We start from the raw sequence: 57,671 nt of genomic DNA on the forward strand, positions 1-57,671 counted from the left end.
GCCTATAGTTGAAAAGCTCTCCATTCCATGTTTTGCCGTTTTTCCAATTAAAACAATTAATACAATCATCGCAAATACTACCGTAGAGTGTCCTAATGAGAAGTAAAATCCCACCCCCTGTGAGTTTTTACCTTTTTCAATTAATTTCCGAACAGTATTATCAATTGCGACAATATGATCACTATCAAACGCATGACGCAACCCTAAAGAATATGCAATAATAGCCATTCCGATTATGCTATTACCTTTATATAGCGCCGGTAATAATAATAAAATTCCAAGCACATGAAGAAATATAATAATAACAAAAAAGTTGGTTGCCTTTTTCAGTTCACTTTTCCACATAGTTACTAACCCTTTCTACTTTAAATTGAATACTCTTGAAAAAGAAAAGTGCCATAATAAAAACTAAAATCGTTATAATAGTCGCTAAAATAATTACAAAATTATTTAACACGTCGGTATGATTTGTAAGTGTTAACAGAGCTGGTACTGTTGCAGTAATCCAAGATTCAATGAAGCAAACAATACCTACATAAATATGAATCTTCTTTTTCAATCCATCTTGTAGGAAAAATAAAAACCAAAGGAATGCCCAAAAGAACCAAATTATTGTACTTTGCAAACTACCACTCTCATGTAATTGATTCACAATTCCCATAACCGTTGCAATGATAGCAACCCAAAGAGAATAGTAACCTACACCTGAAGAATCAAGTTTTAATATATTCGTAAGACCAACATATAAATATGTAAAACCAAATAAAAAAATAGTTCCATTAGATAGGATAGTCCACTCATCGGATTGACTTCCTGTAAATAATAAATATAATGGTGTCAAAGTTTGTAATGCCCCTACAAATAAATTAAAGTATCCTACACTTTTGCTATCAATAAGTTTAAAAGCTGCTAGTGAATTCATAAATAGAACTGCACCGACAAACAATAATCCCACATTAGTCATAGTATCCCCTTCTCCTACTTAATATTTTCGATAGGATGTTAATTCTTCATGTAGACAATTCTCTCTAACAAAACGATGACACTGAAAAAATATAGACTCCATATCCTCAGTATTATGACTAAGTATGCGAATGACAAAGCCTTTACATGGTGTAGAAGATATTCCAATTTTCATATTGTTAGTGTTAGAAAGTGATGTTTTCAATGTTGCAATTAAATCATTTGTAATGTTCTCATTAATAACTATGAAAGTACCATAATGGGAATATTGATTTAATATTCCCATTTGATCTAACGACTCTTTGAAAGGGTTTAGCAATAAATGATCGTATACTACAAGTTTATTTTCCATATATATTTTTGTTAACGAATCAAAATATTGGTATGTGAACTTCTCCATATTTGGCGACCAACCAGGCGTAACTGAATCGCATAAAATCAATGTAGAATTATTTTGCATATATATATTTGTTTTTTGCTTATATGCTGCATCCTTGTACATAATTAACGGGTCTGGTAAATACTCCATAACAGCATTCTCACCAATATAAAAATTCAATTCTTGCAAAGCATAACTATTTGGAGTCTTGTAAACTTTCGTTGCTGATTGGCTTGTTATATATGTTTTCGCATCTTTACCAACATTTATATTTATAGAATAGAAATCTCCTTTTAAATAGCCTCCACCAGAATTCATAATATAGTAATATGCTCTACCATACTCATCCAAATATATTGGCTGCGTTACTTTTAAGGCATCTTTATGATAAACCTTAATAGGTACGGTTTTATGTCTCTTTTCCATCATATCAATGTTTAAGACACCTGTAGGGGATTTCATTTTTTCAGTCCTTCTAACATAATGTTCTGTCTCATCCAATTTATTAATTCTTGTAAACCTTCCTCATCCTTCAAATTTGTAAAAAAGTATGGTTTATTATGTCGGTAATTTTTCGTATCCTGCTCCATAACTCCAAGATTAGCTCCTACATAAGGTGCCAAATCCGTTTTATTAATTACAAATACATCAGATTTGATCATTCCTTGTCCACCTTTACGCGGAATCTTTTCTCCCTGTGCCACATCAATAATATAAATTGAAAAATCCACTAGCTCCGGACTAAATGTGGCAGCTAAATTATCACCCCCGCTTTCAATAAAAATAATATCTAAATTATTATGTCTAATCATGAGTTCTTCAATTGCTTCAAAATTCATAGAAGCGTCCTCTCGAATTGCTGTATGCGGGCACCCCCCTGTCTCTACACCAATAATTCTATCTTCTGATAAAACACCTGTTTTCAATAAAATCTTTGCATCTTCTTTCGTATAAATATCGTTTGTAATTGCTGCAATTTCATAATCTGTATTTAGATGTTTTGTTAACTTTTCAACTAACATGGTTTTCCCAGCACCTACCGGACCACCGATACCAATTTTAATAGGCTTTATCATTTTATTCTTCCTCCCTATGACATGAAGACCCTTACATTTACATCTTCATGTTGCATTTGATTTATTTCGAATTCAGGATCATTCAATCCAAAATCTTCTAATGAAAGTATTTGAATTCTATCAATAGATTCGCAGATTAATTCATGGCATTCTTGTAATAGTTTTTGACCATCTGTTTGTCCAAGAGGAATGGCTCTCACACCGTTTTGAATTATACTTCCAACACTTGAGTATAAGAAAACTAAGAGCGTTTCTTCTATTGTCATTTTCAATTCCGCCCCTAATATTCCGTATACAATACTCGGATGACCTTGTAATTTATTACCCATAATATTTTCTTTATATATATTTAAATTTACAAACGAGAACAATTCACACAATAATTTAGAAGTACTTTTACTAATCATTCTATTTGCTTTTCTACATTCAAAAGGCAATGTTTGTGCTGTTATTAAATCATCTAAAAATGTAATTTGTTCTCCCTCATTATTCTTAATGGCTTCGTAAGTATATTTGCAAATTAAGCCGTCCGTGTATGTTAATTGGACTTTTACATATCGATTAACCCATTTGAAAAACCCGTCTTTATTTGTAACTTGTCCCTCTTGAATAAATGTTTCTAATCCAAAAGAGTGACTAAAACTTCCTGTTGGGAAGTTCGAATCACTAATTTGGATTAGGTTAAGTAGGTTAAATATGTTTGTGCGAAGCATGCTTGAACGGTTTTGGTAATACTCTATTTTCTTTTTGATAAGGAACACCTTCCTTTTTAAGTAAATCTTCTACTAAGTAGTCGTTCGCCAAAATCATGCACCCTTCATCGAATTGTGCTGGTAAATGTCTATTCCCTAAGTTATGAGCAATAATCCCCATTTCTTTTATTGATTTTGGAGTAATTACAATTACCTCTTCTGGTAATACTTCAATATACACAATTCGATTTTCATCTTCATATAAAATATCACCGTTCTTTAATGTTTCTCCACTATCTAAAGACACCCCAATTTCAAAACCAGATTCTGAATATAATTTCTGAACTCTCTTCAGTAAAAGCTCACTAGAAATTAATATCTTATCAAGATGCTTTTTTGTGTTTGAGAAATCATTCATATTGCATACGTTGTTATTAATTTTTTCAATAATCATTTTATCTCCCCCGTTATATCAAAATAAAAAATATCTTTGAGCCATAGGTAGTACATCTACTGCTTCACACGTGATTACTTGTCCATCAACTTTAACTTCATATGTCTGCGGATCTACTTCAATTTCTGGTGTTGCATTATTTAACTTCATATCTTGCTTCGAAATCTCTCTCGTATTTTTAACAGGTAATACAACTTTATTTAAACCTAATTTTTCTTTAATATTATTCTCATAAGCTACTTTCGATACAAATGTAATCGAACTTGACTGTACTGCTTTTCCATATGCACCAAACATCTTTTTTTCATAATATGGTTGTGGGGTAGGAATTGAAGCATTCTCGTCTCCCATTAATGCCATCACTACCATTCCGTTTTTCAAAACCATATCTGGCTTAACACCGAAAAATTGTGGATCCCATATTACAAGGTCTGCATACTTTCCTATTTCAATAGAGCCCACGTATTCTGAAATCCCATGTGTAATAGCTGGATTAATTGTATACTTAGCTATATAACGTTGAATTCTATTATTATCGTTATATTCTTTATCTCCCTCTAAACTACCAATCTGCTTTTTCATTTTATCGGCGGTTTGCCAATTGCGAATAATAACCTCTCCAACCCTTCCCATCGCCTGTGAGTCAGAGCTAATCATGCTGAAAACCCCTAAATCTTGCAAAATATCCTCTGCCGCGATTGTTTCTTTTCGAATCCTTGAATCTGCAAACATTACATCTTCTGGAATATTCGCTTTTAAATGATGACATACCATGAGCATATCTAAATGTTCATCCAGCGTATTCACTGTATATGGCAAGGTCGGGTTCGTTGATGATGGTAAAATATTATTCAGCGCAGCAATCTTTATAATATCTGGCGCATGCCCACCTCCAGCTCCTTCAGTGTGGTACGTATGAATAACACGATTATCAATAGCTTTTATCGTTTCTTCCACAAAACCACATTCGTTTAACGTATCCGTATGAATAGCGACTTGAATATCATATTTATCAGCAATCTGTAACGAGTGATTAATTGCTGACGAAGTTGCTCCCCAATCTTCATGGATTTTCAATCCGATAGCCCCTGCAAATATTTGTTCTTCCAGGGCAGGTAAACTTGAACTATTTCCTTTCCCTAAAAATCCAAGATTTATAGGAAAAGCTTCTGCTGCTTCTAGCATTTTTCTTAAATTCCAAGATCCAGGTGTTATTGTAGTTGCCTTAGTCCCTTCTGCCGGTCCTGTTCCCCCACCAATTAAAGTTGTTATACCTGAAGCCAATGCCGTATCAATTTGTTGTGGGGATATGAAATGCACATGTGTATCAATACCTCCAGCTGTAACGATTTTCCGCTCACCAGAAATTACTTCCGTTGATGTTCCAATGATGATATCAATATTATCCATAACTGAAGGATTACCACTCTTACCAATTGCTGAAATCTTCCCATCTTTTATACCAATATCCGCTTTATATACTCCCGTATAATCAATAATAATTGCATTCGTAATAACAACATCCACAACCCCCTGTTCTCTTGTAAGTTGTGAATTTTGTCCCATACCATCCCTAATTGATTTTCCTCCACCAAAGACAGCTTCATCACCATATACAGTGGCATTTCGATCAACATGTGCGAATAATTGTGTATCCGCTAAACGAATAGAATCTCCTGTAGTTGGACCATATAAATCAGCATATTGTTTACGTGACATCTTAAAACTCATGCTATCTCCCTCTTTTTGTGTAAGATTGAATATCGCCATCCACTTTATTTTTAAATCCATATACTTCTTGTTCCCCTGAATATGGAACTAGTTCAATCGTTTTTTCATCTCCAGGCTCAAATCTTACCGCTGTACCTGCTGGAATATTTAAATGTTGTCCAATTGCTACACTGCGATTGAATTTTAACGCCTCATTCACTTCATAAAAGTGGTAATGAGATCCAATTTGAATGGGTCTATCTCCCTGATTTATCACTTTGACTTTCATTGCTTTTTTATTTCCATTACATACTATGTCTTCTTTCGCAAGGATATATTGCCCTGGAATCATAACATTCACTTCCTTTAATGAATTGGCTGATGAATAGTTACTAATTTTGTTCCATCAGGAAAAGTTGCCTCAACTTGAATATCTGCTATCATGTCTGCAATACCATCCATAACATCTTCAGCACTTAAAATGTTTTTTCCAAGTTCCATTAATTCCGCTACATTTTTACCATCTCTTGCTCCTTCCAAAATTTCATACGTAATAATAGCGATACTTTCTGGATAGTTTAACTTAAGCCCCCTCTCCTTTCGTCGATAAGCTAAATCAGCCGCAACAACTACTAGCAGTTTATCAATTTCTCTTGGCGTTAATCTCATTACAATCTTCCTTTCTGAAGTATTTTAAAACTAAGAATATTCTAAAAATAAAAGGTGTATTTTCAATGTCTTTTCCGTGTTTTCCCTATGTTTTTTTGCTATCAATCAAATAAAAAAAGAGCCGATGGGCTCTTTTTTTATTTTCCTTCATTCTTCTCTAACACGTATAAATCTTCTTCGATATTCGTTAATTTCTCACTTACAAGCTTTCTTGCATCTCCAATTGCTTGATTGTATGCAAATGGTCCAACTAATTTAACCATTTCTTCTATTAAACGCTCTGCTTGGAAACGTCCAATTTCATCTAAATCTTCTTCAACGAAAAATTGCTGAATTTGCGCTACAAGCTCTTCTTTTTTATCATTTGGTATTTTTATATTCATCATCGTTGTTACTCCTCTATATTTAAGATAATATCTTCCTTAACTCTACCATAGAAAAACGATTACCAGGACAGCTTTTTGTAACTCCTTCTAACTCTCTATGACCTAGTATATTTTCTTTCTTTATAGCAAATTGCTTCATAAACATTTTGCATAAAGAATATAATGCATTCACTTGTGCAGGAGTTGGATCGTATTTATCGAAATTTCCCGTCATACATATTCCAATTGTATGACGGTTATGGTCTTTCGCGTGCGCTCCAATATGTAAACCTCGCCCTTCCACTACAGTTCCGTCCTTTTCGATAAAATAGTTGTAACCAATCCCGCTCCACCCTCTTACAGTTTGATGAAATTCATGTGTTTTATACACGTCCCATCCATCTTCAGCTGTATGGTGGATAATCAGTTGATTTACTTTTTCTAAAGGAACTAATTCATCTTGAAATGTTAGATTGACATATTTAATTTCCATTTGAACTGCCTCCTCTTAAAAATCAATCATAATAATCGTTTTATCATCTGGTTTTATTCTCTTTTCCCCTTCCAGCTTTTCAATGATTGCTACATATTCGTTTATACTATTCTTTCTTATATATGCAACAGTTTGTTCTAATGACCAATCTGGGTGGAATAACCCGTCTGAACAAATAAAAATTCCACTCACTTCATCTATATGTAATTCACCATGTTGTAAATAATGTATCGCTTCTTTCATTCCATTTGCAACTGAATAACCATTTGGCATATTTGCAAGATAACGATTGTATTTTAACTGTTCTCGCACATCTTGAAAAACATATTCTTCTGGTACAGATAACCCTTTTTTACGATCTTCTTCCCTCTTCCTTTTTGCTCGTTTACTAATTCCTTCAACTGTGTCTTTCGTTAATACTTGCATCGTTCCATTTTGAAAAGTTGCGACAATCATACAGTCCCCAAGCTGCGCATATTCAATTTTCTCACCAACTATTTGAACTGCCGCGATACATGTGCACCACAAATGCTCTTTTTTTCTCGTGTCTACTTCATATTCTAACATTTTGCTTTGTAATGCTTCATTTGCTTTGGTAACTGCAAATTGTAAACTATGATTCTCTCGTAATGCAGTAAAATAATTTGCAAATAAATGCGAAGCGATGTATGCTCCATTATGTCCATTTTCATCACGAAACGGGACAAGTGGTGTTGCACCGTCACATACACCATAAATCTTTTTATCTTTATTACAAAAATAAGAATCCTCACATTCTTGCTTCAACGGGCTTTTCTGTTGATATGTTTTTATCTTCACAACTGTATCCCCTTTCAAATGATAAAATACTCAAATTCTTTCGATTAATCTAATTTACCAAAATAAACTGTTTTTACCCAAAACTTTTAATATCATATATAATCTTGAAATAATATGAATTTTTCAGTGAAGGACGGGAAAGAAATGGTCAGATTCCTTGGTGTTATTATCGGTTCTATTATTATTGCGGTTGCCTTTAATCTTTTCCTTATCCCCCACAAAATTTTAAGTAGTGGAATTGGCGGAATTGCTATTATTTTAGGGATTGTAACCCCTGTAAACACAGGCATTATTAACTTTGTATTAAACTTACCTATCCTTATTTTAGGGTACATAGGTCTTGGAAAAAAAGTAATTTTTAACACAGTTGTCTCTGTAGTTGTATTATCTGTTGCATTATACTACGTTCCAGTAAAAGTCGTAGCAACAGATCCATTGTTATCTTCTATCTTCGGAGGTGTCATCGCCGGAGCTGGTATTGGTCTTGTTTTTAACTGTAATGGATCCACTGGTGGATTTGATATTATCGGTATGCTTTTATCCCGCAAGCGAGACATTAAACTTGGCGGATTCCTTATTATTTTAAATGCAGTCGTTGTAATAATCGCAGGATTCTTCTTCACCTGGGATGTTGCACTTACAAGCTTACTTTCAATTTATGTAACTGGTAAAGTAATTGATGCTGTTCATACAAAACATCGTAAAGTTACACTTATGATTGTAACAAATGAAGCAGAAAAAATGAAAAAACAGCTTCTTTCAACTGTTGTACGTGGAATAACGTTACTTGATGGCGAAGGCGCTTATTCAAGCGAGAAAAAGCGTGTACTTATGACGGTCGTTTCTCGTGAAGAATTAGCAAGTATGAAACTTACAATTTCTGAAATTGACCCGAATGCATTCGTTAATATTACAGAAACTGTAGAAGTGTTAGGACTTTTCAGAAGAAGTTAAAGACTAGGTGGGAATACACCTAGTCTTTATTTTGCATAAATTCAATTCTGTTTCCAAACGGGTCTGATACGTAAAATCGAATTACATCTGGCCGTGCATAATCATCAATCACTTTTACACCTTTCTCTATAAGTGTTTGCTTAAATTCATTAATTTCATTCACATAAAAAGCTGGATGAGCCTTTTTAGCTGGTGTAAAGTTCCGCTCGACACCAATATGGATTTCTTGATTTCCACATTTAAACCAACATCCACCTCGTTTTTTCAACTCTTCTGGCTTTGGAATTTCTACCATACCAATTTTATTCCCATAAAAATCACGCGCCTCTTCTTCACACTCTACAGGTGCAGCTACTTGCACGTGATCAATCCCTTGAATATAATTTTTCATTTTCTCTCCCCCTCCTCTACCCTAATGTTATACGGAAAACAGCCGTCTGTAACTTACAAAAGGGTTATAAAACAATATAAGCTCCCCTTATTACCATCCTGCATTCACTTTGCAAAAAAAATAAAAAAACAAAATTTATTCTATAACTTCCATTTTTTATAGAAATACACATCACATCTATATTATAGTTATGAATAGACAAATCTTTTTAGATGCTATTTGTACGGAGGAACTATTATGAGTCGTAAAAAATATTCACCAACTCAAAAAAAACGTCATCCGAACATTTCTAGACGTTTGCGAAACCATATACAAGATCGTTCATTAACAGAAATGTACGCATCTCTGTTCGAACATAATCCTGATAGTATTATTTCATTAAACTTAGAAGGAGTTATTCTACATATAAATCCTTCTGCCGAAAGAATATTAGGTTACACTTCTTTAGAATTAGAACAGAAAAATATTACCTCTATTTTAGGAGCCCATATTTCTGAGCAAGTATTACAAAATATAAAGAATACTGAAGCGGATAATCAACAAGAGTATATCTTATCTATTTATCATAAAAATGGATTCTTATTAGATGTTGTGACAAAACTAGTTCCTATTTTTGTTCAAAATCGTCTTACTGGTGTATACGCTATTATGAAGCCACTTGAAAAATCAGAAAGAATTGAGAATATGCTAAAAGAAAGTGAGAAGAGATTACGTACATTAGTAAACTCCATGCCTGCGTTTGTTATATTTAAAGATCATGAAGGGCGCTGGCTTGAGGCAAATGACTACGCACTTTCTTGCTTCAACTTCCATCATGTACCTTACCACGGGAAAAAAGATAGCGAACTCATTCAATATAATGAAGCATACCGAGAAGCTTTTTTACATTGTGAAGAAGTCGATGAACTAGCATGGCAACAAAGACAAATTCTTCATGGCGAGGAATTTATTATACATAGAGATGATTTCGATTTAATCTTAAGTATATCAAAAGTTCCGCTTTATCATCCTGATGGTTCTCGCAAAGGTCTTATCGTGATGGGGAGAGATGTTACTGAGCTAAAAGAAACTGAAAAGTTACTACGAAAATCTGAGAAGCTCGCAGTAGTCGGACAACTGACAGCTGGAATTGCCCATGAAATTCGGAATCCACTCACTTCCCTAAAGGGTTTTCTAACATTGCTCCTCCCTGAAATAAATGAGGAGCAAAAATGGTATATCGATGTTATGTTAAGTGAGATTTCACAAATGGAATCCATCACGAGTCAATTTATGGCGATGTCTAAGCCACAAGTATTATCTATCCAAACTTGTAACATACAAACTTTAATTGAAGAGGTAGTTACATTTATTTTACCGACTGCAATTATGCATAGCGTTCATATCATCATGGATCATTTTGATTACGTATATGATATTCAATGTGACGGTAACCAATTAAAACAAGTTTTTATAAACATATTAAAAAATGCGATAGAAGCGATGCCAAATGGCGGAAATATTTTCATCCAAACAAAACCATTAGAGGATAATTTCATCTTAATACGAATTATCGATGAAGGTTGTGGCATTCCAGAAGATCGTATCTCCCGTCTAGGCGAACCTTTTTATAGTTTAAAAGAAAAAGGCACAGGACTAGGATTAATGATGTGTTACAAAATAATTGAAGAACATCATGGTAAATTACACATTTCAAGCGAATTAAATAAAGGTACAATTGTTGATATTGAGCTACCACTTTCTTCATCTCATCTTGCAATCCAGTCTTAAATAAAAAAGAAGCATCTGCTAATCGTTAGCAGATGCTTCTTTTTTAAAATACTTTGTCATACCACTCTTTTGCTTTTTCTACTTCACCCATCGTTAATTGATGCCCTCGATTTTCCCAATGCATTGTTACATTCGCGTTTGCATTTTCTAATAGTATCTTCAATTCCTCTGACTCTGCTGATGAACAAATTGGATCATTTGTCCCAGCAGCAATAAACACAAATTCACCTGCTAAATTTGCTAATTGCATTCCTCTTCTTGGTACCATTGGGTGATGAAGTACAGCACCTTTCAATGCATTTTCGTAATGGAATAATAAGCTTGCTGCGATATTTGCCCCATTCGAATAACCGATAGCTACAATGTTATTTCTATCGAATTTATATTCTTTAGCCGCTTCATCTAAAAATTCATTTAATTCCTTCGTACGGAAAATTAAATCCTCTTCATCAAAAATGCCCTCTGCTAATCGGCGGAAGAAACGCGGCATCCCATTCTCTAACACATTTCCCCTAACGCTTAATACCGACGCTTCCGGATCAACTATTTCTGCAAGTGGTAGTAAATCTAATTCATTACCACCTGTACCATGAAGTAATAACAACACTGGTTTTGACGTATCTTTTCCTTTTTGAAAAACATGTTTCATCATAATCCTGTTCCCCCTTCAATCACTTTAATCTAAATTTCTCACTTCAAATGGTAAAAGCGTTTGTTCAATCTGTTTTCTATGTTGTTCATATTGTTCCGGTAACTTTAATTCCTCACCCATCGTCTCTAACGATTCATCATGAGCGAAACCAGGAGGATCTGTTGCAATTTCAAATAAGATTTCACCATGTTCTCTAAAATAAATCGCGTTAAAATAATTTCGATCTTGTACAGGAGTTACGTGATATCCAAAACGCGACACATGCTCTTTCCAGTCTAGCTGATCAGCATCGTCACTCGCTCTCCAGGCAATATGATGAACTGTGCCAACGCCCATTTGGCCACGACCGATTGTTGATAATTTCAAATCAATAATATTTCCAATGTCAGCAGAAGAACGGAATCGAACAAATTCACCCTCTTCTCCAATTTTCTCAAGACCCATAATATGTTCTAACAATTCAGCTGTTTTTTGAGGCTGTGTAGATAAAAGAACAGCACCTCCAAACCCTTTAATTGCTACTTCTGGTGTAACTTCTCCAAAACTCCAATTATTTAATTCGCCTTTTTCTCTTTCAACTAATTCTATATGCAAACCATGCGGATCATCAAATTCTAAATACCGCTCTCCAAAACGAGTCATTTTTGTATACGAAACATCGAATTTTTCTAATCTATTTTCCCAAAACTCCATTGCACCTTTTGGTACAACGTAAGACGTAATTCCTACTTGACCATCTCCAATAATACCTTGACGAGCACCTGCCCATGGGAAAAACGTAATAATTGTTCCAGGCTTTCCTCCTTCATTTCCAAAATAAAGATGGTACGTACCTGGATCATCAAAATTCACTGTTTGTTTCACTAAACGTAACCCCAATACACCAGCATAAAAGTCTACATTTTCTTGTGGATGCCCTACAATCGCTGTAATATGATGGATTCCCATTGTTTTCTTTTCCATTTCTTCCACTCCTTTTTTATTTCATTATAAAAATTCTTTTACATTTAAATTCATTATTCATTTTGTCCATGCTACAAAGTAAAATCCGTCATTATAATTTTATCTCGAATTCGAGATATTAATCAAAAAATTACGTATCGGCGTCTAACCTATTGAATTATCTCGAATTCAAGATAATTCACAAAAAATATTTGTTCGATTTATAACCATAATAAATTTTCATTATGAACATTATTTATCTCGAACTCAAGATTTATTATAAGTTACTTATTTTTTATTGTCAATAAGTCCTTACTTTCATTTTTCTTGTTTTCACTTATGGTTCCCTACCTTAACAAACATTTTTTGTTCTTTCAAGTGAACGAGCACTTTTCATTACATGTGAAAACCTTTATAAACGCCTTTATCCCAGTGGATTACAATGATTTTTCAAGAAATTAAAGTAATAATATTCAGAAAATTAAAGAGTGTTTTTTCACACCTTATTTTCATTCCTTTACCCGATAAATTTTAAAAACTAAAAGCCATACAAATGTATGACTTTTAGCTTATTGACGTCTCAAATTTTGCTTTCTCTACATATACTTTACGAAATTTCATATAGCATCCAATACGCCAAGGTACTATATAACAAACCGCAAGAGTGTAGAAAAGAATGCCGATTGACTTTGGATCTAGACCTTGTAAATGTCTTCTAAAATAAGCACGTAAAAGAACGATAACTAAAAATGTAGCAATAAAAGCGATACTTTTTTTTGCATAAATTTGACCATCTTCTCTGACTTCATACCCACTTAAAATAATAAGTGGAATTGACAATAACAGTCCGATCCCAGCAGCTATACCAATTTGCCAACCAGCAAGTTGTATCGGTGCTGCGTATAAAGAAAAACCTGGTAATAAGAAGAATAATGGCAATAGTAGTCGTCTTCCTTTATTATTAATTGGTCGATTCATAGAGCGCATGCGTCTAAATATAACGAGCCCTATGACGAGTAAAAAAATTGTAATACTGTACGAACCTTGCTGCAAGTGAATCTCTCCCTAAAAATAGTCATTTTCAAAAATACTCCCCTATTATACTCCTAATTTTTCCAAAAATATAATTATTCCTCTAAAAAATCTTACACATCAAATATACTTTTAGGTTTGATTTACTATAGGAAACAATTCCGAAAGAGGAACTACTCTCCCCACCTCGTCTTTAAACACAATATGCTCTCTAGTTAAATGGCGCGGGCTCTTCACTCCCGCCGCTGCCGCTAATGAAAATAAACTATATCTCATACTAATAATATAATTCATGACTCGCCACTTCTTCTCATACGGATCTAACGCTTTTTGATAATGCGGATTCGTCGTGGCTACACCAGATGGACATTGACCAGAATTACATTGAAGGGCCATAATACAGCCACTTGCCATCATAAACCCACGGGCTGAACTTACAGCATCCGCCCCAATCGCTAAAGCAATCGCCACTTTATCTGGTGTGATTAATTTACCCGATGCAAATACTTTAAACTTGTTACGGACACCATAATGGTTTGCTGTATCAATAAATGTAAGTAATGCTGGAATAAGCGGCAGTCCCATACAATCTGCCATCGATTTATACGTTGCCCCTGACCCGCCTTCTGAACCGTCGATTGTAATAAAATCTGGGTAAATGTTTAGTTCTTTCATTGTTTTTATTAAATCTTCCAAAGGCTCCTGCTGACCAATTACAATTTTCATTCCAACTGGTTTACCGCTGTTTTCTTGTAACTGTTGAATAAAACAAAGTGTATCCGCTGCATTCTTTAAAAATGAAAATCGATTCGGTGAATTAATCGTCTCTCCCTTTCGGACGTTGCGAACAAAAGCAATTTTCTCATTTACTTTTTGTCCCTCTAAATGACCACCACGTATTTTAGCACCTTGCCCAAATTTCAATTCGAATGCTCTAATATTACTTTCTTTCGCTTTCTCCATGAATTTTCCCATTGAAAAATTACCGTCTTCATCACGGTATCCAAATAACCCTGGACCAATTTGCGCAACGACACTCGCTCCTGTATGTAAATGTTCTGGAATAACGCCACCTTCACCCGTATTAATCCACGATCCGCCTGCCATTTTTGCTCCAAAACCACTCGCTAAAATATAATTTTCTCCAATCGCACCGTAAGAAGTCGCAGATGCACCAAACATGCCATGTAGCTTCCACGGATATTTACGGTTCTCACCGACTATAATTGCATCATCTTCTTCGTACAGCCAAAGATTCGTTGTATCCGCTGTCAATTTTTCTCTTCTTGAAAATAACCCTTCTTTATGAATCACGTACTTTTTACCTTCCCGCTCTTGCGTGAGATTCACACTTAATTCCTCAGTTAATATCGGAAATAATGTATTAGCAATATAATATCCAGAAGCTTCAAAATCTCGTTTTGATCCAAAACCAAGTATTTCAGAGCGATATTTCGCTAAAAACATAACACTTTGAAAATCATAACGTGAGAAAGGCTTTCCATCCGTATCATGATCAAACCAATATTGTCGAAATTCAGGCCCTATCTTTTCCAGTAAGTAGCGCATTCTTCCTAAGTACGGATGTAATTTTAAAATAGAATGGTGTGTTCGTTTTTTTATAAAAAATGTAATGATAAAAAAGACGATTAAAAGCAACATTAAAAATAGTAATATACTAATAATAACGAGTAGCGTTTCACTCATCCCGCTTCCCCCTATGAAATTCCATAATAAAAGGAGAACACTCGATGTGCTCTCCTTTTATCTTTATTCATACTAACGTAGCAAGATGCTCTTTCGCGTCATATTCAACTAAACTTTCAGCGTGTTTAATTCGATGAACAAAGTCTGGATTAGCAATTAACGGTCTTCCGAATGCCGCTACATCAATCGTTCCTTCTTGCAACGCTTCTTCGGCCTCTTTCGGATTTAAATTACCAACCCCAACAATCGTACCATCCCAATATTTTCTTACTAGTTGATGAAAATTCTTTCCGTCAGCAATCTCTTGCGTATAATTCATCGTTGAAGGATGGATCATCGTTAACCCAACCTCTTTAAACATATTTATGAACGTTTCAATTGCAAACTCAGGGTTTTCCCACATATAAGTAGGATTATCACCTTTGAAAGCAGAGAAACGAAGAAGTGTTTTATTAGCTCCAACAGCTTCTATTACAGCCGCCGTTACTTCTTTCATAAACGTTAACCTTTGTTTTAAATCACCGCCATATTTATCTGTTCGCTTATTCGCAAACTCATACGTAAATTGATCGATTAAATATCCGTGTGCACCGTGAATTTCTACTCCATCAAATCCAGCTTCGATCGCATTTTTCGCAGCTTGTGCGTATTGACCGATCACTTCTTGTATTTCTTCTAACGTCATTGCTTCTGGCGTATCAAACGGTTTACGAAAGCGTGGAACATTCCCCTCTGCAGCGATAGCCGACGGTGCTTGTGGCATTTGACCACCAATTATTTCATGATGACTCATACGCCCAACATGCCATATTTGAGCAATAATCGTCCCGCCTTCTTTATGTACTGCCTCTGTAACAGGTTTCCAAGAATCGATTTGTTCTTGTGTATAAATACCTGGTACTCCTGGGTTTCCTTTTGCTCTCGGACTAATGACAATTCCTTCTGTAATAATTAGTCCTATTCCATCCGCAGCACGTTTTCTGTAGTACTCCACTACATCAGCACCAACTGCTCCAGTCTCATTATCTGCAAAGCATCTTGTCATCGGTGCCATCGCTATACGATTACGAAGAGACCAAGTTCCAACTTGAATTGGATCAAACAACTTTGTTTCTTCAACGTTTTCAAAAAATCCCCCAGCATTTACATTTGTTCCTTCATAAATACTCGCTGCTTTATTACTTGAACTTGTCATTTTTCTTCCCCCTAAAAAATCTTACTATAATCGCATCATACTTACTTTTAGATAGTAACGTCAATTTTTACGACTTTACAATAAAAAATTCGAATATCCAAAAAATAAAATGCTATAAATAATATTAAAAAGGTTTCCTTAGGAGGAAACCTTTTTTGTTGACCATATATGGCTGTCAATTCGTTTATCCCTTTAATAAAAAACACCTTATCAATAGAAGTGAAAATGGTTCAGTATTCTTCTAAAAATAATAACTTATATACCTAAAACAATGAAAGCCCTACCTCTCTTTCATCCTTACGGCTCCTCGTCCGTGCCAGTGTGAATCAGGATTGCAAAAATCAAGTAACTATTTTATCGAAGTATTCAATTAAACTTCGAACATTCATAAATGAAATTAAAAAATAAAAATGGATTTGATTGTAGTAATAACAATAGAGGTAATGCTCTAAAAGTGGTTTGAAAGAGTTGAATGTCTTTGAAATGATAAATTTTCTATAATTATGTTCCCAAAAAATTCAAGATCTTTTTTGGGATATAATACATTATTTGTAATGAACCTTAACAAAAGCTTTTTATCTGATTTTCTGTGATACCTTCAATTAATCCCAGTTCACTAATCAAAAATTCATATGCGTTATCTAACATCTTCTTTTCGCTTGCATTAAGTGCTTTTTCTTTCTGTATACGCATTAAATCACGCACAACTTCAGCACCTTCTTGCATTTTACCCGTCTTTATTTTATCAGTGTTCAATTTATACCTTTGTTTCCACGTAAGTAATCTATCTGATTCCCCATGTTGAAAAATATCCATTATGTGTGCTAATGCGGTTATATCCGTAACTGGTCGTATATTCGAATTCAATATTCTCCCTGCTGGAATCATTAGTTCCATATTACTAGCCGACATTTTTATAACATAATACTGTTGTTTTTCTCCTGAGATTTCCTTCTCTTCTATGGCTTTAATTATACCTGCTCCCTGCATTGGATAAACAATATTATCACCAATTTGAAACAAATAATCCACCTCCATATATGGTAACCTTCTCAAGCTTAACATACTTTTAGTTTTTTAGCAAAATTTTTATTTTATCATAAAATTATTTTACGAGTCAATACTTCAGAAGCAAGAAATTAAATTTACACAATACACTATAAAAATCGCAATTCCATTAACGGTTCCACACACATTCATTCTCCTTTAACACAAAAACACATCACTACATTTAAGTAGTGATGTGTTTTTGATAAGGCATAAATAAATATCTACTTTTCCGTCTATATACTAACCTGTTTGCTAACTGTTTCCCTCGCTAAAAGAAAACTCATAATCACTTGCGCTGCTACTCTACTCGTCATATCTCTGAAATCAAGAGTTGGATCAATCTCTACTATATCCATCCCTTGAACGAGCGATTCTTTACCAAGGAATTCAATCGCATCTAGTAAAGTCGTACTATCCATCCCACCAGGCCCAATTGCTGGACAACCTGGTGCAAACGCTTGGTCTAGCACATCCATATCAAGAGAAATATAAATAGAAGTCACACCTTGATTTCTTAATACTTCAATACTTTCCGTGATAATATCTTTTATTTCTCGCTCTCGTACGTCTTTCATTGTATACACTGTTACACCATGCTCTATTGCATATTCATGGTACGCACGTGCATTAGAAAAATTACGAATTCCAATTTGAACAAGTTGTTTCCCAGTAATGACATCATTTTCTAGTAAACTACGGAATGGTGTACCATTTGACGGGCCTCCATCATCTAAATTACGTAAATCATGATGAGCATCAAATTGAATAATTCCGACCTTTCCTTTACTGTTTGCAAAACCTGTTATACTCGGAAAACTAATCGAGTGGTCACCGCCAAGAACGATTGGTATCATGTTCGGGTTTACTTTCGTTACATGCCCAACTGTTTTCGCAATTCGTTTATGACTTTCTTTTATATCCGTCACATGCATCGTAATATCGCCGCAATCATATAAGACACTTTCTTTCATATCGTGTTCTTCTGTAATTGCATATGTGCTATATGCATCTAACATCGCACGAATTGTTTTTGGCGCAAAACTCGCTCCTGAATGACTAATAGACGGTTTAGAAAGGGGTGCTCCAATTAAGGCAGCACCGAATATTTCCACACCTTCCTCCCAATCTTTAATCATCTCACTCCATTTCGTCACTTCACGATCAATAAACTTTGCATTTTTCTTTAAATAGTGGCCGTGCTCCACGATTGTTCACCTCTTGTATATGCAATATTACCATTCTTCCATACTGTATTCACATGACTTACGCCGTAATGATACGGTACGTAAGCATAATTGTAAGCATCCCATAAAACTAAATCTGCCTTACGACCAACTCTAATTTTCCCAGCTACATCACCACGGTTAATGGCATATGATGAGTTAACCGTTACGGCATTCCAAACTTCTTCTGGTGTCATTTTCAATTTTAGCATCGCAATGCTCATAATAAGCTGAATATTTTCAGTTGGACAGCTACCTGGGTTAAAGTCTGTAGCTAACGCAACTGCAACACCTTCATCAATCATTTTACGTCCACGAGCAAAGCTTTCTTTATTTAAATAGAAAGTTGTTCCTGGTAATAAAGTTGCTACTGTATTAGAATTTGCAAGCATTTCAATTCCTTTATCAGAAGCACCAACTAAATGGTCCGCTGATGCTGCACCGATTTCTGCCGCTGCTTCCGCACCACCAAGAGGGTCGATTTCATCTGCATGAATTTTCACATCAAAGCCAAGCTCTTTCGCTTTTAATAAAAATTCTTTTGATTCTTCTACAGAGAACACACCTGTTTCACAGAAAATATCAACGAACTCCGCTAATTGCTTCTCTTTCATTTCTGGTAGTAGGTCTAACATCCATTGTAAAAATTCTTTCGATCTACCTTTATACTCTTTCGGAACTGCATGAGCACCTAAAAATGTTGAAACTAAATCGATCGGATGCTCTTTTTGTAATTGTGCTGTTGCCTCTAATTGTTTCCATTCCGTCTCATCATCTAATCCGTAACCACTCTTCGCTTCTACAGTAGTAACTCCGAAAGATAGCATACGGTCTAAATGGAATTTCGCTTTTTGAACAAGTTCTTCTTTCGACGCCTGTTTCGTTGCATTTACAGTTGAAAGTATGCCTCCGCCTTGTTCTAAAATTTCTAAGTACGGAACTCCTTGTAGTTTTAGTGCGATTTCATTTTCACGAGATCCACCAAATACAAGATGAGTATGCGGGTCAACGAGACCAGGAGAAACCATTTTCCCGCCGCAATCAATAACTTCTCTCGCTTGTAATCCTTTCGCTTCTTCCGCTGTTCCAACGAAAGTAATTACACCATTTTCAATTCCAACCGCACCGTTTTCGATAACAGGAAGCGTGTTCATCGCTTCCCGTCTTAACAAGCCATCTTCTTGATCCATTGTTAGTAATTGACCGATATTTATTAGTAAAGTGTCCAGCATGTTTTCTCCTCCTTATTTCATCATCGGAATGTTAACGCCTTTTTCTTTCGCAGTTTCCACAGCTAAGTCATACCCTGCATCCACGTGACGAACAACACCCATACCAGGGTCAGAAGTTAATACGCGCTCAATTCGTTTTGCTGCTGCTTCTGTTCCATCTGCAACGATAACCATTCCCGCATGAAGTGAATAACCCATACCAACGCCACCACCGTGGTGAACAGATACCCAGCTTGCACCGTTTACACTATTAATTAATGCATTTAAAATTGGCCAGTCAGCTACTGCATCACTACCATCTTTCATCGCTTCTGTTTCACGATTTGGAGATGCTACTGATCCACAATCTAAATGGTCACGACCGATAACGATTGGTGCTGATAATTCACCATTTGCAACCATTTCATTAATGATGCGACCAAATTTCGCTCGCTCACCGTAACCAAGCCAACAAATACGTGATGGAAGCCCTTGGAATTCAACTTGTTGACGTGCCATACGAATCCAGTTACATAAATGTTCATTATCAGCGAACTCACGTAAAATTACTTCGTCTGTTTTATAAATATCTTCTGGATCACCAGAAAGTGCTACCCAGCGGAATGGTCCTTTTCCTTCGCAGAATAATGGACGGATAAATGCTGGAACGAATCCTGGGAAATCGAATGCATTTTTCAAACCTTCATCGAAAGCAACTTGGCGAATGTTATTTCCGTAATCAAATGTAATTGCGCCTTTTTCTTGCATAGCAAGCATTGCTTCCACATGTTTTGTCATACTTTCTTTTGATAATTGTACGTAGCGTTCTGGATCTTCTTCACGAAGTTTCGCTGCTTCTTCTAACGTGTAGCCTACTGGAATATAACCGTTTAATGGATCATGAGCAGATGTTTGATCTGTAACTAAGTCTGGTGTAATATTGCGCTTCACTAGTTCTGGTAAAATTTCTGCCGCATTTCCTAATAAACCAATAGAAATCGGTTCTTTCTTCTCTTTATACTCGTTCGCAACCGTTAACGCTTCTTCTAATGATTCTGTATACATATCACAGTATCTCTTTTCAATACGACGATCGATGCTGCGCTTATCAACATCAATAGCAATGACAACACCGCCGTTCATCGTTACAGCAAGAGGTTGTGCACCACCCATACCACCTAAACCAGCAGTAAGTGTTAATGTACCTTTTAATGAACCATCGAAATGTTGACGAGCTGCTTCACCAAATGTTTCATATGTTCCTTGTAGAATCCCTTGCGTTCCAATGTAAATCCAGCTACCAGCTGTCATTTGTCCGTACATCATAAGACCTTTTTTCTCTAGTTCTCGGAAGTGATCCCAGTTTGCCCATTTTGGTACTAAGTTTGAGTTCGCTAACAAAACGCGAGGTGCATCTTCATGTGATTTAAAAATGGCAACTGGCTTTCCTGATTGAACAAGTAACGTTTCATCGCTTTCTAACGTTTTTAATGAATCTACAATCGCCTGATAACTTTCCCAGTTACGAGCTGCACGGCCAATTCCGCCATATACAACTAATTCTTCTGGTTTTTCAGCAACTTCAGGATCTAAATTGTTCATTAACATACGAAGTGCAGCTTCTTGCACCCACCCTTTCGTTTGTAACTCTGTACCTCTTGGCGCGCGAATTGTTTGTTGTACTTTTTCCATTTCAATCTCTCCCTTTTCTCATTTTATAGTGCTGCGTTTACATCTAATCTTTCTTTTATCGAATAATTCGTTTTTAACCAATGCGCAATATTTTCAATATCTGTTGAGAATATACGGTCATTTTTAATAGATGGCACCTGCTGACGACCTTGATGGTAGAAGCTCTTCGTCACTGTACTCATGTTTTCAATTCCGCGATATTCTGCTGCTTGCATCGCACAAATCATCTCAATAGAAAGAACACGTCTTGCATTTTGAATAATCTGATGTGCATGGCGTGAAGCAATTGTTCCCATACTTACATGATCTTCTTGGTTAGCAGAAGACGGAATTGAATCTACACTCGCCGGATGTGCCAACGTTTTATTTTCAGAAACTAGTGACGCTGCAGCATATTGCATAATCATTGCACCTGACTGTAGTCCTGGTTCTGGACTTAAAAATGGTGGTAAATCATTTAATTGCGGATTCACTAAACGCTCAATACGGCGCTCCGAAATATTTGCAAGTTCTGCCATTCCTACTTTTAAGAAGTCCATCGCAAACGCAATCGGTTGACCATGGAAATTCCCGCCCGAAATTACTTTTTCCCCACCATCAAAGATAAGCGGATTATCTGTTGCTGCATTCATTTCAATTTCTAATTTTTCTTTCACATAATTTAAAACTTGCCAAGAAGCACCGTGTACTTGCGGGATACAGCGAAGTGAATAGGCATCCTGTACACGTAGTTCTCCTTGTTTTGTTGTTAATTTACTATCATGAAGAATGTCACGAATTCTGCTCGCTACTTCCACTTGCTCTTTATAACCACGTGCTTTATGAACATTTTCATCAAATGCATCAATAATGCCTTGTAACCCTTCAATTGTCATCGAAGCAATTAGTTCAGCTTGATACGCCGTTGCTTCTGCTTCTATATAAGAAAGAACTCCTTGTGCTGTCATCGCCTGCGTACCATTAATTAACGCAAGACCTTCTTTTGCTTCAAGTTCAATTGGCTCAAGCCCTTCTTCTGTAAGAGCAACCATTGCATGAACGCGTTTCCCCTTATAGAACACTTCACCTTCGCCTAATAATACGAGCGCAAGATGAGATAAAGGTGCTAAATCGCCACTTGCACCAAGTGAACCTTGTTGCGGAACGACTGGATGAATTTTACGGTTTACAAACTCAAGAAGCATATTTACAACAAGCGGCCTAACACCAGATACTCCTTTAAGCATCGTGTTCGCTCGTAAAATTAACATTCCACGCGATACTTCTTCCGGGAATGGATCACCAATCCCACATGCATGTGACTGAATTAAATTATGTTGAAGTGCCTTTACATCATCTTTTTGGATAAGCACATCACTAAACTTTCCAAATCCAGTTGTAATTCCGTAAACGACTTTTCCGTCCTCTACAATTTTCTCAACTACTTCGCGGCACTCCGCTACCTTTTGCATACTAGTTGGACAAGCTGTTACACCTTCTCCTTCCAGTAATAACCTCTTCATTTCTTCAACTGTCAATGTATGTCCTGTTAACGTAATCATCATTTTTCCTCCTTAAAAAGGCAAAAGGGGACCTTATCTTTTTAAGACAGACTTCTGTCCTAAAAAAGTAAGGCCCCCTTCTAACTAATAGACTATGGGCAAATCATATGTGATTAATTCCTAAACCAATCGCCTCATGCTCAGATCCTTTTACAGGTGCACCAATCGTTCCATATAATGCAACAGCAACCCATTCGCCTTCTTTTTTTCCGTCGTATGGTGTACCGCGCACAATCGCAAAACGAAGTCCTACTGTACGAAGAACGTCTGCTAACTGAATTTGACCTCTCGTCACTCCGTACAAAGCTTCCATAATTGCATGATAAAGTGCATGTGTTTCTCTGTAAACGTCTGTTTCAATAACTTGGTTGCTTTTAGCCGCTGTTTCCATTGCTGCGACAACCTTTTGCGAATTCATCGAACCCACTTTCCCCGTACAATACTTCCAACCTTTTGGAATGGATAATACAGGACTTTCATTCTCATCCGCAAGTGCCAACAGCATGGCCATACGACCAATTCGATGTGTTCCTTGAAGAAGCATGTGACTCTCTCATTCCTTTTGAATTATTTGAATATTACTTAATTTAAGAATATATGAAAACGTTTAAATCGTCAATAGTTTAAACTCACATTCAAACAATTTTTTCATCCCCTCCATTTGTGTACACAAATTATTTACACAATTTTTCCAAGCATGCTATAGTCTCATTAACAGATGCAAAGGGGCGAGATTTCAGTGACAAAACGAAAAGATATTCATTTTCGAATTGAAGAGAAATTACTTAAAAGGTTTGAATCAGCACTCCATTACGAAGGTTTAAAGAAAACAGATGTATTAACACATGCAATCCAACAATTTTGCACAAAGGTGGAATGTGACAAAATGAATGATGTAAAACGTCAGTATAACGTTAGCAACCATTTACAAACACGCATCGACACACATACACATTACGAAGAAAAACACGTAGATTTAGATAAGATCGTCATTGAACATTTACAACTTCAAGGGGAAGAAAATATATTAGAGGTTGGGTGCGCTAGTGGAAAATTCCTTTCCCTTTTACAAACAAATGGTCATAAAGGCCCATTAACCGGGTTTGATCAATCCGAAGCTATGCTTGCTGAAGCTGCTAAAACAAATAACTTAATAGAATGGAAACGAGGGGATGCTAGTAAACTTCCTTTCGAAACAAATTGTTATGACCTAATAATTGCAAGACATATGTTATACCATGTGAAAGATGTTGAAAAAACGATTCAAGGATTCCATAAAGTAATTCGTCCTGGCGGAACACTTTTAGCTACAACAAATTCTAGCGTTACACTACCTCGTATAGTTGAAATGTGTAACCGTATGTTAGACGCATTTGATTTACCGAAAACAACATCATCAGTCACTCCATTTTGTTTAGAAAACGGTAAAGAGATATTACAATCTGTTTTTCCAACTGTTGAAGAAACAGTTATTCATAATGCTCTCGTTTTTCATCATGCTACTCCGATTGTAAACTATATTTCTAGCATGTTTCCGTCGCTAAATATACCCGATAATATGTATCTTCAAGCCGAGATGAAAGAATGGCTAACAGAAGAAATCAACCAGGAATTATCTCTCCATAACGGTATATGGCGCGATCCAAAAACGTTAGTAATTTATCGGTGTCAAAAAGAAAAAAGCTAGCATTTGCTAGCTTTTACACGTTTTCTCGTAAAAGTTTCTCCATTACTACATTGCCTTTACCACAATAAAAATCTGTATTATGTTCGTCTGCCACTCCAAAATAAGAGGCAATTGCTATTCCAAATGGTACAAATGCATGCCCTTGTGCTGTAATGATATTTGAGTGTTTCACAACTTCTTCATACACGAAATTTTCTACTGGAAAACAATCAAATTTTTGATAATCTATAGTCGCAGTATAAGAAATCCCTTTAAATAACCCTGCTTTTGCTAGTGCATACGGTCCAGCACAAATTGCCGCCACTAATTTTTCTTGTTCATGAAATTGACGAATGATTGAAAAAAGAGGTTTTGCATCTTCCAACTGTCCTTCTTCTCCACCTGGAATAAGTATCCCCTCATACTCATCTACACATACTTCACTTACTTCTATATGCGGCTGCACTTGCAATCCAGTTTCACTTATAACCAATTCTTTAGTTAAGCCCGCTGTAATGATTTCATATTTATTTTTCAGCAATGCCGTCGCTACTGTTATTTCAAACTCTGCAAATGTTGAGTATACAAATAAAAGTATTTTTTTCATAGCCCTCTCTCCTTTAACCAGTCCATAAAATATACCTCTAAATCGTCCACTGTTAATCTATTCGTGTCCACATAAGTTACAGGAAATTTTTTATACCAGTCTTTTTCAGTTTCTACTAATTTAAATTGCTCCTCAAACGTACTTCTGTTTCTTGTTCTATCATTATTTTTTCTATCATATACATTCTTTTTCGTAACATCTAAGTAAAAAATCACATCCGAACGGCATGCTCTTAATTTATATAATTCATCTTTCAATTCAGTTTCTATATCCCACTCTTCTCCTATAATCGTTGGATAAAAGAGTGTAAAAAACTCAATGTCTTCTGGTCCGCGATCAAAAATTACGACTGAATCTTTCACATTTTGAAACTCCTTTATTTTTGCTTCCATAAACATTTTTTGATTCATAATAAACCCTACTTTTGAATTCATGTCTAAATTCAATTTTTTTCGCTTCTCTACAATTGGATATGGATTTTCATATATAACTCGAAACCCTCTCTTTTCTAACCTTTTTACTAATGTTGTTTTTCCGCTAGCCATCGGCCCTTGCAGTGAAATTACGTATGCCACACCTCTCATTCCCTTACACTTTAGTACACCTATAATATACAGAATCTTGAAAACTCTCAACATTATATATATCATCTTGTTTCTTATTCTTATCTAACTTATAATGAAAAATAGAGATTATGACGGACGCATCAATAATGTAAGCTTGGAAATCCAAGCTTACATTATTTTTTGCTTTCTCTTTTCTAATAAAAAGAGTATACTAGATTAGAACGTATGTTCTTAATAATTACATACAGTAAGGAGATAGAACAATGGTATACGACACAAAAGCAATTTCTTGGAATGAATCTTTAAAACAACTTCAACGCCGCTATACAAACAAACAAGTTGACCGAAAAGAATTTGAGGATATTGAACTGATGGAATTCTTCCGCGATAACGACTACATTTCTTTACCTACACATATAAGCGGCCTATCAAAAACACGTTTTACTTCTTACTCTATTTTCACAACTGAAGATAAAGATCGTAAAGTTGGCACACTTATTATTGAGTATGTTGAAGACGATAATAATAATTTATGTGTTGAACAACTATACTTCGTTTAAACTATAGCGCTTGGTCAAAATGACCAAGCGTTCTTGCTTTCTATGAATCTCACTGTATATAATATGAATAAAAGAAAACCGCTATCATTAAGGGGGGATATGCTTGCTCGAAGGATGGTTCAGTTGGTTCATTGTATTATGGACGGTTATTTTATTAGGGCTTATGTCTATCGGTGGATACTTTATGTTCAGAAAATTCCTGAAACGATTACCGAAAGAAGACGGCATGTCCATTTTGGATTGGGAAGAACACTACATAAATAAAACGAGACATTTATGGGATGATGAACAAAAACAATTGTTAGAAGAGCTTGTAAGCCCTGTTCCAGAACTATTTCGTGATGTTGCAAAATCAAAGATTGCTGGCAAAATCGGGGAACTTGCATTACAAGAAAATGCCTCTCAAATTACACAAGACTTAATTATTAAAGGGTATATCATTGCCACACCAAAGCGTGATCATAAATTTTTAATAAAAAAACTACAAGAAAAAAAGATTGATTATTCTAACTATCGATCTTTACTCGCAAAGTAACTTCATATTATTTTCGATAAAAAAGACAGCGCCTTTGACGCTGTCTTTTTATTTGGTACATATACAGTTTTTAAGTTAGCTTCATATCTTTTTCATTATAAAAACCATCTTCTTTTTCCATTTCCTTCTGTAATTTCGTAAAGGAACGATACATTGCAATTCTCCATGACACAATCATCGCAAACGCAAGTAAGAAGAACATGCCACTAAGTTGTCCTAAATCAAGAGATTGACTTAAGTAGGTTTTAAATACAATCCGCACTACAAGTAATCCAATTAATATGAAAACAAAGGCTTTTGAACGCTTCAAATAAATCTCTTGTCCTCTAATTTCAAATTTAGATGTTTTAATAAGAAAAATAGAGAAAATCAAACCGACACCAATTGCTTCTAACATTTCTGCTGGAGTTAATCGAAATTCAGGAAAAACATACATCAATGCACCCGTACTCATAAAAAATGGTGGAAGTATAATTTTTTTCAATGTTGCAGGTTTCTTAGCTGCTTTTAAACGAATAAACATCGCACCGACAGCCATACAAACAGCAACGATACTTGATAAAAGAACTATGTTCATATTTTCTCATCCTTTTTTGTGGCTATATGCAAAATATACTTTCATTATATGCTTTTCCGTTAGTATTTCCAACATTTTCGCAGAATAATACTAAAAACCAGTAAAACCACCAAATAAACTTGAGAAATATACGATAATTTTCGTCATCCAGTTAAAGTATAGGAAGACACCCATAACAATCATAATATATCCTCCGACTTTCATGAAGGCCATACTATTTCTTTTAATCCAAGACATTTTCGTAATAAAGAATGACAGTACGAAAAACGGGATTGCAAATCCAAGTATGTAAGCAATCATATATATCATTGCTGATTCTGGATTTGTTGCTGCTAATCCAATTACAGACACTAGAATTGGTCCGGTACATGGCGTCCACCCTGCTGCAAAAGCTAATCCGATTAGTACTGATCCAAAATAGCCACTTGGACGATTTTTAAATGTAAATTTACGGTCTTGCATTAAAAATTTCGGCTTAAACACCCCGACAATAATTAAGCCGAACACGATGATAAATATACCACCTAACTGTCTGATTAAATCTTTATAGTCAGTAAAGATTCCTCCAATAAAACTTGTACCAAATCCAATTGCAATAAATATAATTGAAAATCCAAGTAAGAAAAACGCTGTATGTATCATACTTCTTTTGCGAAGCATTGCATTTTCTTCTTTCAATTCAGAAACCGACATACCTGTTATGTACGATAAAAATGCCGGATAAAGCGGTAAGCAACATGGGGAAATAAATGATAAGAACCCGGCGCCAAACGCTAAAAAAATACTAATATCTTGCATCATTCCACTCCTCTCCCTAAATATTGTAACAAAAACACATAAAAATACTATGAACAATTCGTGAAATCACTTTTACAACGTGGCAATAAGAAAAACCGCACTTCCTCACAGTTTCTAATAAAACGTTTTCATTTCCTTCTATTATATAGAAAAAACCCAAATGGATTATAAAACTCCTTTAATTGTTATTACCATAACAAAGGTAACATAGTTTCTCAAATAATTAGCACGTTACTAGTACGTCTATATACATATTGGTTTAAAAAATATTTTTTTCAAATGCTATCTCTATACAATGCAAAGTTTATTTTATAATACTTCTACTATTAAAAATTTCAAGATTATGCATAAATATCATACTTTTATTATTATTCTATAAAATGTCATACTTTTCTTTCATTTGACCCTTTATTTCTAATTTTGTATACTTCCCTCTAGTTATATATTTTCGATACGGAACAACTTCATATAGATGGGAGGAATTTTTCATGCTTCGTTATTCTCTTTTAGTTTTATTAGGAGCGTGTAGTTATGGAATTTTAGCTATTTTTGTTAAGCTTGCATATGCAGAAGGATTTTCACTTGGAGAGGTAATTGGCAGCCAATATTTGTTCGGTTGGATTATTTTGCTTGCTATTACACTTCTATTTTCTAGACATCGCGTTCCTTTAAAGCAAGCATTACTTTTATTCGTTGCAGGAACATCTGCAAGTTTTACCGGAATTTTTTATTATGCTTCATTAAAAACTGTACCAGCTTCTATTGCAATTATTCTTTTATTCCAATTCGTTTGGGTCGGAATTATCATTGAAGCAGTCGCAACAAAAACATTACCTTCAAGAGAAAGAGTTATTTCTGTTATTTTCTTACTTGTAGGGACATTTTTATCAAGTGGTTTACTTGAACAATCAGTAGGTGCTTTCGATACGACTGGGGTCATTTTAGGTTTATTATCTGCTGTTACATTCGCAACATACATTTTCGTAAGCGGAAAAGTTGCTGTTGAAGTACCTTCATTACCGCGCGGTGTTCTCTTAATGACTGGTGCTTTAACTTTAGTCATGATTGTATTCCCACCAACATTTATTTTTAATGGTGCCATTTCTCAAGGTCTTTGGAAATACGGTTTAGGATTAGGAACATTTAGTATCGTTATTCCATCTATTGCCTTTACAATCGGGATTCCAAAAATCGGTTCTGGCTTAGCGACTATTCTTGGTGCAGCGGAACTACCAGTTACAACAATTATGTCAGTATTCGTTTTAAAAGAGGCTGTACTATCTTCACAATGGTTCGGTGTATCACTTATATTAATTGGGATTGCAATCCCGCAAATTGCATACGCAATGCGTGGACGTTATCGTAAACATCATACGCATAAAAAAGTCGCAGCATAAAGTGAAACTTTAATTAGTTGAACCAATCGGGCTTTTATGGGATAAACGAGAGAGGATTTTCATTTGAGAATCCTCTCTTTTATTGTTGTATACTTATGATAAATATTTTGCTGAAGAAAGAAGGCATACTACATGGTATCTATTTCAAATCAACTAAAAGAAAAACTTATTTCCATCCGTCGACATTTACATGAGTATCCCGAACTATCATATGAAGAGTTCGAAACAACAAAAGCAATAAAAAATTGGTTAGAAGAAAAAAACATTACTATCATTGATTCCAATTTAGAAACAGGAATTATCGCTGAAGTGTCTGGTAATAAAAACGGACCAATTGTAGCAGTTCGTGCTGATATTGATGCCCTTCCTATTCAAGAAGAAACACATTTGTCCTATGCATCTAAAGTACGAGGGAAAATGCATGCTTGTGGACACGATTTTCATACAGCTGCTATTTTAGGTACTGCTTTCTTATTAAAAGAAAGAGAATCTTCCCTAAATGGAACGGTTCGCTTCATATTCCAACCAGCTGAAGAAAGTAGTAATGGCGCTTGCAAAGTTATTGATGCTGGACATTTACGTAATGTGCAAGCGATTTTCGGCATGCATAATAAACCTGATTTACCAATAGGTACAATTGGCATTAAAGATGGTCCACTGATGGCCGGAGTTGATCGATTTGAAATTGAAATTCACGGAGTTGGTACACACGCGGCTGTACCAGATGCTGGAGTAGATCCTATTGTCGCATCCTCTCAAATTGTGATGGCACTGCAAACAATTGTAAGCCGAAATATAAGTTCATCTCATAATGCAGTTGTTAGTGTTACAAATATTCATGCAGGAAATACGTGGAACGTGATTCCTGAAAAAGCTACGTTAGAAGGAACGATTCGCACATTCCAAGCTGAAACACGTGAAAAGATTCCAGCACTCATGGAGCGTATTATTAAAGGTGTATCTGATGCATTAGGTGTAAAAACGAAATTCTGTTTTTATTCAGGTCCTCCTGCTGTTCACAACGATAAAGCTCTTACAGACTTATCTACTCAAGTTGCCACAAAGATGAATCTTAATATCATCTCGCCTAGTCCGTCAATGGCTGGAGAAGATTTCTCATTTTACCAACAGGAAATACCAGGTTCATTCGTCTTTATGGGAACGAGCGGTACACATGAATGGCATCATCCTGCTTTTACAATTAATGAAGAGGCACTGCCTATAAGTGCAGAATACTTTGCTTTACTAGCCGAAAGAGCACTTAAACAATTCTCATAAAAAAAGCCGTTCAAAGTGCATCTCAGCACCCTGAACGGCTTTTCTTATTAAGTTAAATCACGTTTTAAAAACACAGTATATGAAATACATAAAAATACGAACAAATAAAGTAACAACATACATGATGCAAACGGGAATGTTACTCCATCAATAAAACTTCCATTCTTTGAAATACTATATAAATCTGTGTTTGCTGGCAATAAATATTTCGCCCAGTTATATCTAGTGGCTGCTAATAGCGCAATATTGCCTGATAAAGCAAGGAATAGTGAAATACCAATTGCACCTCCACTAGATCTTGTTAACACAGAAATCATAAATGCAAACGATGCGTACACAACCGTTGGTAACCACGATAAAACATAATATTTACTTGCTTCTACAAAAATGTTTTGTTTTATTATATTTCCATCTTGGAAAATAAACTCACTCCATGCAGGCTGTTGGAATTTATAAATAACAAGTCCACATAAAGCGGAGAAGATCATATTAAATATAAATAATAAAGCTGCAAATATAACAATTGCTAAAAATTTTGCTGTTAAAATTTTAAAGCGACTCGCTGGTCGTATCGTTAAAAATTTATATGTTCCCCAGCTATATTCATTCGCAAAAATTGTACTTGCATACACGAGGATAAATGGGAGCAAAATTGGAAATACGATAAAACCTGTATCTCTCATGAAAGAAAGTGGAGAACTGCTTGCCGGTGCTGTATCCGTATCTAAATGCTTCATCTTAAGCTGGTATTCTTTTACAAGCTCATCCCCTGATTTTTCTGCTAAAATAGCTTCTTTTTTCATGCCAAGCTTTTTCTCAATTTCTACAGTTCGTTCTGTATAATCTACTTTCCATCCTTTTGTTTCCGGTTCAAAATACTTTACCGTAACCCATCCTAATCCGATTATTAATACTGCAATAACTGCAAATGGAATAATCGTTCGCTTCCGCTTAAATATTTTATACAGTTCGTTATATACTAAATTAAACAATATCTTTTCCCCCTGTTAATTCTAAAAATTGCTCTTCTAACGTTTTTCTTTCTTCATATACACGATACACTTGAATATTTTTCTCAAGCAATGTACGAATAACATTTGGGATTTCTTCATCTTTTACATTAATAAGTAATTCATTATCTTTTACTAAAACATCATGCCCTAATATTTCTGCTGCTTTATTCGCATCATCTACACGTATACGGATCGTCTCCATCTCTTCGCTTTGGCTATGCTGAATATTTTGCGTAGCCACATATTCCCCGTGCTGAATAATGATAACTCTGTCACACATTAATTCAACTTCTGAAAGTAAGTGACTTGATACAAGTACAGCTTTTCCTTGTTCATGTGCAATTTTTTTTATGTACATTCTCATTTCATGTATTCCACTAGGGTCTAATCCATTTGTCGGTTCATCTAGTATCAACACGTCTGGATCGTGAATAAGTGCCTGAGCGATTCCTAAACGTTGTCTCATGCCGAGTGAATACGCTTTTACTTTGCGATCAATTACTTGTCCCATCCCTAACAATTTCACTACTTCATCGATGCGTTCTTCGGTCACATTACCATTCATTCGTCCGAAATATGTTAAATTTTCATAGCCGCTCAAAAAAGGATAAAATTCAGGTGTCTCAATTACCGCTCCAATTTTCGCAGCTGTTTTTTCGAATTGCTGTTTCACAGATTGACCATCAATCCATACTTCACCTTCTGTCATACGGATCATACCAACCATCATTCTCATTAAAGTCGTTTTTCCAGCACCGTTTGGTCCGAGTAAACCGACAACCTCGCCTTTTTTCACTTCAAAACTAATATTTTGTACAAGTATCTTTGATCCGATTTGCTTCGTTAACCGATCGACTTTTACAATTGATTGTTCATTTGTCATTCTATACAACCTTTCCTTCCCATTCTTTGTCAGGTCTTTTCACTGTAACATGATTATTTTTATGTGTAAAATAGAAAAAAGCATGATTTCTCATGCCCTTTCTTTAAACCGCAACGAATTTCCATCTTTTAAATTTCGAACAAATCGATAACATTGCATCATCGATATTAAAACGACAGTCATCATAATTACACTAATAATTACAACTGCATATATTGTAATTGGCGCACTATTTATTCCTTGTATCCCTGCGACTTTCATAAAGATAACCGTGAATAATTTCAAAAATAGCATCCCATTAATTAATCCAAAAACAAATGCTGCTCCATAAATGAATAATTGCTCCTGACATAATACACATAGTACCTCTTTTCTTTTCATATTTTCTTCTACATAAGATATAAACTCCTCCCTCCTCACATGCAAAAGGGAGTACATCATTTTATATGTAGTAAAAATACATATGAAAATTAGTACAATAAAAAGTGTGTAAAAGTACATTTGAAATACAAATGCATTCCCTACTTTCAAAATAGCTCCTTCATTAAATTGTAACGATATCATAAAAAACAAAATCATAGTACTCATAGCAATCCACATAAATTGCTTCATCCTTTTGGTAGCAAATGTTATAATATTTTTTCTCGCTAACCGACATAAAGACATAAAATTCTTCCCCTACCTTATTACATACGCATTCTATACTACTAGTGTATAAAAATATGACATTTTAAACATCGCACTACAATCGGAATTTCTTCTAAGTCTTTAGTCCTAGAAAACGAAATGATAAAAAATCACATTTAGAATATAATTGTAAAAAGGAGGAGGTTGCATGCGTATAAAATTACTATCAATCTTGTGTTTATTATTACTCACAAGTTGTAGCCAAATAAAAAACAATGAAGTTGCCATTGTTGAGCCATACAAATTAACAAAAGAACAAGCTTCTATTTTACAAATGACTCCTTTTCAAGAAGGAAATAGCATATTTTATAACGTTACGCTTAAAAATGATAAAGATGAAATAAATGCTACAATTGATTATTATAACAATGGTAAGAAAACAAAAGAAATTGCTAATATAGCTACCTCACATTTTTCAAAAAAGAAAGTAAAGCTTTCTTTTTTACCACCACATTTCCAATTTGATAAAGATATACAAGAAAAAAGGCAGTGGTATCTGAATATTGAAGGTGGTTCAACACTTGTTCCTGAAGAAGCGCCACCAAGCGTAAATAGCTCTGCAACTACTACAATCCAATCTATAAAAAATTTAAAATACAATCAAAAAACAACTTTAGCTGCTGTAATCCAAACCAGTAAAGAAACTGTAAGCGTCCCTACAATTGACGAAGAAAAGGGTATTGATTTACTCTTAAAAGAAAATGAACACGTTTATCTATTTAGTATCGAGCTAAAAAAAGAACAATAAAGCGGAAATGCAACTTAAGTTGCATTTCCGCTTTATTGTTTAATAAGGTGTACTTTTATGGATTTGAATCAAATCCATTTTCTGTTACTACTATTACTCATCTTCTACTTCTATTCTTTTCTTCTCTCTTGCAATTTTTAAAAACTCTAGCAGCTCTGGATTACTATTCATTTTTTTGTAAGCCACTGACATTTCTGCAACGAAATTAGAATCATATAACTCTTTATATACAACTTCTGTTTTATATAACTTATTTGCCGACACGGGTATTACTGTAATTCCAATCCCTGCTGCTACAAGCCCCATAACTGTTTGATACTCTGTTGCTTCTTGTACAATACGTGGACTAAATCCAACTTCTCTACAAAGAGATAAAATTGTATCATACAAAGCTGGCCATACTGGTCTCGTAATAAATACAAACGGCTCATCTCGTAAATCTTCTATATGTATTTCATCTTTCTCTGCAAGTGGATGTGCCTTTGGTAAACACAAAGTGCAAGATAACCTTTGAATTGGCTCTAATTCTAATAATTGCGTTGGAATTGGTGGACGTAAAAAGCCAATATCGATACGGTTATCATGAAGTGCATGAACTTGATCTGGTGTTGACAATTCATGTAATGCAACAGACACTCTCGGAAATTTCTTTCTATATTCCCTAACAATTGATGGTAAAATATCATATATCGCCGCACCTACAAAACCAATTGAAAGTGATCCTACTTCTCCCCTTTGCGCACTTTGTGCAACTTCTACTGCTTTTTCAATTTGTTCAAACGCTTTTTTTACTTCTTTTAAAAACATTTCTCCTGCTTCTGTTAGTTCAACCTTTCTTTTCGTTCTTGAAAATAATGTAACTCCCATTTCTTTTTCTAATTGCTGTATTTGTTGACTAAGTGGTGGTTGTGTCATTTGTAAACGAGCAGCCGCCCGTCCAAAGTGTAACTCTTCTGCCACAACAACAAAATATTGCAAATGCCGTAATTCCATTTTTGGACACCCTTTTCACTTTCGATTAATATGTCTTATATATTAATAACATATAATTTATATATTAGACAAATATTTTGAATGAACGTATAGTAGAAATTGTTAATTCTTTTTTACAATTTTTATGTAACAAAAGAAAGAGGTGGTTACTGTATGAAATGGTGGAAGTTAAGCGGACAAATTTTATTACTATTTTGTTTCGCTTGGACAGGTGAATGGATTGCAAAACAGGCACACCTCCCAGTTCCAGGAAGTATAATCGGTATTTTCTTATTATTAATTTCATTAAAATTTAACCTAGTTAAAAAAGAATGGATACAGGACGGAGCAGATTTTTTATTAAAAGAACTTATTTTATTTTTCATCCCTTCTGCAGTCGCTGTCATACGTTACAGAGATACACTAACACAATATGGAATCGATCTCATTTTAATTATTATGATTAGCACTCTTTGCGTTACCTTAGTTACAGGACTTTTAACAGAATTGCTACTAAAGCGGAAAGGATCAACGCAATGATCGGATTTCTTTGTTTACTATTAACACTATTCACATATTGGCTATCAAAAAAAATGTATCAACGCTGGAATTGGAGTCTACTTTCTCCTCTTCTCGTCTGTCCCATTATTTTAATTGCTTTATTGCTCGGATTAGATACACCTTATGAAACATATGAATCTGGTGGTCATTGGTTAACTGAATTATTAAAACCCGCAACAGTTGCTTTTGCATGGCCAATCTATAAATACTTTGATTTATTAAAGAAACATGGAATGGCTATCTTACTTAATGTCATTGTCGGTTCGTTTTTATCAGTCATTACTTCAGCACTACTAGCAAATTATTTTCAAATTGATTCATCACTAGAACATAGTTTAGCGCCACATATCGTAACAACACCAATCGCAATGGCTATTTCAGAAATGATTGGTGGCATGTCACAATTAACTGCTGTATTTGTCGTTTTAACTGCCTTAACAGGAGCATTGCTCGGTCCTTCTCTCATACGTATTTGCCGTATTAAAACAGCAATCGCAAAAGGTATTATGTTAGGAACAAGCGCAAATGGAACCGGTACATCAAAAGCATTCGAAATCGGTCCTGTGGAAGGAACAATTGCAAGTTTATCTATGCTTTTAACAGCAGGCGCTAGTTTAGTTATCGTTCCGCTTTTCTTGTCTTGGATACATTAAAGAAGCAAGTATTTACATACTTGCTTCTTTATCTATATATTGGCACAGCAATTCATAATCCTCTGGAAAAGCTAAACACAATTGTTCAACTTCATGTATCCCTTTCCAAGCAATTTCATGTATTAACTCATCAGGATCTTGGATTTTCATATTACCGCCTATTTGTTTAACAAAATAATAATGGACATACACTGGAACACCGTATGTAATACCCTCTTTTTCATATATTTTATTTACAACTTCCACATTGTAACCTGTTTCTTCCCAAACTTCCCTAATACAACATTCTTCTAGTGTCTCTCCCTTTTCAAGTCCTCCACTTGGGACAGACCACCTTTTTTCTTCTCCCTCTTTGCCCTGCAGTACCATTAAAACTTCCTTTCTTTCATTTACACATACCGCTGCACTACCTATCCATCTCTCCATAAACATCCCTCCCCTACTAAAATTCGCCCTCTTTTTTATTTTCCCCTTGAAAAAAAGAGGAAAAAAATAAAACAATGACGAAAGATTACATCAACTTCATAGGCAATCCCTTCTTAGAAATTAAAACTGGAAGGATGAAAATATGATTTCTAATTATGTTGTGGAATGTGTCTTTTGTGAAGAAAATCGAAAGCCTCGCCAAGCTACTGTCACAGTTCCCGCCACTACTCAGCTACTAGCCATTGAAAAAGTGCGTGCGGAATGCAAACGTCGCTTCGGAAAAACTGTATTATTACAAACAGAAATTAAAGAAAAAATTGTTTTTGAACAAAAAGAAAGCTGACCATCAATTGGTCAGCTTTCTTATCCGATCATATTTTCACATGAAGATTAGGGGCATCCTCTTTAAGGATCGGGATTTTCCCATTATGTACGTTCCATAATGGTCATCGAACAATATATTTCTATACAATTAACTATTGAATAGAATAGGGCAAAACTTGTTCGCATTTTTAGAAAAGGGATAGGGATATAATTCAAGTAGTACTTCGAATACTCGAACTTTACACTCATAATATTAAAACAAATCCTTTTATATGGGAAATATGAATTACCTACATAATTCATTCGTAAAATATATTAATAGTTTGCTATATTAATTTTATCCCGCTATTTGTAAGCAGTAACCCCCTACTTATTATAATTTCACCTTATTCCATCAATAGCATACATCCAGCTAAAACCGGTGTCATAATCATCGAAAACCTCAAAAGCATTCGCGGTGCATAATTTGTAAACTTCGCGCCAATATATGCCCCTAACATGGTCCCGATTAATACTTGCAATAACAATATATAATCTAAATATCCTTCCGAACTATATCCTAGCCCACCCCCAATTGCAATCGGTAATATAACAAGCATCGTTGTCCCTACAGATTGCTGAATCGTTAGTCTCAATAGAACCATTAATCCAAGCTGAATAAACGGTGCAGAACCAATCCCAAATGAACCAGCCATCATTCCAGTAACTAATCCAAGGCATATACATTTCAACAAGTAGTTCATGGAAAACTCTTTATGCTTATATAAAGATGACTGTTCTTTGTTTTGGAACATAATTAATTTAATAAACATAAAAATTGCCGATAAAAATAACATCCCAGCTGTAAACCAATGAAGAAGATGTGCTGGTATAAGTGAACCAAATTTAGAACCAATATAAGAGCCAATTGCGCCAAATCCTCCAACAATCCCGCCTATAATAAATGCAACATTGCCTTCACGGTAATGACTGACAACACCTGATAATGTCGTAAATGCCATTGCAGTTAAAGATGTTGCAAGAGCAACATGAATAGGAATATGAAATACTAAAGTGAGTATCGCGATAATAAACCCAGCTCCTCCAGCTCCAACAAATCCTAATAAAATACCCATTACTAACATTGTTATAATAATTGCCACAGATTTTCCCTCCAGTAACACAATTATCCATCATATTTATCCTTACATACAAATAAAAAGCATCCTAGACGGATGCTTTTTATTTCAAAAATATGTACTTAATCTTGATTAATCAAAATAACCGCTGGACCAGCGACCACTACTCCAGCTACTTCTATTTTTTCAAATTCCTTTACTGTAATAGATATAACTCCTTCTCTTTCCATCAATTCTTTACTCAGGACATCAGTCGGGATTGCTTTCACCGTCTTACCTCCTTTTCATTTATACAATATGATAAAGTAAAACTTTAATGAGTGGGGTTTTTGTCCGTACTTATTAATTATTACCCCTCACCAATCGGACTAATAATCACCCAATGCATCTATATATATGCATCACCTCCGCTTTCATTCCTTATTCCACTCAAAAACCTTCTCCCCCTTCCGTGACATATTGAAAAATAAAAAAGAAGCTATAACATATAGCTTCCCTCTACGTTTCTTTAATCTTTATGCACCGTATATTCCATGACTTTTCCATCTCTATCAAATTGGAAAACAAGCTGTTCGCTATCTATTGGAATAAAGCCACGTTCAGTCCCAAGATAATACAAAGTGGTAACTCCTTCTTCCCCACTTCTCGTTTCCGTTGGAGCTCCTAACAATTGTATAATTTCTTCATTTGATTTCCCTATTAATTTATATTTTTGTAATAGATCATCTACCATATATACCCGCTTATCTGCATGATTTAACCATCTATTTTGATTAAACTTTGATGTATATTCATTTACACTTAGTTGTACAGTGCACACTATTAATGGTATGAGTGCTACTATTAAAACCCCCAACATTTGCTTCTTTTCTTCATTACGATTTTTAGAAACATATAAAATAGCCCTTTGAATCATGACTAATAAAACAAATGGTATGAATACTACAAAAATGCTCCTTACACTTAAGGGTATATGGACCATATCAATGACGAATATAAATAGAATGTACATTACTATATACAAACAAAAATAGACATACAAAATGCCACGTAGCATAGCGTTCAGAAAGATCTCCCCTTTTAACTCACTATATAATTCATCCGGCTAATCATTTCTCGAATCTGTTCTAATTCTTGCACTGTATATACTACTTTCCCTGCTAAGATTTCATTTCTGAAGAACGTTACAATTTGCTCCCGATTTTTTAATCTAGGTGTTTCCTCACTAGAAAGATCTATTATTTCTTTTCCATTTTCATTATAAAAATATACAACTGGTTTTACCTTTTCTTTTATACTATTAGCCTGCATTTCTTTCAAACAATTGTATAAAATTTGAGATAGTTTCTTCACCTTATATACTGGATTTCCTTCATTTTTCACTTGTATAGTTGACGAATCTTTACCTACTATATATTCAAATGTCTCTTCTTTTTCAACTTCTTGTTGATACTTACCCATTTCATCAATCATAAATGAATATATACCAGCATTTTCTTTCGTTAAACCATGAATTAATTTCTCTTCCCATTCTTTCGTCTCAAGTAGATAAATACCAGTTTTGCACAAGATGAGATGATGGATTCGATTATCGTTTATTTCACTATTATTTTTAATAAAAACATTCGGCATGATTTGAATTTCAGCATCTAATATGATGCCTTGCTCTATGAATCCTCGCTTCATATAATGTAATGTTTCGTACGTATTCATTTCAGCACCGTTTTTAGTATATTCTCGTAAATTTGCAATTAATTTTTGAAACATATGTATTTCGTTATTATGTTTATTTTGTATTTCACTACGTTCTTTACTATGCTGCATAGCTAATTGATTTTTCATCATACGCATATTTTCAATTTCTCTATTTGCACTTACTTGTAAATCATTGTATTTTTTCTGTTCCATATTTTTTAAATTATTTTGTTGTTCTTTATGCTCTATCACTGTAGCTGCAATTTCATTTTTATACGTTTCAATCGCTTGTTTCTTTTCAAATTCTACTTGCCGACTCTCTGATTCTAACTGTTTATTTTTATAAAACAGCACAAATGCTACAGCTAATAATATTAAAATCGCACCTATTAGCACATAATTCATATTTTTACTCCTTTATTTCATTTTCGATTATTTTTTATAAATATATCTACTATAGTATACTATGGTTTCGATATAGACTTTGTAAAAGTTGTATATTTTTAATAAAAGGCACCTCTGACGGGGCACCTTTTATTTTCACTCTATTGTACACCATACTGAATATAACTCGGATCGTAGTATATCCATTGATTTGTCCCTAAGCAAAGCCATCCATCTTGCTTACTCCACACTCGATACGATTCACCCTGATGTAACTGTCTTATAACATTTCCATTTAATGATGGAGCATCACGCAAATTTACATTATCACCAGTAATAGTCGCCACATAATGTTTATACTGAATATAACTCGGATCATTATATACCCACTGATTTGTCCCTAAACAAAGCCATCCATCTTGTTCTCCCCAAACTTCATATGTTTCGCCACGATTCAATTGGCGAATTACACTAGACTGTAAAGATGGTCCACTTCTCAAATTCACATTATCTCCATTAATTATAGCAACCCCATACACTGGAGTTGCATTATTAGGCGGGGAAACATTACCTCCACCACTTGCTCCATTCCCTTTTAAAGCTTCTAATGAAACTGCAGCTGATACATCACAATTTCCTACGCCTGAAATTTGTCCAGAATCTGTGTACTGCCACGCTGTCCACGCTGTCCATCCACCAGCATCAGCAGGCGGTGTACTCGAGTATTTAGCAATCCAAAGCGGTATATCACTTAATCCGTTAATTCCGAACTCATTAATATACCAAACTCCTGTATATAACATTACATCTTTTCCAGTAGCCTGTTTCACATAATTTATGAAGCTTCTTGCCCAATTCGATATAGCGTTACCAGTTAAATTACTGTTGCTCGGATCTGTTGGTGATTCTAAATCCAGAACTGGCATTAAGTCTGTCTGGTTATTTTGTAATATACCCACAAAATATTTCGCCTCTGAAATTGCATCATTTTGTTCTGGGCGTGCAAAATGGTATGCACCAATTAATACATTCGCATTTCGTGCTGCTTGTACATTCTTAGTAAAAGTAGGATCAATGTAGTTTACACCTTCTGTCGCTTTTGCATACGCTGCTGGAATTCCAGATGCCTTCACTGCATTCCAATCAATATTCCCTTCCCAATGAGACACATCAATAAACGTAACATTTGAACTTGATCTGTTTTGCATATAAAATCTCCTATCAATTTTTTTACTTCGTATACATACAATATGTACAAGTTTCATAAGAGGACACAACATTTATGCTATAGAAACAAAGAGTAAACATATGTTGTATACAAAATAAAAAAGACCTTGTATTACAAGGCCTTTTGCAAACTCACTTTATTTTGTAGCAAGTACATATTATAATACAAACCTTGCTCACTTAGTAATTCTTGATGTGTTCCTCTTTCTACTATCTCTCCATCATGCATCACAAAAATTTGATCTGCATCTTGAATTGTAGATAACCTATGCGCAATGGCTATCGTCGTTCTACCTTTTCGCATTTGTTGCAACGCTGTTTGAATAGCCTCTTCTGTTTCTGTATCGATATTAGCTGTTGCTTCATCTAATACTAATACTTTCGGATTCGTTGCTATCGTTCTAGCAAAAGCAATTAATTGTCGTTGACCGCTTGAAAATGCTGCACCTCTTTCTACTACTTCTGTTTCATACTGTTTTGGTAACTTTTCAATAAACGTATTTGCTTGCACAAATCGAGCAGCTTCTTTTACTTCTTCATCCGTAATTTCTTCATTATACATACGAATATTTTGCTTTACATTTCCAGCAAATAAAAATGCATCTTGCAATACGAGTCCTATTTTCTTTCTAATTTCTCGTTCTTCAAATTTTTCTAAATCTACACCGTCTATTACAATATTTCCTGACTTAATATTATAAAATCGCATTAACAAATTCATAATCGTACTTTTTCCGCTACCAGTATGCCCAACAAAAGCAACCGTTTGCCCTTGTTTCACGTGAAATGATACATTTTTTAAAACGTCACGCTTTCCATCATATGAAAAAGTAACATTTTTAAATTCAATATCCCCATCCACAACTTGAGGATTCTCATTGCCTTTTTGAACCGGTGCTAAATCTTTCTCGTCCATTAAATGAAATACACGTGATGACGAAACAAGTGCCTGTTGGAAAAAGGACAATTTCATCATCATCTCATTTACAGGTTGGAAGAAACGATGTATATAGTTAACAAAAGCATATAAAACTCCTACTTCAACAGGGCTCTTTAAAGCATCAATCCCAAATAAACCTAGTACTAACGCAATAGCTACAATATGCACTAAATCCGTAGCTGGTCGTAAAAGTAATGCGTCTAACTTCAAAGTACGTCGCCCTGCACTATAATGTTTATTATTCACTTCTTCAAACTCTTTTCTCATACGTTTTTCTTGTCTGAACACTTGAACAATATTCATTCCTTGTATGGACTCGTTCAACTTTGCATTTAACACGCTTAGTTGATTACGTACTTCTAAATAAAAAGCTGCACTTTTCCGGCGATATAATGCCATAATCGCAAACATTATCGGAATTAATACGAGAGAAAATAGCGCTAATTTTACATCTAATAAAAACATCGCTACTAAAATACCTACTAAAAAGACTACATTTTTCACAAATGTTGATAATACACTAACATAAAAATCTTTAATCGCTTCCGTATCATTTGTTATACGCGATACAAGTGTACCAATCGGCGTACGATCAAAGAAACTTAATGACAGCTTTTGAACATGTTCATATACTTCAACTCGCATATCTTGAACAATCTTAAAAGCAATGTTCTGAAAGTACAATAGATTTAAATACGTAAATAATACTTTTAATAAATGAGCAACTATGTAAATTACAAATAAAGTAACGAGCGCTGATCGTTCAAAATCCCGCGGTACTAGGTGTTCATCGAGGAATTGTTTAATTAAAAAAGGACCCATCATTTCCGTTACTGTCGCACCAACTAAAAAGATAAATGCTAAAGATAGCAACCCTTTATATGGCTTCATATAGGAAAGCAATCTACTTAAATCACTTCGCTTCTTCTCTACCATCATACGCCTCCTTTCTCGACTAAAGCTTCTAATTGCTGGCTTTCATACATTTCCTTATACCAGCCGTTTTCCTTCATTAATTCCTCATGTGTACCTCTTTGTACAATTCTACCTTCATCAACAACAAGAATAAGATTGGCATGCTGAATTGCACTTAATCGGTGTGCAGTAATAATCGTCGTTTTCCCTGCTCTTTCCCTCTTTAAGGCACTTAAAATCGTCTCTTCTGTTTTTGCATCTACTGCTGATAAACAATCATCCAAAATTAAAATTTCAGCATTTGTTAATAAAGCACGAGCAATAGAGATTCGCTGTTTTTGACCACCAGATAACGAAACACCTCTTTCCCCTACTACTGTTTCATATCCTTCTGAAAATTGGAGGATGTCATTATGAATACAAGCAATCTCTGCAGCTTGGGTAATTTCATTATATGTAGCATCCGCCTTTCCAAAGGCAATATTCTCACCAATACTTGCTGAGAATAAAAAATGATCTTGCGGCACGTATGAAATGGCAGAACGGACACCATGAAGTGTTATATCTCGAATATCTCGCTCCCCAATTTTTAATTCACCATTAAAATGATCATACTCACGGATTAAACATTTTAATAAAGTTGTTTTCCCTGCGCCTGTACGTCCTACAACTCCTAGCGTTTCGCCCTTCTTCAAATCAAAGTGAATATCGTTTAAATGTAAGAATTCATTTTTCTTATACGAAAATGAATCAACGGCAAACGAAACATTACCGCTCGCTATTGTCTGTACAGCTTTTTCGCTATTTACTACATCTGATTTTTGTGAAAGAATTTTTTCTACACGGTCATATGAAGCACGCCCACGCTCCATAATATTGAATAACCATCCAAACGCTAACATTGGCCAAACGAGGGTACCTAAATATGTCGTAAATGTAACGAGATCACCTACTGTTAATTCACCTCTTACAACTAATACCGATCCATAACATACTGCGATTAAAAAAGAAAATCCAACGATAAGAGAGATTGTCGGATCAAATAACGAATCAATACGTGCAACTAACACATTTTTATGTACAACATCTTCTGATTTTCTTCGAAACGCCTGCAAATCTTCTTTCTCTTGTCCAAGCGAGCGAATCACTTTCATTCCACTCATACTCTCTTGCACTTTATCATTGATTTCCGAAAACGATTGCTGTGCTTTATGAAACCTTTTATGTAATAAAGTTCCATAATAATTTGTCGAAATAGCTACAATCGGCATTGGAATTAAACTTAATAATGTTAACTTCCAGCTAATTGTAAAACCCATCGCTACGAGTACACATCCTCCGACAGCTAATGAGTCAACAAGCGTCAAAACACCTGCTCCAGCAGTTTGCTGGATCGCTTGAATATCATTGGTCGCATGTGCCATTAAATCACCTGTTCGATTTGACTGATAGAAAGATGGACTCATCTTTGTAAAATGTTCATATAAATTTTTTCGTAATTGGCGAGCTAATTTTAATGAAGACCCGAAAATCATAATACGCCATATGTAACGTAATATGTACATCGTAATGCCTACAATTACTAATAGTACAACCCATTTTAGTAACTTATCGGTCGTCAATGTTCCATCATTAATTTCATCTACAACGATTCCAATTACTTTTGGTGCTACAAGTTCTAAAAGTGCAACGCCAAACAATAAAATAATTCCAGTTATGTACGCTCGTTTTTCTTGTTTAAAAAACCACGCTAAATTCATAAACACTTTCATTTTTTTCCTCCTCCCTTAAAATGAGCGATGTTTTCAGTTTACCAAAAATACAGAATTTTTAAAAGTTTTAAAAACTATAACTAACAAAAAGAAAGACACTCTTAGCGAGTGTCTTTTAGCGCTTATTTCATTTGTTGCTTGTTCATTGCGCTCATCATTTGATTGATTTTCTTTTGGGAAGGTTTTTGTCCCATTTGCATCATCATCATTTTTAACATTTGTTCGTTAATTGGTGGATTTTTTTGTAAGTAATTCATCATATATTTGCGGGCAATGAAAAATCCTAACGCCACGCCTGCTACTAGTGCTACTACGCCCACTAGAATACCTAACCAAATTGGCATATATTTTCCTCCTTCATGTTGTCTACCTTACAGTGTACTAAAACCTTTTCAATAAGACAAGATACAATTCGACATTTTTTACACATATGTTCGTACTTGTTTTAGAGGATTCAGCCATCCGTACTTTGTATTTTCATAATCCATAGCTAAAAATGTTAATTCACACTTTCTTAACACCTCAAAGAATGTTGTTTCCATAGAGACATTTCCAGAGGTATTCATACGAATATAGTGCGGTTTCACCATTATTTCGCCGTACTCCGCTCCCGTATAAAGTGTATGTGTATGATGTGTTCTATCATATTTACCAAGAACGCGCAAAGCTTGTTCTAATTTATGATGAATTTTCATTACTTGCAATGGCATCGTTATATACATCATTTGCTTATATAACACTTTTTTCTCCGAAAGGGACCCAGATTCTGAAAATCGAGCAAATAAATCAAAAAACAAATATTCACGACCAAAATAAGCTTTCGCAATATCCTCTTGAATTAAATACAATTCATACGTTTTCATTTTTCCACTCCCAATCTGGACAACCTTTTCTCTTCATTATATATAAGAAAATTTGCAATGATTGTCTGACTGCGGAGAGATAAAAAACTTTTTCTGTCGAAAAAACTCATTTACATAGAAAAACCTCTCCATGCCGGAGAGATTTTTCTGAAATCATTAAAGCATTTCTTTTACTTTACGAACAACGTTCTCTACAGTAAATCCATACTCTTCCATAATCTTCTCACCAGGAGCAGAAGCACCGAATGTATCGATACCTAACACATCTCCTTCAAGACCTACGTAACGGTGCCATCCGAATGTAGCACCCATTTCGATTGCGAAACGTTTTGTTACTGCTTTTGGTAATACAGATTCTTTGTACTCTGCAGTTTGAGCTTCGAAGCGATCCATAGATGGCATGCTGACAACAGCTGCGTCAACGCCGTCTACTGCTAATGCTTTTTGAGCTTCAACAGCTAGGCTTACTTCAGATCCAGTTGCAAGTAAGATTACATCAGCCGTTTCTTTCTTGCTTGCAGAAACTACATATGCACCTTTTGCTACTTTTTCATACGTATCATCTTTTGCACCTTCTAATGTTGGAAGGTCTTGACGAGTTAATACTAAAGCAGTTGGTTTGTTTGTAGATTCTAAAGCAAGTCTCCAAGCTGCAACAGATTCGTTACCATCAGCAGGACGGATAACAGAAACGTTTGGCATTGCACGAAGCGCTGCTAATTGCTCGATTGGTTCATGTGTTGGACCATCTTCACCAACAGCGATACTGTCATGTGTGAATACATACGTTACTGGCAATTGCATTAATGCTGCAAGGCGAATTGCTGGACGTAAGTAATCAGAGAATACGAAGAACGTACCACCGTAAGTTTTTAAACCACCATGTAGTGCAATACCGTTCATTGCTGCACCCATTGCGAACTCACGTACACCGTACCAAATGTTTTTACCGCTGTAATCATCTCTTGTAAAGTCTTTTTCGTTATTCATGTATGTTTTGTTAGAACCAGCAAGGTCAGCAGATCCACCGAAGAATGATGGTACAGACTCTGCAATTGCATTAATTACAGCACCAGAAGAATTACGAGTTGCTGCTTTTGATCCTAATTCATAAGTTGGTAGGTTTTGCTCCCAACCTTCTGGAAGTTGACCGTTCATTGCTGCTTGGAATTCGTTTGCTAATTCTGGGTATGCTTGTGCATATTCACCTAGCATCGTGTTCCACTCAGCTTGCGCAGTTTCACCAACATCTTGTACTGTTTTACGGAAGTTGTCATATACTTCTTCTGCTACGTGGAAGTCTTGCTCAGCAGTCCAAGCATATGCTTCTTTCGTTAATTTCGTTTCTTCTACACCAAGTGGAGAACCATGTGAAGCTGATTTTCCTGATTTGTTTGGAGAACCGAAACCAATTGTCGTTCTTACTTCAATTAGCGTTGGGCGTTTTTCGTCAGCTTTCGCTTCTTCAATTGCTTTCGCGATTGCTTCAATATCGTTTCCATCCTCAACACGGATTACTTGCCATCCGTATGCTTTGTAACGATCTTCTACACTTTCAGAGAATGAACGATTTAAATCGCCATCTAATGAAATATCGTTTGAATCATAAAGCACAACAAGACGACCTAATTGTAAATGAGCAGCTAATGAAGATGCTTCAGCAGAAACGCCCTCCATTAAATCTCCATCACCACAAATAGCGTATGTATAATGATCTACTACACTATACGCATCACGGTTATATTTAGCAGCTAAATGTCTTTCAGCCATTGCCATACCTACAGCAGTTGCAATACCTTGTCCAAGTGGACCAGTCGTTGCATCTACACCAGCTGTATGACCGTACTCAGGATGTCCTGGAGTTTTGCTTCCCCATTGACGGAAGTTCTTTAAGTCATCCATTGTTACATCATAACCAGATAGGTGAAGTAGGCTGTATAATAACATTGAACCATGACCTGCAGATAATACGAAACGATCACGGTTAAACCACGTTGGGTTATTTGGATTGTGTTTCATAAATTGAGTCCATAATGTATAAGCCATTGGTGCTGCACCCATTGGCATTCCTGGGTGACCAGAGTTTGCTTTTTCAATCGCATCGATGGATAATGTGCGAATCGTGTTGATAGAAAGTTGTTCGATTGAATGTGACATGCTATTCTTCCCTTCGCTTATATTAGTAAACGTTTTATACATTTATATGATAGCTTCCCACGCAAGATTATACAACATGTATCGACAAATATGTTGATATTTTTTTGATTTTTTATAAAAAAATCAATGTTTCCGTGAATGTATGGGCATTCAATATGACATACTTTTTCATTATTTTTATTTTGAAAAGAAAGGGAATTATCTGCATATTTATACAAACTTCTTCTATACTTACTTTTTTTAATACGTTTTTAAAAACACAAAAAGCATCTAACTTCGATGCTTTTCAAATAAGTTAAACAATCCGTTTCCGAATCGAACTTGAAATCCAATCAATTATAATTACCATTAAAATGATACCTAATAAAATAATCCCAACACGAGACCAATTCCGTGAACTCAGCGCAAAAATTAAAGGTGTACCAATCCCTCCTGCTCCAATAACCCCTAAAATCGCAGCGGATCGTACATTAATTTCAAATCTGTATAACGTATACGATAGAAAATCCGGTAACACTTGTGGTAACACTGCATACCAAAGTATTTGAAAACGGTTTGCTCCTGTTGCTAGTAACGCTTCCGTCGGTCCTTTATCTATGTTTTCAATTCCTTCTGAATATAGTTTCCCTAACATTCCAATAGAATGTAATCCTAAGGCCAATACTCCTGCAAAAGAGCCTGGACCAACAGCTTTTATAAATAAAAGAGCCATAACTAATTCAGGAAACGTACGAACAAAACTAAGTACAAATTTCCCAGATCCTGAAGTTAATTTTCCACTACTCATATTCGTTGCCGCCCAAAAGGCAAACGGAACAGATAAAAATGCAGAAATAAATGTACCTAATATTGCAATTGCCAACGTATCAATTAATCCATGTAATAAATCTTCACCATCTGGCAAAGATACATACGACCAGTCTGGATTCAATATCCCTGTCATAATTGCTTTCGTGATTTCACCTGCTGTGTCCTTTATCCCCTCTAATGGTACTCCTGAAAAGGCCCATACATATACAACTGTAAGTGCTATTAAAATAATCCAGCGATATATACTCGGTTTCTTCGGTTTTGGCACAATCATCGTCGTTCTATTCATTATAGTTTCTCCCGTAACAATGTACTAATGTAGTCAATTAACAAAACAACAATAAGGGTATAAATAATTATAGAAGCAGTTTGTTTATATTGTAAAAATCCAAGTGTACGATCATAATATAGTCCAATACCACCTGCTCCTACTAAACCTAAAACAGCTGCTGCACGTACGTTCACCTCAAATGTATAAAGAACATAGGAGACAAAATGTGCTTTCACTTGCGGAATTACCCCATAAACAATCCATTGCACCTTATTAGCTCCTACCGCTGTCATCGCCTCTAACGGACCTGGATCAATTGATTCAATTGACTCATACAACAATTTCGCTACAAGTCCAATTGAAAAAAAAGTAAGAGCCAAAATACCTGGAAGTGGCCCAATTCCAAAAATCGCTACGAAAATTGCCGCTAATAATAAATCTGGTATCGTTCGTATCAAATTTAAAATCATTCGAGCTAGACTGTATAAAAATGTGTTAGTAAACACATTACTTGCTGCAAACAGTGCAAGTGGAATAGCTAAAATCGCTCCTAAGGTCGTCCCAATAATCGCCATACGTATTGTATCTAACATCGCTGTTGTAATAACTTGAAAATAACTCCAATCAGGTGGCACCATCTCTTTCAATAGATCTACCATATTGGGAAAACCGTCTACCAGTTTTGAAAATGATGCATCTACTTGTACACTACTACTCCACAGCATTAAAATAACTAAAATAAACGTTAACATATGTTTCAACTTACTCGGCGGCTTCGGTATCGATTTCGAATATATCGTTACGTCACTCATTTAACTGCCACCTCTAACAATTCATTTTTCTGTGCTACATCTCCATAAATTTCAGCAAATTTTTCATCTGTCGCCTCTTCTACTGAACCATCAAAAACAATTTCTCCTGCATGTAATCCAATAATACGTGTCGCATATTGCCTAGCTAAATCAATAGAATGCAAATTCACAATTGTTGTAATTCCAAAATCTTCATTGATTTTTTTCAAATCATTTAATACTTGCTTTGTCGTAAGTGGATCTAACGATGCAACAGGCTCATCTGCCAATATGATTTTTGCTTCTTGTGCCAATGCTCTAGCTATTGATACACGTTGCTGTTGTCCTCCTGATAATTCATCAGCACGTGCATATGCTTTTTCTAAAATATTCACTCTTTTTAACGCTTGAAATGCGAGCTCCACATCTTCTTTCGGAAACAAACCTAACGTTGTACGTAATGTGGAATGATATCCAACACGACCAGCTAATACATTTTTTAATACTGTTGATCGCTTTACAAGGTTAAAACTTTGGAAGATCATACCGATATCCCGGCGCATACGCCTTAATCCTTTTCCTTTCGCAGCAGTAATAGACTCACCTTCAATAATGATTTCTCCTTCGGTAATCTCATGAAGACGATTTACGGATCTGAGAAGTGTAGATTTTCCAGCTCCAGACAGCCCTACCATTACAACAAACTCACCTTTTTGAATTTTCAAGTTTATATTATTCAATCCTTTTGTACCGTTTGGATACACTTTGGAGACATTTCGAAACTCTATCACACATCTTACCTACCTTCTATGTATTCAAAACGGCAAACTAACTGAAAACATCCCCTTTCAGCTAGCTGCCATTTCCATATGTATTATTGCGTTTTTACTTTCTTCCCATATTCACGAACGATATCAAATTTACTATCATCAGATTTAACATATCCTTCATGTGAATATACTTCTTTAATGATTTTACGGCCTTCCTCATTCTTTCCAATTTCAATGAAAGCATCTTGTAATTTCTTGCTCCACTCTGCATCTAAATCAGATCGTACAGAAATTGTATCGTTCGGAATTTTCTCAGTAAATTTCACTATTTTCGTTTGATCAAATATATTCGGATAATCTTTTTTTACAATATTACGAGCATCTTGGAATACAACAGCCGCATCTACGTCACCATTTAAAAGAGCAATAAGCGACTGATCGTGACCTTTTAATGTAACAGGTTTCACATCTTTTAACGGATCAATTCCCTCTTTTAATAGAACAGCTGCAGGCCACACATATCCCGCTGATGACGTTACATCTTGATAACCAATCTTTTTACCTTTTAAATCTTTTACACTATTAATATTTGAATCTTTCTTAACAACAAACTCAGATTTATAATAATCTACTAAATCTTTTGTAGGAGCTCCTGTTTCATCCTCTACTCCAAAACGTTGTGCTTGTAAAATTACATTTGCAGCCTTCTTTTCATGTGCTAATACGTACGCTGTTGGCGGTAAAAATCCTACATCTACTTGTTTAGATGCCATCGCTTCTACAATTGTATTGTAGTTCGTTGAAATACTAACTTTTACTGGAATATTTAACTTATCACTTAATAGCTTCTCAAGCGGTTTTGCCTTCGCCTCTAACGTATCTGCATTTTGAGAAGGAACAAATTGAACATTTAAAGTCTTCGGTACATACCCTTTTTTCGTATCTTCATTTTTACTTGCGCTTGATTCCTTCGTTCCACAGCCACTTAATAATCCCGCTGCTAGTACAACTGTTGTGCTCATTGCAAAAACTTTTTTCAACATATTAATGCCTCCATTTTTCATTGTTATAAAATAACCTTTCATAAACATGAAGAAATATATCACATATTTTTACAAATAATTGATTATTTACAGAATCTTTACACATTCTATACACTCACATTAAAATTCTCTTCACATATTTGATATGATGAATTGGAAGATAACAATAGAAAAGGTGAGTCATATTGGAACAAAATCAAACTGTAACTTTAAACATCTTATTAACAAGCGATATACATGGCACTGTTTATCCTATTCACTACCAAGATAACTCCCCAGCAGAACTTGGTTTAGCTAAAATTTCTACTCTTATAAAAAAAGAACGTTCCCAAAATACAAACGTTCTTTTAATTGATAATGGCGACTTTATTCAAGGAACACCATTTACTTATCATTATGTTACATACGAAAAAAACAAAAAAAACCCAATGTCCTTATTAGCGAATTACTTACAGTATGACGCTGCAATTATCGGCAATCATGAATTTAATTACGGGATGGATATATTAAATAATGCTGTGACTACTGCGAACTTCCCGTACCTATCAGCAAACATTTTAGATAAAAACATAAAGAAACCTTATTTCGGAAAACCTTATATAATCAAACAGATTGAATCCAATATAAAAATTGCTATTTTAGGGGTAACAACACATTACATACCAAATTGGGAACAGTCCCATCACATTAAAGATTTACTATTTGAAGATGCATTAAAGACTACAAAAGAATGGGTTTCTTATATTCGCGAACATGAGAAACCAGATTTACTAGTCGTAGCGTATCACGGGGGAGTTGAACGAGATTTACAAACCGGGGTACCGACTGAAGTGTTAACAGGAGAAAACCAAGGATATGCAATGTGCCATGAAATTGAAGGCATAGATATCTTATTAACAGGCCACCAACACCGGGAAATTTCTCACACAATGGCTAACGGTGTAACAATTTTACAGACCGGATGCAATGGACACTCAGTTGGAAAAGTAAAAGTAACATTCGAAAAAACGAAACATAAATGGGTGAAAAAAGAGAGTTCTTCTGAATTATTATCTGTACAAGGATTTGAGGCGGACCAAGATGTACTTTCATTGGTAGCCGATTACGAAAAGAAAACACAAAAGTGGCTTGATCAACCTATTGGAATCATTCAAGGGGACATGCAAATTTCAGATGCTATGCAAACTCGTTTGCATGATCATCCTTTTATAGAATTCATAAATAAAATACAGATGAATATAGCTAATGTATCAATTTCTTGTACAAGTTTGTTCCATAATACATCTCCAGGTTTCCCGGAACATGTAACAATGCGTGATATCGTTTCTAATTATATTTATCCAAACACATTAAAAGTAATTAAAATAACTGGAGCAGATATAAAAAATGCTCTTGAACTCTCTGCTTCTTATTTCACATTAAAAACAGATGGATCAATCACCGTAAGTCCTACCTACATAGAACCAAAGCCACAACATTATAATTATGATATGTGGGAAGGGATTTCATACGTATTAAACATTTCAAAACCAATTGGTGAAAGAGTAGAATCTTTACAGCATAACAGTGCTCCTCTTAATATGAATGAAGAATATGACGTTGTAATGAATAATTATCGTGCAAGTGGCGGGGGAAATTTCTTTATGTTTCAAAACAAACCAGTAGTAAAAGATATACCCACAGATATGTCTGAACTTATCGCTAATTATATATTGGAACATAAAACGATAGAAGCAACAGTTAATAACAACTGGAAAGTTATTAAATAACGATTTTTACAAATAAAAAAGATGGGCTTCGCCCATCTTTTAATTTAATTTTGCATTATCTTGCTTTTTTAAAGCTTTTAATTTCGTCGGTGTAACATCTGTACCTTCTTCGTTAACAACTTTAATACCTTTAAGTTCGTTTAACATATTTTGACGAAATCCTTTTAAATATTGTTCACGTAGCGATTGACGCTCACGTTGCTCTTCTTCAGTTAAACCTTCAGCTTTTGCTTTTTTCGCTAAGAAATTAATGCGTTCAACGAGTTCGTGATTAATCATCTCGAATCCCCCTTCTAATCAAAACTGATTATTATCATACAATAGTTACTCTTCTTTATCAAGCAATTGCTTCGTATACTCTACATATCTACGATGTACAGTCGCCTTTGAAACATTATGACCAAATCCACGTAATGTTGCTGCAATTTCTTCAAACGTGAGTTCACTTTTTCGCAAACGTACAATTTCCTCAATTGGCAATTCTTTTTTCTCTCTTCCTACACTTAAATGACGATTTTTTAAATTTTTTTCTGGACGATAACCTTTTTCTACTGCACGTTGCATACCTCGTTTAATTTTCATATTATGAATCTTTCTTTGATATTCTTCAACAATACCAATAATATCTAATACCATCGAATCAGAATCCGACAATTGTAATTCACCATTATGTGTATGCGTATATACTTTTATGCCTTCTTTATGTAAACAATGCATTAACGCGATCTTCGCATTTCCTCTACCAAGACGCGTTTCATCTTGTATAAGTAACACATCAATTTGTTCGTCTCGAATTGTATCCAACACCTCTAATATACCGTCACGTTCAATTGTATATCCACTAGCCTGCTCTTCAATCACCTTAGTAACATTCATTTGATAGCGCTCAGCTAAATGCAATAATTCATCTTTTTGACGTAATAATGATGTTTCTTGCGCTTCTTTCGTTGTACTCACACGTGCATAAATAATTGCATTCATTTTGAACCCCTCTTTCTCCCTATTATTTCCCTATAGTGTAACATAAATCCGCCATTTGTTCGAACTTATGTTTGTAGAATGTTTTTTCACATGTTATACTTATTAATAAGAAAAATGAAAGAAAACGAGGTGTTAGAAAACATGGAAAAGTTAACGAAACGCCAGCAAGACATTCTCGACTTTATTAAGCTAAAAGTACAAGAAAAAGGATATCCACCTTCCGTACGTGAAATTGGTCAAGCAGTCGGCCTCGCTTCTAGTTCTACAGTGCACGGACATTTATCACGATTAGAAGAAAAAGGATACATTCGACGCGATCCAACAAAACCACGTGCCATTGAAATTTTAGGTGAAGACCGAATGGATACGGAAACACAATCTGTTATTCAAGTTCCAATTGTCGGAAAAGTTACTGCTGGTTTACCAATTACAGCGGTCGAAAGCGTAGAGGAACATTTCCCACTTCCAGCTAGTATTGTTGCTGGAGCAGACCAAGTGTTCATGTTACGTATTTCTGGAGATAGTATGATTGAAGCTGGTATTTTCGATGGAGATTTAGTTGTTGTTCGCCAACAACAGTCTGCATATAATGGTGAAATTGTAGTCGCTTTAACAGAAGATAATGAAGCAACTGTTAAACGTTTCTATAAAGAAAAAGACCATTTCCGTCTACAACCAGAAAATTCTTCATTAGAACCTATCATTTTAAAACAAGTGTCAGTTATCGGGAAAGTAATTGGCGTATATCGTGATTTACATTAAAAATAAAAAAAAGAAGATAATTACCTTATTTATATAACGGTAATTATCTTCTTTTTTTGTATTTTGATAGATTTCCATGCATTCTATTTCTTATTAACGAGTTTTAATCGTCACATCTCCAGCAGCCGTTTTACCACTAATCTTTTTACTACCATTTCCAATTGTTACGTTTTTATTTTCTTCATTAAAAATTGTTACATCTCCGGCAGCACTTTGCCCAGTAATTACCGCATCTTGTGGTTTTTCCGATAAAGTAATATCTATATCTCCCGCAGTTGAACTTGCTTCTAGATTATACTTAGAATCATGATCTTGAATATTTATTTCCCCACTTGTTGTTTTTGCGGTCACTTTCCCTAATACCTTCTTAAAATTCACCTCACCAGCTTTTGTCGATCCCTCCACATTCTTAGCCGTTATTTGTTTCAACTCTACTTCTCCAGCAAGTGTTCTAACACTTACGCTATCACTTTTCACATCACTCATTTCGATTTGTCCAGCAGATGAATTTACTTTTACATCTTGGTAAGAGCGTTCGGGCACAAGGAGAGTCAATTTAGACGTTTGAAACCTAAAATCGTAAAAAGAAAAATCAAATGAAGCACCTTTTTCTCTTTCCCCAATAACTTTTAATGTGTCACCATCTTCTGCGATACGAATCTCTTGTTTACGTACATCTCCTGATTGCTTGATATAAAAAGAAGAGTCAGGAGATTTTTGGACAATAATATCCCCGGCATCTAACTTAACTTCTATATTTTTTAATGTTTCGTTTTTAATTACATTTTCTTTATCGCCTTTTTTAGCAGTTTGTACTGCTTTTTCATATGTTTGGGAAATTCCTATTACTCCAATAATGATACAAGCAATAGCGATTAAAAATAGTTTTTTCATCATTTACTCTCCTTTTATCATTTTGAAGTTCCATATTACATATCGTACACACAATCTCTTAAACCACTTTGTACTATAAAAAGCGATAATACATAACAATAAACCTACTCCAACAAACGTTATACTAACGAAAAGATCCAACCATATAAAAGTACCCATAAATACTTTTCCAATAACGAAAAATGGTGTTACTACACTAGCAATACCACCGATCCAAAAAGAAAATATAAAAGCAATAATTGCGACTAACGGTCCTAACACAATAATAAAATTAAACAAACTAAGTCCAATCGCTGCCATAACAGCTCTTGTCACATTTGAAGTCGATGGATTTTTTTTCATTTCATCGAAGCGATACATCGCAAGTAATTCTTTCGCTATTACTTTCGGAGAACCAAGGCCTTGTATTATTTCTGATTCAGTTTTCCCCTCTTCTAGTCCAAACTGAAAGTGCTCTTCATAATCCAATAAAATATCTTGCCTCTCTTCCTCTGGTAACTTTCTAAGATAACTTGATAATTCTTTAAGAAACCCTTCTTTACTCATCCCATTCCACCCCTTCAATAATTTCTTGTACCCCTTTCGCAAAATCACACCATTCTGTTACTAGCAAATGAAATTGCGTCTCCCCTTGCTCTGTTAATTGATAATATTTACGAGGTGGCCCTTCCGTAGATTCCTTTAAATACGTTTGAAAATACCCTTCTTTCGTCAAACGACGTAATAAAGGGTATACTGACCCTTCCGATATTAAAAATTTATTAGAAATTTGCTGAACAAGTTCATAACCGTAACTATCTTTACGTTTTACAAGTGCTAATACACAAAGTTCAAGCACACCTTTTTTAAACTGAACGTTCAAGCGCAATCCCCCTTTCCTATCTTAGTACTGTTCAATACACGGTACCTGTTTTATCCATAATATACCACTTAGTATTATTTATTGCAAGGTACTAAACTATATTTATTCCTAAAATTTAGAAAATGAACTAACGAAATCCTGAATAAGACTATGTTATAACTAAGTATCATTACGTTAATATCATTGAGTAATGATTCGATTCACAAGCCACAAACTTACAGCCTTGCAGATGAGGACGTAAAAATCATCGGTCGCGTCGTACAGGCAGTAAAAAATTATTAAGTTATAGCACAAGTAATTAAAAAAAGAGAAGATCGATTCTATCGAAAAAATTTTCTTAGTAAAATGATTCAAGGAAATCAAAAACAATCCAATAACTTCACTTAAAAAAGCTAAAAAAAGCCCTGATACCGTAG

General features: G+C 35.0%; 66 protein-coding genes and 1 pseudogene (1 of these 67 only partly in view). 14 read left to right on the forward strand and 53 right to left on the reverse strand.

From position 1 onward, the window contains the following. From N2V80_RS17930 to N2V80_RS17985, 12 genes are all read right to left on the reverse strand, one after another. Positions 1-345: the beginning of a HoxN/HupN/NixA family nickel/cobalt transporter gene (locus tag N2V80_RS17930; protein ID WP_061655813.1), read on the reverse strand. It extends 642 nt beyond the left edge of the window; only the first 345 of its 987 coding nucleotides appear in the window; the start codon lies at positions 343-345; the stop codon falls past the left edge of the window. Then, positions 332-964, reverse strand: coding sequence for an AmiS/UreI family transporter (locus tag N2V80_RS17935; protein WP_000185993.1), 633 nt, complete (start codon positions 962-964; stop codon positions 332-334). Before N2V80_RS17935 ends, N2V80_RS17930 begins: the two co-directional genes overlap by 14 nt. An 18-nt stretch (positions 965-982) precedes the next feature. Further along, positions 983-1,804 (reverse strand): urease accessory protein UreD, encoded by an 822-nt coding sequence (locus N2V80_RS17940; RefSeq protein WP_000841915.1) that lies wholly within the window; start codon positions 1,802-1,804, stop codon positions 983-985. Then, complete coding sequence (gene ureG / locus N2V80_RS17945; protein WP_000594928.1) at positions 1,801-2,418, reverse strand: urease accessory protein UreG; 618 nt, start codon at positions 2,416-2,418, stop codon at positions 1,801-1,803. The genes N2V80_RS17940 and ureG overlap by 4 nt, the downstream gene beginning before the upstream one ends. 14 nt (positions 2,419-2,432) lie before the next feature. Beyond that, the gene (locus N2V80_RS17950; RefSeq protein ID WP_061655814.1) at positions 2,433-3,131 is read right to left on the reverse strand and encodes an urease accessory protein UreF; all 699 of its coding nucleotides are present in this window, start codon (positions 3,129-3,131) and stop codon (positions 2,433-2,435) included. Further along, positions 3,109-3,564 (reverse strand): urease accessory protein UreE, encoded by a 456-nt coding sequence (locus N2V80_RS17955; RefSeq protein ID WP_000582805.1) that lies wholly within the window; start codon positions 3,562-3,564, stop codon positions 3,109-3,111. Before N2V80_RS17955 ends, N2V80_RS17950 begins: the two co-directional genes overlap by 23 nt. Positions 3,565-3,582: 18 nt before the next feature. Further along, on the reverse strand, positions 3,583-5,295 hold the full coding sequence (ureC, locus tag N2V80_RS17960) for an urease subunit alpha (protein ID WP_000008664.1): 1,713 nt from the start codon (positions 5,293-5,295) through the stop codon (positions 3,583-3,585). Position 5,296: 1 nt separating this feature from the next. Next, positions 5,297-5,626: an urease subunit beta gene (locus N2V80_RS17965; RefSeq protein WP_000612160.1), complete on the reverse strand. Its 330-nt coding sequence runs from the start codon at positions 5,624-5,626 to the stop codon at positions 5,297-5,299. A gap of 14 nt (positions 5,627-5,640) precedes the next feature. Continuing rightward, on the reverse strand, positions 5,641-5,943 hold the full coding sequence (locus N2V80_RS17970) for an urease subunit gamma (RefSeq protein ID WP_061655815.1): 303 nt from the start codon (positions 5,941-5,943) through the stop codon (positions 5,641-5,643). A 137-nt stretch (positions 5,944-6,080) separates the two neighbouring features. After that, positions 6,081-6,329 carry a DUF2164 domain-containing protein gene (locus N2V80_RS17975; protein WP_000981075.1) on the reverse strand — a complete coding sequence of 83 codons (249 nt, stop codon included), beginning with the start codon at positions 6,327-6,329 and terminating at the stop codon, positions 6,081-6,083. 19 nt (positions 6,330-6,348) lie between these two features. Further along, positions 6,349-6,801, reverse strand: coding sequence for a peptidoglycan recognition protein family protein (locus N2V80_RS17980; protein ID WP_000404192.1), 453 nt, complete (start codon positions 6,799-6,801; stop codon positions 6,349-6,351). Positions 6,802-6,816: 15 nt separating this feature from the next. Then, the gene (locus tag N2V80_RS17985) at positions 6,817-7,638 is read right to left on the reverse strand and encodes a protein phosphatase 2C domain-containing protein (RefSeq protein ID WP_002101224.1); all 822 of its coding nucleotides are present in this window, start codon (positions 7,636-7,638) and stop codon (positions 6,817-6,819) included. A gap of 126 nt (positions 7,639-7,764) precedes the next feature. Between N2V80_RS17985 and N2V80_RS17990 the strand changes: the two genes are divergently transcribed. Next, positions 7,765-8,574, forward strand: coding sequence for a YitT family protein (locus N2V80_RS17990; RefSeq protein ID WP_000251344.1), 810 nt, complete (start codon positions 7,765-7,767; stop codon positions 8,572-8,574). Positions 8,575-8,593: 19 nt separating this feature from the next. Here the strand turns inward: N2V80_RS17990 and N2V80_RS17995 are convergent, their stop codons facing one another. Next, entirely contained in the window at positions 8,594-8,965 is a 372-nt protein-coding gene (locus N2V80_RS17995) for a VOC family protein (protein ID WP_000800766.1), read from the reverse strand. 237 nt (positions 8,966-9,202) lie between these two features. Between N2V80_RS17995 and N2V80_RS18000 the strand changes: the two genes are divergently transcribed. Next, on the forward strand, positions 9,203-10,735 hold the full coding sequence (locus N2V80_RS18000) for a BA3702 family sensor histidine kinase (RefSeq protein WP_000087658.1): 1,533 nt from the start codon (positions 9,203-9,205) through the stop codon (positions 10,733-10,735). A 43-nt stretch (positions 10,736-10,778) separates the two neighbouring features. On the opposite strand, the gene N2V80_RS18005 is transcribed toward N2V80_RS18000, so the two are convergent. The 11 genes from N2V80_RS18005 to hutP all read right to left on the reverse strand — a co-directional run bounded on the left by N2V80_RS18005 (position 10,779) and on the right by hutP (position 23,524). After that, positions 10,779-11,387: an alpha/beta hydrolase gene (locus N2V80_RS18005; RefSeq protein ID WP_061655816.1), complete on the reverse strand. Its 609-nt coding sequence runs from the start codon at positions 11,385-11,387 to the stop codon at positions 10,779-10,781. A 24-nt stretch (positions 11,388-11,411) separates the two neighbouring features. Continuing rightward, positions 11,412-12,350, reverse strand: coding sequence for a ring-cleaving dioxygenase (locus tag N2V80_RS18010; RefSeq protein ID WP_061655817.1), 939 nt, complete (start codon positions 12,348-12,350; stop codon positions 11,412-11,414). A 543-nt stretch (positions 12,351-12,893) separates the two neighbouring features. Further along, a complete protein-coding gene (locus N2V80_RS18015; protein WP_001183922.1) occupies positions 12,894-13,382 on the reverse strand; it encodes a cytochrome c biogenesis protein CcdC in 489 nt (162 codons plus the stop codon). 111 nt (positions 13,383-13,493) lie between these two features. After that, complete coding sequence (locus tag N2V80_RS18020) at positions 13,494-15,068, reverse strand: FMN-binding glutamate synthase family protein (protein ID WP_061655818.1); 1,575 nt, start codon at positions 15,066-15,068, stop codon at positions 13,494-13,496. 67 nt (positions 15,069-15,135) lie between these two features. Beyond that, positions 15,136-16,263 (reverse strand): alkene reductase, encoded by a 1,128-nt coding sequence (locus N2V80_RS18025; protein WP_000204590.1) that lies wholly within the window; start codon positions 16,261-16,263, stop codon positions 15,136-15,138. 561 nt (positions 16,264-16,824) lie between these two features. Continuing rightward, positions 16,825-17,286 carry a CarD family transcriptional regulator gene (locus N2V80_RS18030; RefSeq protein WP_170317877.1) on the reverse strand — a complete coding sequence of 154 codons (462 nt, stop codon included), beginning with the start codon at positions 17,284-17,286 and terminating at the stop codon, positions 16,825-16,827. A gap of 260 nt (positions 17,287-17,546) precedes the next feature. Then, positions 17,547-18,518 (reverse strand): formimidoylglutamase, encoded by a 972-nt coding sequence (gene hutG, locus N2V80_RS18035; RefSeq protein ID WP_000399828.1) that lies wholly within the window; start codon positions 18,516-18,518, stop codon positions 17,547-17,549. Next, positions 18,497-19,768 carry an imidazolonepropionase gene (gene hutI / locus N2V80_RS18040; protein WP_000887540.1) on the reverse strand — a complete coding sequence of 424 codons (1,272 nt, stop codon included), beginning with the start codon at positions 19,766-19,768 and terminating at the stop codon, positions 18,497-18,499. The genes hutG and hutI overlap by 22 nt, the downstream gene beginning before the upstream one ends. 12 nt (positions 19,769-19,780) lie before the next feature. Next, positions 19,781-21,439, reverse strand: a complete 1,659-nt coding sequence (hutU, locus tag N2V80_RS18045; protein ID WP_000416946.1) for a urocanate hydratase — start codon at positions 21,437-21,439, stop codon at positions 19,781-19,783. Positions 21,440-21,462: 23 nt separating this feature from the next. Further along, positions 21,463-22,980 carry a histidine ammonia-lyase gene (gene hutH, locus N2V80_RS18050; RefSeq protein WP_000631875.1) on the reverse strand — a complete coding sequence of 506 codons (1,518 nt, stop codon included), beginning with the start codon at positions 22,978-22,980 and terminating at the stop codon, positions 21,463-21,465. Between the two features lie 103 nt (positions 22,981-23,083). Further along, entirely contained in the window at positions 23,084-23,524 is a 441-nt protein-coding gene (hutP, locus tag N2V80_RS18055) for a hut operon transcriptional regulator HutP (protein WP_000926516.1), read from the reverse strand. 195 nt (positions 23,525-23,719) lie between these two features. Here hutP and N2V80_RS18060 point away from each other — a divergent pair, with 195 nt between their 5' ends. Beyond that, positions 23,720-24,667, forward strand: coding sequence for a class I SAM-dependent methyltransferase (locus N2V80_RS18060; protein ID WP_061655819.1), 948 nt, complete (start codon positions 23,720-23,722; stop codon positions 24,665-24,667). Positions 24,668-24,680: 13 nt separating this feature from the next. On the opposite strand, the gene N2V80_RS18065 is transcribed toward N2V80_RS18060, so the two are convergent. Together N2V80_RS18065 and N2V80_RS18070 are read right to left on the reverse strand one after the other, a co-directional pair. After that, positions 24,681-25,253, reverse strand: coding sequence for a DJ-1/PfpI family protein (locus N2V80_RS18065; protein ID WP_061655820.1), 573 nt, complete (start codon positions 25,251-25,253; stop codon positions 24,681-24,683). Next, positions 25,250-25,837 carry an AAA family ATPase gene (locus N2V80_RS18070; protein ID WP_061655821.1) on the reverse strand — a complete coding sequence of 196 codons (588 nt, stop codon included), beginning with the start codon at positions 25,835-25,837 and terminating at the stop codon, positions 25,250-25,252. The genes N2V80_RS18065 and N2V80_RS18070 overlap by 4 nt, the downstream gene beginning before the upstream one ends. A gap of 245 nt (positions 25,838-26,082) precedes the next feature. Between N2V80_RS18070 and N2V80_RS18075 the strand changes: the two genes are divergently transcribed. Both N2V80_RS18075 and N2V80_RS18080 read left to right on the forward strand, forming a co-directional pair. After that, on the forward strand, positions 26,083-26,379 hold the full coding sequence (locus tag N2V80_RS18075; RefSeq protein ID WP_000262400.1) for a hypothetical protein: 297 nt from the start codon (positions 26,083-26,085) through the stop codon (positions 26,377-26,379). A gap of 103 nt (positions 26,380-26,482) precedes the next feature. Continuing rightward, entirely contained in the window at positions 26,483-26,914 is a 432-nt protein-coding gene (locus tag N2V80_RS18080) for a DUF2621 domain-containing protein (RefSeq protein ID WP_000889387.1), read from the forward strand. 70 nt (positions 26,915-26,984) lie between these two features. Here N2V80_RS18080 and N2V80_RS18085 read toward each other — a convergent pair whose 3' ends face one another. The 3 genes from N2V80_RS18085 to N2V80_RS30540 all read right to left on the reverse strand — a co-directional run bounded on the left by N2V80_RS18085 (position 26,985) and on the right by N2V80_RS30540 (position 28,455). Then, the gene (locus N2V80_RS18085) at positions 26,985-27,491 is read right to left on the reverse strand and encodes a CcdC family protein (RefSeq protein ID WP_001028440.1); all 507 of its coding nucleotides are present in this window, start codon (positions 27,489-27,491) and stop codon (positions 26,985-26,987) included. 90 nt (positions 27,492-27,581) lie between these two features. Continuing rightward, on the reverse strand, positions 27,582-28,289 hold the full coding sequence (gene ccdA, locus N2V80_RS18090; RefSeq protein WP_001152676.1) for a cytochrome c-type biogenesis protein CcdA: 708 nt from the start codon (positions 28,287-28,289) through the stop codon (positions 27,582-27,584). Between the two features lie 16 nt (positions 28,290-28,305). Further along, entirely contained in the window at positions 28,306-28,455 is a 150-nt protein-coding gene (locus N2V80_RS30540) for a peptidase T (RefSeq protein WP_071686460.1), read from the reverse strand. Between the two features lie 322 nt (positions 28,456-28,777). Here N2V80_RS30540 and N2V80_RS18095 point away from each other — a divergent pair, with 322 nt between their 5' ends. Both N2V80_RS18095 and N2V80_RS18100 read left to right on the forward strand, forming a co-directional pair. Beyond that, positions 28,778-29,686, forward strand: coding sequence for an EamA family transporter (locus N2V80_RS18095; protein WP_061655822.1), 909 nt, complete (start codon positions 28,778-28,780; stop codon positions 29,684-29,686). A 132-nt stretch (positions 29,687-29,818) separates the two neighbouring features. Next, the gene (locus N2V80_RS18100) at positions 29,819-30,964 is read left to right on the forward strand and encodes a M20 peptidase aminoacylase family protein (protein ID WP_000253668.1); all 1,146 of its coding nucleotides are present in this window, start codon (positions 29,819-29,821) and stop codon (positions 30,962-30,964) included. Between the two features lie 47 nt (positions 30,965-31,011). On the opposite strand, the gene N2V80_RS18105 is transcribed toward N2V80_RS18100, so the two are convergent. From N2V80_RS18105 to N2V80_RS18115, 3 genes are all read right to left on the reverse strand, one after another. After that, positions 31,012-31,956, reverse strand: coding sequence for an ABC transporter permease (locus tag N2V80_RS18105; protein ID WP_000482759.1), 945 nt, complete (start codon positions 31,954-31,956; stop codon positions 31,012-31,014). Then, on the reverse strand, positions 31,949-32,860 hold the full coding sequence (locus tag N2V80_RS18110) for an ABC transporter ATP-binding protein (RefSeq protein ID WP_000180616.1): 912 nt from the start codon (positions 32,858-32,860) through the stop codon (positions 31,949-31,951). The genes N2V80_RS18105 and N2V80_RS18110 overlap by 8 nt, the downstream gene beginning before the upstream one ends. A 90-nt stretch (positions 32,861-32,950) precedes the next feature. Continuing rightward, positions 32,951-33,526 carry a hypothetical protein gene (locus tag N2V80_RS18115; protein ID WP_000050601.1) on the reverse strand — a complete coding sequence of 192 codons (576 nt, stop codon included), beginning with the start codon at positions 33,524-33,526 and terminating at the stop codon, positions 32,951-32,953. Between the two features lie 169 nt (positions 33,527-33,695). Here N2V80_RS18115 and N2V80_RS18120 point away from each other — a divergent pair, with 169 nt between their 5' ends. After that, positions 33,696-34,295, forward strand: a complete 600-nt coding sequence (locus N2V80_RS18120) for a hypothetical protein (RefSeq protein ID WP_001220602.1) — start codon at positions 33,696-33,698, stop codon at positions 34,293-34,295. A 93-nt stretch (positions 34,296-34,388) separates the two neighbouring features. Here N2V80_RS18120 and alsR read toward each other — a convergent pair whose 3' ends face one another. Continuing rightward, on the reverse strand, positions 34,389-35,288 hold the full coding sequence (alsR, locus tag N2V80_RS18125; protein WP_000423234.1) for an acetoin biosynthesis transcriptional regulator AlsR: 900 nt from the start codon (positions 35,286-35,288) through the stop codon (positions 34,389-34,391). Between the two features lie 153 nt (positions 35,289-35,441). Here alsR and N2V80_RS18130 point away from each other — a divergent pair, with 153 nt between their 5' ends. Both N2V80_RS18130 and N2V80_RS18135 read left to right on the forward strand, forming a co-directional pair. Then, entirely contained in the window at positions 35,442-35,807 is a 366-nt protein-coding gene (locus N2V80_RS18130) for a CidA/LrgA family holin-like protein (RefSeq protein WP_000872365.1), read from the forward strand. Beyond that, positions 35,804-36,481 (forward strand): LrgB family protein, encoded by a 678-nt coding sequence (locus N2V80_RS18135; RefSeq protein ID WP_000578965.1) that lies wholly within the window; start codon positions 35,804-35,806, stop codon positions 36,479-36,481. The genes N2V80_RS18130 and N2V80_RS18135 overlap by 4 nt, the downstream gene beginning before the upstream one ends. A gap of 12 nt (positions 36,482-36,493) precedes the next feature. Here the strand turns inward: N2V80_RS18135 and N2V80_RS18140 are convergent, their stop codons facing one another. Then, positions 36,494-36,907: an NUDIX hydrolase gene (locus tag N2V80_RS18140; RefSeq protein WP_000442977.1), complete on the reverse strand. Its 414-nt coding sequence runs from the start codon at positions 36,905-36,907 to the stop codon at positions 36,494-36,496. A 142-nt stretch (positions 36,908-37,049) separates the two neighbouring features. On the opposite strand from N2V80_RS18140, the gene N2V80_RS18145 reads away from it, so the two are divergent. Beyond that, a complete protein-coding gene (locus N2V80_RS18145; protein WP_061655823.1) occupies positions 37,050-37,250 on the forward strand; it encodes a DUF3903 domain-containing protein in 201 nt (66 codons plus the stop codon). Positions 37,251-37,617: 367 nt separating this feature from the next. On the opposite strand, the gene N2V80_RS18150 is transcribed toward N2V80_RS18145, so the two are convergent. From N2V80_RS18150 to N2V80_RS18215, 14 genes are all read right to left on the reverse strand, one after another. Continuing rightward, complete coding sequence (locus tag N2V80_RS18150; protein WP_000974654.1) at positions 37,618-38,373, reverse strand: sulfite exporter TauE/SafE family protein; 756 nt, start codon at positions 38,371-38,373, stop codon at positions 37,618-37,620. Positions 38,374-38,471: 98 nt separating this feature from the next. Further along, positions 38,472-38,618 carry a BC1881 family protein gene (locus N2V80_RS18155; RefSeq protein WP_000644411.1) on the reverse strand — a complete coding sequence of 49 codons (147 nt, stop codon included), beginning with the start codon at positions 38,616-38,618 and terminating at the stop codon, positions 38,472-38,474. Positions 38,619-38,857: 239 nt separating this feature from the next. Beyond that, on the reverse strand, positions 38,858-39,406 hold the full coding sequence (locus tag N2V80_RS18160) for a hypothetical protein (RefSeq protein WP_000943751.1): 549 nt from the start codon (positions 39,404-39,406) through the stop codon (positions 38,858-38,860). A gap of 23 nt (positions 39,407-39,429) precedes the next feature. Continuing rightward, positions 39,430-40,449, reverse strand: coding sequence for an NERD domain-containing protein (locus N2V80_RS18165; RefSeq protein WP_061655824.1), 1,020 nt, complete (start codon positions 40,447-40,449; stop codon positions 39,430-39,432). 140 nt (positions 40,450-40,589) lie between these two features. Continuing rightward, complete coding sequence (locus N2V80_RS18170) at positions 40,590-41,636, reverse strand: GH25 family lysozyme (protein WP_061655825.1); 1,047 nt, start codon at positions 41,634-41,636, stop codon at positions 40,590-40,592. A gap of 131 nt (positions 41,637-41,767) precedes the next feature. Continuing rightward, positions 41,768-43,531, reverse strand: a complete 1,764-nt coding sequence (locus tag N2V80_RS18175; RefSeq protein WP_061655826.1) for an ABC transporter ATP-binding protein — start codon at positions 43,529-43,531, stop codon at positions 41,768-41,770. Further along, positions 43,531-45,282, reverse strand: a complete 1,752-nt coding sequence (locus N2V80_RS18180) for an ABC transporter ATP-binding protein (RefSeq protein ID WP_061655827.1) — start codon at positions 45,280-45,282, stop codon at positions 43,531-43,533. Before N2V80_RS18180 ends, N2V80_RS18175 begins: the two co-directional genes overlap by 1 nt. A 122-nt stretch (positions 45,283-45,404) precedes the next feature. Beyond that, positions 45,405-45,626, reverse strand: coding sequence for a YneF family protein (locus tag N2V80_RS18185; RefSeq protein ID WP_001123317.1), 222 nt, complete (start codon positions 45,624-45,626; stop codon positions 45,405-45,407). Positions 45,627-45,704: 78 nt separating this feature from the next. Further along, on the reverse strand, positions 45,705-46,145 hold the full coding sequence (gene sirA, locus N2V80_RS18190) for a sporulation inhibitor of replication protein SirA (protein WP_000860645.1): 441 nt from the start codon (positions 46,143-46,145) through the stop codon (positions 45,705-45,707). A gap of 156 nt (positions 46,146-46,301) precedes the next feature. Continuing rightward, positions 46,302-48,302, reverse strand: a complete 2,001-nt coding sequence (tkt, locus tag N2V80_RS18195; protein ID WP_000019782.1) for a transketolase — start codon at positions 48,300-48,302, stop codon at positions 46,302-46,304. Between the two features lie 295 nt (positions 48,303-48,597). Continuing rightward, positions 48,598-49,401, reverse strand: coding sequence for a phosphonate ABC transporter, permease protein PhnE (gene phnE / locus N2V80_RS18200; RefSeq protein ID WP_001082389.1), 804 nt, complete (start codon positions 49,399-49,401; stop codon positions 48,598-48,600). Further along, positions 49,401-50,195, reverse strand: a complete 795-nt coding sequence (phnE, locus tag N2V80_RS18205; protein ID WP_001286376.1) for a phosphonate ABC transporter, permease protein PhnE — start codon at positions 50,193-50,195, stop codon at positions 49,401-49,403. Before phnE (N2V80_RS18205) ends, phnE (N2V80_RS18200) begins: the two co-directional genes overlap by 1 nt. Continuing rightward, on the reverse strand, positions 50,192-50,965 hold the full coding sequence (gene phnC / locus N2V80_RS18210; protein WP_000569247.1) for a phosphonate ABC transporter ATP-binding protein: 774 nt from the start codon (positions 50,963-50,965) through the stop codon (positions 50,192-50,194). The genes phnE (N2V80_RS18205) and phnC overlap by 4 nt, the downstream gene beginning before the upstream one ends. 83 nt (positions 50,966-51,048) lie before the next feature. Further along, positions 51,049-51,987, reverse strand: a complete 939-nt coding sequence (locus N2V80_RS18215) for a phosphate/phosphite/phosphonate ABC transporter substrate-binding protein (protein ID WP_000915064.1) — start codon at positions 51,985-51,987, stop codon at positions 51,049-51,051. Between the two features lie 185 nt (positions 51,988-52,172). Here N2V80_RS18215 and N2V80_RS18220 point away from each other — a divergent pair, with 185 nt between their 5' ends. Beyond that, positions 52,173-53,756, forward strand: a complete 1,584-nt coding sequence (locus N2V80_RS18220) for a bifunctional metallophosphatase/5'-nucleotidase (protein WP_000437447.1) — start codon at positions 52,173-52,175, stop codon at positions 53,754-53,756. A gap of 39 nt (positions 53,757-53,795) precedes the next feature. On the opposite strand, the gene N2V80_RS18225 is transcribed toward N2V80_RS18220, so the two are convergent. Both N2V80_RS18225 and N2V80_RS18230 read right to left on the reverse strand, forming a co-directional pair. Beyond that, complete coding sequence (locus N2V80_RS18225) at positions 53,796-54,035, reverse strand: DUF896 domain-containing protein (protein WP_000607015.1); 240 nt, start codon at positions 54,033-54,035, stop codon at positions 53,796-53,798. Between the two features lie 45 nt (positions 54,036-54,080). Next, the gene (locus N2V80_RS18230) at positions 54,081-54,737 is read right to left on the reverse strand and encodes a YneB family resolvase-like protein (RefSeq protein ID WP_061655828.1); all 657 of its coding nucleotides are present in this window, start codon (positions 54,735-54,737) and stop codon (positions 54,081-54,083) included. A 141-nt stretch (positions 54,738-54,878) separates the two neighbouring features. On the opposite strand from N2V80_RS18230, the gene lexA reads away from it, so the two are divergent. Continuing rightward, a complete protein-coding gene (lexA, locus tag N2V80_RS18235) occupies positions 54,879-55,499 on the forward strand; it encodes a transcriptional repressor LexA (protein ID WP_000413738.1) in 621 nt (206 codons plus the stop codon). A 93-nt stretch (positions 55,500-55,592) separates the two neighbouring features. On the opposite strand, the gene N2V80_RS18240 is transcribed toward lexA, so the two are convergent. The 3 genes from N2V80_RS18240 to N2V80_RS18250 are packed head-to-tail and all read right to left on the reverse strand — an operon-like array spanning position 55,593 to position 57,255. Continuing rightward, entirely contained in the window at positions 55,593-56,396 is an 804-nt protein-coding gene (locus tag N2V80_RS18240; RefSeq protein WP_000976240.1) for a DUF4097 family beta strand repeat-containing protein, read from the reverse strand. Further along, positions 56,397-56,939: a DUF1700 domain-containing protein gene (locus tag N2V80_RS18245; protein WP_000031383.1), complete on the reverse strand. Its 543-nt coding sequence runs from the start codon at positions 56,937-56,939 to the stop codon at positions 56,397-56,399. Next, positions 56,932-57,255: a PadR family transcriptional regulator gene (locus tag N2V80_RS18250; protein WP_001102627.1), complete on the reverse strand. Its 324-nt coding sequence runs from the start codon at positions 57,253-57,255 to the stop codon at positions 56,932-56,934. Before N2V80_RS18250 ends, N2V80_RS18245 begins: the two co-directional genes overlap by 8 nt. Before the next feature lie 162 nt (positions 57,256-57,417). Here N2V80_RS18250 and N2V80_RS30545 point away from each other — a divergent pair. After that, positions 57,418-57,537 (forward strand): annotated as a pseudogene (locus N2V80_RS30545) (LexA family protein); the annotation flags it as partial. Positions 57,538-57,671: the final 134 nt, after the last annotated feature.

This window comes from Bacillus sp. FSL W8-0640 (assembly GCF_038007725.1).
Classification (GTDB): Bacteria; Bacillota; Bacilli; order Bacillales; family Bacillaceae_G; genus Bacillus_A; species Bacillus_A cereus.

Excerpts from the sequence above, each read along its gene's own strand:
- N2V80_RS17935 (WP_000185993.1), bottom strand. The coding sequence starts at position 964 with ATGACTAATGTGGGATTATTGTTTGTCGGTGCAGTTCTATTTATGAAT.
- N2V80_RS17940 (WP_000841915.1), bottom strand. The coding sequence starts at position 1,804 with ATGAAATCCCCTACAGGTGTCTTAAACATTGATATGATGGAAAAGAGA.
- ureG (WP_000594928.1), bottom strand. The coding sequence starts at position 2,418 with ATGATAAAGCCTATTAAAATTGGTATCGGTGGTCCGGTAGGTGCTGGG.
- N2V80_RS17950 (WP_061655814.1), bottom strand. The coding sequence starts at position 3,131 with ATGCTTCGCACAAACATATTTAACCTACTTAACCTAATCCAAATTAGT.
- N2V80_RS17955 (WP_000582805.1), bottom strand. The coding sequence starts at position 3,564 with ATGATTATTGAAAAAATTAATAACAACGTATGCAATATGAATGATTTC.
- ureC (WP_000008664.1), bottom strand. The coding sequence starts at position 5,295 with ATGAGTTTTAAGATGTCACGTAAACAATATGCTGATTTATATGGTCCA.
- N2V80_RS17965 (WP_000612160.1), bottom strand. The coding sequence starts at position 5,626 with ATGATTCCAGGGCAATATATCCTTGCGAAAGAAGACATAGTATGTAAT.
- N2V80_RS17970 (WP_061655815.1), bottom strand. The coding sequence starts at position 5,943 with ATGAGATTAACGCCAAGAGAAATTGATAAACTGCTAGTAGTTGTTGCG.
- N2V80_RS17975 (WP_000981075.1), bottom strand. The coding sequence starts at position 6,329 with ATGATGAATATAAAAATACCAAATGATAAAAAAGAAGAGCTTGTAGCG.
- N2V80_RS17980 (WP_000404192.1), bottom strand. The coding sequence starts at position 6,801 with ATGGAAATTAAATATGTCAATCTAACATTTCAAGATGAATTAGTTCCT.
- N2V80_RS17990 (WP_000251344.1), top strand. The coding sequence starts at position 7,765 with ATGGTCAGATTCCTTGGTGTTATTATCGGTTCTATTATTATTGCGGTT.
- N2V80_RS17995 (WP_000800766.1), bottom strand. The coding sequence starts at position 8,965 with ATGAAAAATTATATTCAAGGGATTGATCACGTGCAAGTAGCTGCACCT.
- N2V80_RS18000 (WP_000087658.1), top strand. The coding sequence starts at position 9,203 with ATGAGTCGTAAAAAATATTCACCAACTCAAAAAAAACGTCATCCGAAC.
- N2V80_RS18005 (WP_061655816.1), bottom strand. The coding sequence starts at position 11,387 with ATGATGAAACATGTTTTTCAAAAAGGAAAAGATACGTCAAAACCAGTG.
- N2V80_RS18010 (WP_061655817.1), bottom strand. The coding sequence starts at position 12,350 with ATGGAAAAGAAAACAATGGGAATCCATCATATTACAGCGATTGTAGGG.
- N2V80_RS18020 (WP_061655818.1), bottom strand. The coding sequence starts at position 15,068 with ATGAGTGAAACGCTACTCGTTATTATTAGTATATTACTATTTTTAATG.
- N2V80_RS18025 (WP_000204590.1), bottom strand. The coding sequence starts at position 16,263 with ATGACAAGTTCAAGTAATAAAGCAGCGAGTATTTATGAAGGAACAAAT.
- hutI (WP_000887540.1), bottom strand. The coding sequence starts at position 19,768 with ATGCTGGACACTTTACTAATAAATATCGGTCAATTACTAACAATGGAT.
- hutU (WP_000416946.1), bottom strand. The coding sequence starts at position 21,439 with ATGGAAAAAGTACAACAAACAATTCGCGCGCCAAGAGGTACAGAGTTA.
- hutH (WP_000631875.1), bottom strand. The coding sequence starts at position 22,980 with ATGATTACGTTAACAGGACATACATTGACAGTTGAAGAAATGAAGAGG.
- hutP (WP_000926516.1), bottom strand. The coding sequence starts at position 23,524 with ATGCTTCTTCAAGGAACACATCGAATTGGTCGTATGGCCATGCTGTTG.
- N2V80_RS18065 (WP_061655820.1), bottom strand. The coding sequence starts at position 25,253 with ATGAAAAAAATACTTTTATTTGTATACTCAACATTTGCAGAGTTTGAA.
- N2V80_RS18070 (WP_061655821.1), bottom strand. The coding sequence starts at position 25,837 with ATGAGAGGTGTGGCATACGTAATTTCACTGCAAGGGCCGATGGCTAGC.
- N2V80_RS18075 (WP_000262400.1), top strand. The coding sequence starts at position 26,083 with ATGGTATACGACACAAAAGCAATTTCTTGGAATGAATCTTTAAAACAA.
- N2V80_RS18085 (WP_001028440.1), bottom strand. The coding sequence starts at position 27,491 with ATGAACATAGTTCTTTTATCAAGTATCGTTGCTGTTTGTATGGCTGTC.
- ccdA (WP_001152676.1), bottom strand. The coding sequence starts at position 28,289 with ATGCAAGATATTAGTATTTTTTTAGCGTTTGGCGCCGGGTTCTTATCA.
- N2V80_RS18095 (WP_061655822.1), top strand. The coding sequence starts at position 28,778 with ATGCTTCGTTATTCTCTTTTAGTTTTATTAGGAGCGTGTAGTTATGGA.
- N2V80_RS18100 (WP_000253668.1), top strand. The coding sequence starts at position 29,819 with ATGGTATCTATTTCAAATCAACTAAAAGAAAAACTTATTTCCATCCGT.
- N2V80_RS18110 (WP_000180616.1), bottom strand. The coding sequence starts at position 32,860 with ATGACAAATGAACAATCAATTGTAAAAGTCGATCGGTTAACGAAGCAA.
- N2V80_RS18115 (WP_000050601.1), bottom strand. The coding sequence starts at position 33,526 with ATGTCTTTATGTCGGTTAGCGAGAAAAAATATTATAACATTTGCTACC.
- N2V80_RS18120 (WP_001220602.1), top strand. The coding sequence starts at position 33,696 with ATGCGTATAAAATTACTATCAATCTTGTGTTTATTATTACTCACAAGT.
- alsR (WP_000423234.1), bottom strand. The coding sequence starts at position 35,288 with ATGGAATTACGGCATTTGCAATATTTTGTTGTTGTGGCAGAAGAGTTA.
- N2V80_RS18130 (WP_000872365.1), top strand. The coding sequence starts at position 35,442 with ATGAAATGGTGGAAGTTAAGCGGACAAATTTTATTACTATTTTGTTTC.
- N2V80_RS18135 (WP_000578965.1), top strand. The coding sequence starts at position 35,804 with ATGATCGGATTTCTTTGTTTACTATTAACACTATTCACATATTGGCTA.
- N2V80_RS18140 (WP_000442977.1), bottom strand. The coding sequence starts at position 36,907 with ATGGAGAGATGGATAGGTAGTGCAGCGGTATGTGTAAATGAAAGAAAG.
- N2V80_RS18145 (WP_061655823.1), top strand. The coding sequence starts at position 37,050 with ATGATTTCTAATTATGTTGTGGAATGTGTCTTTTGTGAAGAAAATCGA.
- N2V80_RS18160 (WP_000943751.1), bottom strand. The coding sequence starts at position 39,406 with ATGCTACGTGGCATTTTGTATGTCTATTTTTGTTTGTATATAGTAATG.
- N2V80_RS18165 (WP_061655824.1), bottom strand. The coding sequence starts at position 40,449 with ATGAATTATGTGCTAATAGGTGCGATTTTAATATTATTAGCTGTAGCA.
- N2V80_RS18170 (WP_061655825.1), bottom strand. The coding sequence starts at position 41,636 with ATGCAAAACAGATCAAGTTCAAATGTTACGTTTATTGATGTGTCTCAT.
- N2V80_RS18175 (WP_061655826.1), bottom strand. The coding sequence starts at position 43,531 with ATGGTAGAGAAGAAGCGAAGTGATTTAAGTAGATTGCTTTCCTATATG.
- N2V80_RS18180 (WP_061655827.1), bottom strand. The coding sequence starts at position 45,282 with ATGAAAGTGTTTATGAATTTAGCGTGGTTTTTTAAACAAGAAAAACGA.
- N2V80_RS18185 (WP_001123317.1), bottom strand. The coding sequence starts at position 45,626 with ATGCCAATTTGGTTAGGTATTCTAGTGGGCGTAGTAGCACTAGTAGCA.
- sirA (WP_000860645.1), bottom strand. The coding sequence starts at position 46,145 with ATGAAAACGTATGAATTGTATTTAATTCAAGAGGATATTGCGAAAGCT.
- tkt (WP_000019782.1), bottom strand. The coding sequence starts at position 48,302 with ATGTCACATTCAATCGAACAACTTTCTATCAACACGATTCGCACATTA.
- phnE (WP_001082389.1), bottom strand. The coding sequence starts at position 49,401 with ATGAATAGAACGACGATGATTGTGCCAAAACCGAAGAAACCGAGTATA.
- phnE (WP_001286376.1), bottom strand. The coding sequence starts at position 50,195 with ATGAGTGACGTAACGATATATTCGAAATCGATACCGAAGCCGCCGAGT.
- N2V80_RS18215 (WP_000915064.1), bottom strand. The coding sequence starts at position 51,987 with ATGTTGAAAAAAGTTTTTGCAATGAGCACAACAGTTGTACTAGCAGCG.
- N2V80_RS18225 (WP_000607015.1), bottom strand. The coding sequence starts at position 54,035 with ATGATTAATCACGAACTCGTTGAACGCATTAATTTCTTAGCGAAAAAA.
- N2V80_RS18230 (WP_061655828.1), bottom strand. The coding sequence starts at position 54,737 with ATGAATGCAATTATTTATGCACGTGTGAGTACAACGAAAGAAGCGCAA.
- lexA (WP_000413738.1), top strand. The coding sequence starts at position 54,879 with ATGGAAAAGTTAACGAAACGCCAGCAAGACATTCTCGACTTTATTAAG.
- N2V80_RS18240 (WP_000976240.1), bottom strand. The coding sequence starts at position 56,396 with ATGATGAAAAAACTATTTTTAATCGCTATTGCTTGTATCATTATTGGA.
- N2V80_RS18245 (WP_000031383.1), bottom strand. The coding sequence starts at position 56,939 with ATGAGTAAAGAAGGGTTTCTTAAAGAATTATCAAGTTATCTTAGAAAG.